Source organism: uncultured Campylobacter sp. (genome assembly GCF_937996225.1).
Classification (GTDB): Bacteria; Campylobacterota; Campylobacteria; order Campylobacterales; family Campylobacteraceae; genus Campylobacter_B.
The window spans coordinates 1-57,298 of record NZ_CALKTC010000084.1; the positions used below are offsets into that span (position 1 = coordinate 1).

56 protein-coding genes and 1 pseudogene (1 of these 57 cut by a window edge) are annotated in these 57,298 nt (G+C 47.7%); 29 read left to right on the forward strand and 28 right to left on the reverse strand.

Going from position 1 to position 57,298, the window contains the following annotated elements; genetic code table 11:
* From Q0174_RS10355 to Q0174_RS10365, 3 genes are all read right to left on the reverse strand, one after another.
* The coding region (locus tag Q0174_RS10355; RefSeq protein ID WP_298043813.1) for a hypothetical protein at nucleotides 1–302 on the reverse strand (302 nt) is incomplete at its 3' end.
* Complete coding sequence (locus Q0174_RS10360; RefSeq protein ID WP_298043815.1) at nucleotides 289–1,302, reverse strand: L-seryl-tRNA selenium transferase; 1,014 nt, start codon at nucleotides 1,300–1,302, stop codon at nucleotides 289–291. The genes Q0174_RS10355 and Q0174_RS10360, both read right to left, overlap by 14 nt.
* Nucleotides 1,302–1,853 carry a hypothetical protein gene (locus tag Q0174_RS10365; protein ID WP_297883045.1) on the reverse strand — a complete coding sequence of 184 codons (552 nt, stop codon included), beginning with the start codon at nucleotides 1,851–1,853 and terminating at the stop codon, nucleotides 1,302–1,304. Before Q0174_RS10365 ends, Q0174_RS10360 begins: the two co-directional genes overlap by 1 nt.
* A 116-nt stretch (nucleotides 1,854–1,969) precedes the next feature.
* Between Q0174_RS10365 and gatC the strand changes: the two genes are divergently transcribed.
* The 11 genes from gatC (at nucleotide 1,970) to Q0174_RS10420 (ending at nucleotide 12,460) form a co-directional block, all read left to right on the forward strand.
* The gene (gatC, locus tag Q0174_RS10370; RefSeq protein WP_291939991.1) at nucleotides 1,970–2,257 is read left to right on the forward strand and encodes an Asp-tRNA(Asn)/Glu-tRNA(Gln) amidotransferase subunit GatC; all 288 of its coding nucleotides are present in this window, start codon (nucleotides 1,970–1,972) and stop codon (nucleotides 2,255–2,257) included.
* Between the two features lie 10 nt (nucleotides 2,258–2,267).
* Complete coding sequence (locus tag Q0174_RS10375; protein ID WP_005871218.1) at nucleotides 2,268–3,350, forward strand: type IV pilus twitching motility protein PilT; 1,083 nt, start codon at nucleotides 2,268–2,270, stop codon at nucleotides 3,348–3,350.
* Entirely contained in the window at nucleotides 3,350–4,027 is a 678-nt protein-coding gene (locus Q0174_RS10380) for a CvpA family protein (protein ID WP_298043817.1), read from the forward strand. The genes Q0174_RS10375 and Q0174_RS10380 overlap by 1 nt, the downstream gene beginning before the upstream one ends.
* A complete protein-coding gene (locus Q0174_RS10385; protein ID WP_298043820.1) occupies nucleotides 4,024–4,491 on the forward strand; it encodes a Fur family transcriptional regulator in 468 nt (155 codons plus the stop codon). Before Q0174_RS10380 ends, Q0174_RS10385 begins: the two co-directional genes overlap by 4 nt.
* Before the next feature lies 1 nt (nucleotide 4,492).
* The gene (gene lysS, locus Q0174_RS10390) at nucleotides 4,493–5,986 is read left to right on the forward strand and encodes a lysine--tRNA ligase (protein WP_298043822.1); all 1,494 of its coding nucleotides are present in this window, start codon (nucleotides 4,493–4,495) and stop codon (nucleotides 5,984–5,986) included.
* A gap of 2 nt (nucleotides 5,987–5,988) precedes the next feature.
* The gene (locus Q0174_RS10395) at nucleotides 5,989–7,236 is read left to right on the forward strand and encodes a serine hydroxymethyltransferase (RefSeq protein WP_298043824.1); all 1,248 of its coding nucleotides are present in this window, start codon (nucleotides 5,989–5,991) and stop codon (nucleotides 7,234–7,236) included.
* Nucleotides 7,237–7,330: 94 nt separating this feature from the next.
* Nucleotides 7,331–8,365 (forward strand): hypothetical protein, encoded by a 1,035-nt coding sequence (locus Q0174_RS10400; RefSeq protein ID WP_298043827.1) that lies wholly within the window; start codon nucleotides 7,331–7,333, stop codon nucleotides 8,363–8,365.
* Entirely contained in the window at nucleotides 8,365–9,150 is a 786-nt protein-coding gene (locus Q0174_RS10405) for a shikimate dehydrogenase (protein ID WP_298043829.1), read from the forward strand. Before Q0174_RS10400 ends, Q0174_RS10405 begins: the two co-directional genes overlap by 1 nt.
* A 469-nt stretch (nucleotides 9,151–9,619) precedes the next feature.
* Nucleotides 9,620–9,826 (forward strand): DUF4492 domain-containing protein, encoded by a 207-nt coding sequence (locus Q0174_RS10410; RefSeq protein WP_005871229.1) that lies wholly within the window; start codon nucleotides 9,620–9,622, stop codon nucleotides 9,824–9,826.
* 2 nt (nucleotides 9,827–9,828) lie between these two features.
* Entirely contained in the window at nucleotides 9,829–11,352 is a 1,524-nt protein-coding gene (locus Q0174_RS10415) for a cytochrome ubiquinol oxidase subunit I (RefSeq protein WP_298043832.1), read from the forward strand.
* A 1-nt stretch (nucleotide 11,353) separates the two neighbouring features.
* Complete coding sequence (locus Q0174_RS10420) at nucleotides 11,354–12,460, forward strand: cytochrome d ubiquinol oxidase subunit II (RefSeq protein ID WP_298043835.1); 1,107 nt, start codon at nucleotides 11,354–11,356, stop codon at nucleotides 12,458–12,460.
* 344 nt (nucleotides 12,461–12,804) lie between these two features.
* On the opposite strand, the gene Q0174_RS10425 is transcribed toward Q0174_RS10420, so the two are convergent.
* From Q0174_RS10425 to Q0174_RS10435, 3 genes are all read right to left on the reverse strand, one after another.
* Nucleotides 12,805–13,773: a putative transporter gene (locus Q0174_RS10425; protein WP_298043837.1), complete on the reverse strand. Its 969-nt coding sequence runs from the start codon at nucleotides 13,771–13,773 to the stop codon at nucleotides 12,805–12,807.
* A gap of 9 nt (nucleotides 13,774–13,782) precedes the next feature.
* Nucleotides 13,783–16,551 (reverse strand): M16 family metallopeptidase, encoded by a 2,769-nt coding sequence (locus Q0174_RS10430; protein WP_298043840.1) that lies wholly within the window; start codon nucleotides 16,549–16,551, stop codon nucleotides 13,783–13,785.
* Between the two features lie 316 nt (nucleotides 16,552–16,867).
* Complete coding sequence (locus Q0174_RS10435) at nucleotides 16,868–17,464, reverse strand: peroxiredoxin (protein ID WP_291939968.1); 597 nt, start codon at nucleotides 17,462–17,464, stop codon at nucleotides 16,868–16,870.
* A gap of 180 nt (nucleotides 17,465–17,644) precedes the next feature.
* Here Q0174_RS10435 and Q0174_RS10440 point away from each other — a divergent pair, with 180 nt between their 5' ends.
* The 7 genes from Q0174_RS10440 (at nucleotide 17,645) to Q0174_RS10470 (ending at nucleotide 21,497) form a co-directional block, all read left to right on the forward strand.
* Complete coding sequence (locus Q0174_RS10440) at nucleotides 17,645–17,929, forward strand: 4Fe-4S dicluster domain-containing protein (protein WP_298043841.1); 285 nt, start codon at nucleotides 17,645–17,647, stop codon at nucleotides 17,927–17,929.
* Nucleotides 17,930–18,036: 107 nt separating this feature from the next.
* Nucleotides 18,037–18,450 (forward strand): nucleoside-diphosphate kinase, encoded by a 414-nt coding sequence (gene ndk, locus Q0174_RS10445; RefSeq protein ID WP_177388469.1) that lies wholly within the window; start codon nucleotides 18,037–18,039, stop codon nucleotides 18,448–18,450.
* Between the two features lie 9 nt (nucleotides 18,451–18,459).
* Entirely contained in the window at nucleotides 18,460–18,822 is a 363-nt protein-coding gene (locus tag Q0174_RS10450; protein WP_298043843.1) for a hypothetical protein, read from the forward strand.
* 10 nt (nucleotides 18,823–18,832) lie between these two features.
* A complete protein-coding gene (gene rpmF, locus Q0174_RS10455) occupies nucleotides 18,833–18,979 on the forward strand; it encodes a 50S ribosomal protein L32 (RefSeq protein WP_005871250.1) in 147 nt (48 codons plus the stop codon).
* Between the two features lie 4 nt (nucleotides 18,980–18,983).
* The gene (gene plsX / locus Q0174_RS10460) at nucleotides 18,984–19,982 is read left to right on the forward strand and encodes a phosphate acyltransferase PlsX (RefSeq protein WP_177388473.1); all 999 of its coding nucleotides are present in this window, start codon (nucleotides 18,984–18,986) and stop codon (nucleotides 19,980–19,982) included.
* On the forward strand, nucleotides 19,979–20,977 hold the full coding sequence (locus Q0174_RS10465; protein WP_298043846.1) for a beta-ketoacyl-ACP synthase III: 999 nt from the start codon (nucleotides 19,979–19,981) through the stop codon (nucleotides 20,975–20,977). Before plsX ends, Q0174_RS10465 begins: the two co-directional genes overlap by 4 nt.
* A 352-nt stretch (nucleotides 20,978–21,329) precedes the next feature.
* Entirely contained in the window at nucleotides 21,330–21,497 is a 168-nt protein-coding gene (locus Q0174_RS10470) for a hypothetical protein (RefSeq protein WP_298043849.1), read from the forward strand.
* 427 nt (nucleotides 21,498–21,924) lie between these two features.
* Here the strand turns inward: Q0174_RS10470 and Q0174_RS10475 are convergent, their stop codons facing one another.
* Entirely contained in the window at nucleotides 21,925–22,848 is a 924-nt protein-coding gene (locus tag Q0174_RS10475; RefSeq protein ID WP_298043852.1) for a methylenetetrahydrofolate reductase, read from the reverse strand.
* A 94-nt stretch (nucleotides 22,849–22,942) separates the two neighbouring features.
* On the opposite strand from Q0174_RS10475, the gene Q0174_RS10480 reads away from it, so the two are divergent.
* The 7 genes from Q0174_RS10480 (at nucleotide 22,943) to Q0174_RS10510 (ending at nucleotide 29,986) form a co-directional block, all read left to right on the forward strand.
* A complete protein-coding gene (locus Q0174_RS10480) occupies nucleotides 22,943–25,234 on the forward strand; it encodes a DUF87 domain-containing protein (protein WP_298043854.1) in 2,292 nt (763 codons plus the stop codon).
* Nucleotides 25,235–25,243: 9 nt separating this feature from the next.
* Nucleotides 25,244–25,900 carry a glycerol-3-phosphate 1-O-acyltransferase PlsY gene (gene plsY, locus Q0174_RS10485; RefSeq protein WP_298043856.1) on the forward strand — a complete coding sequence of 219 codons (657 nt, stop codon included), beginning with the start codon at nucleotides 25,244–25,246 and terminating at the stop codon, nucleotides 25,898–25,900.
* Nucleotides 25,897–26,214 (forward strand): dihydroneopterin aldolase, encoded by a 318-nt coding sequence (locus tag Q0174_RS10490; RefSeq protein ID WP_298043859.1) that lies wholly within the window; start codon nucleotides 25,897–25,899, stop codon nucleotides 26,212–26,214. The genes plsY and Q0174_RS10490 overlap by 4 nt, the downstream gene beginning before the upstream one ends.
* A 76-nt stretch (nucleotides 26,215–26,290) precedes the next feature.
* Complete coding sequence (hsrA, locus tag Q0174_RS10495) at nucleotides 26,291–26,962, forward strand: homeostatic response regulator transcription factor HsrA (protein WP_005871260.1); 672 nt, start codon at nucleotides 26,291–26,293, stop codon at nucleotides 26,960–26,962.
* Nucleotides 26,963–27,000: 38 nt separating this feature from the next.
* Complete coding sequence (locus Q0174_RS10500; RefSeq protein ID WP_298043861.1) at nucleotides 27,001–28,248, forward strand: HAMP domain-containing sensor histidine kinase; 1,248 nt, start codon at nucleotides 27,001–27,003, stop codon at nucleotides 28,246–28,248.
* Nucleotides 28,249–28,297: 49 nt separating this feature from the next.
* A complete protein-coding gene (locus Q0174_RS10505; protein ID WP_005871264.1) occupies nucleotides 28,298–28,543 on the forward strand; it encodes a YfhL family 4Fe-4S dicluster ferredoxin in 246 nt (81 codons plus the stop codon).
* On the forward strand, nucleotides 28,544–29,986 hold the full coding sequence (locus Q0174_RS10510) for a Ppx/GppA phosphatase family protein (RefSeq protein WP_298043863.1): 1,443 nt from the start codon (nucleotides 28,544–28,546) through the stop codon (nucleotides 29,984–29,986).
* 205 nt (nucleotides 29,987–30,191) lie between these two features.
* Here Q0174_RS10510 and Q0174_RS10515 read toward each other — a convergent pair whose 3' ends face one another.
* From Q0174_RS10515 to Q0174_RS10530, 4 genes are all read right to left on the reverse strand, one after another.
* The gene (locus Q0174_RS10515) at nucleotides 30,192–31,235 is read right to left on the reverse strand and encodes a hypothetical protein (RefSeq protein WP_298043866.1); all 1,044 of its coding nucleotides are present in this window, start codon (nucleotides 31,233–31,235) and stop codon (nucleotides 30,192–30,194) included.
* Nucleotides 31,236–31,311: 76 nt separating this feature from the next.
* Nucleotides 31,312–31,617, reverse strand: a complete 306-nt coding sequence (locus Q0174_RS10520; RefSeq protein ID WP_298043868.1) for a metal-sulfur cluster assembly factor — start codon at nucleotides 31,615–31,617, stop codon at nucleotides 31,312–31,314.
* The gene (locus Q0174_RS10525; RefSeq protein WP_298043870.1) at nucleotides 31,614–32,789 is read right to left on the reverse strand and encodes a peptidase M50; all 1,176 of its coding nucleotides are present in this window, start codon (nucleotides 32,787–32,789) and stop codon (nucleotides 31,614–31,616) included. The genes Q0174_RS10520 and Q0174_RS10525 overlap by 4 nt, the downstream gene beginning before the upstream one ends.
* A gap of 17 nt (nucleotides 32,790–32,806) precedes the next feature.
* Entirely contained in the window at nucleotides 32,807–33,151 is a 345-nt protein-coding gene (locus Q0174_RS10530) for a hypothetical protein (RefSeq protein WP_298043872.1), read from the reverse strand.
* Between the two features lie 144 nt (nucleotides 33,152–33,295).
* Between Q0174_RS10530 and polA the strand changes: the two genes are divergently transcribed.
* Complete coding sequence (polA, locus tag Q0174_RS10535; protein ID WP_298043874.1) at nucleotides 33,296–36,112, forward strand: DNA polymerase I; 2,817 nt, start codon at nucleotides 33,296–33,298, stop codon at nucleotides 36,110–36,112.
* Nucleotides 36,113–36,540: 428 nt separating this feature from the next.
* On the opposite strand, the gene Q0174_RS10540 is transcribed toward polA, so the two are convergent.
* From Q0174_RS10540 to Q0174_RS10620, 17 genes are all read right to left on the reverse strand, one after another.
* A complete protein-coding gene (locus Q0174_RS10540) occupies nucleotides 36,541–37,677 on the reverse strand; it encodes a PLP-dependent aspartate aminotransferase family protein (protein ID WP_298043875.1) in 1,137 nt (378 codons plus the stop codon).
* A gap of 25 nt (nucleotides 37,678–37,702) precedes the next feature.
* Nucleotides 37,703–38,437 (reverse strand): amino acid ABC transporter ATP-binding protein, encoded by a 735-nt coding sequence (locus tag Q0174_RS10545; protein ID WP_298043876.1) that lies wholly within the window; start codon nucleotides 38,435–38,437, stop codon nucleotides 37,703–37,705.
* Nucleotides 38,437–39,105, reverse strand: coding sequence for an amino acid ABC transporter permease (locus tag Q0174_RS10550; RefSeq protein WP_298043877.1), 669 nt, complete (start codon nucleotides 39,103–39,105; stop codon nucleotides 38,437–38,439). The genes Q0174_RS10545 and Q0174_RS10550 overlap by 1 nt, the downstream gene beginning before the upstream one ends.
* The gene (locus tag Q0174_RS10555) at nucleotides 39,102–39,851 is read right to left on the reverse strand and encodes an amino acid ABC transporter substrate-binding protein (protein WP_298043879.1); all 750 of its coding nucleotides are present in this window, start codon (nucleotides 39,849–39,851) and stop codon (nucleotides 39,102–39,104) included. Before Q0174_RS10555 ends, Q0174_RS10550 begins: the two co-directional genes overlap by 4 nt.
* 93 nt (nucleotides 39,852–39,944) lie before the next feature.
* Nucleotides 39,945–40,688: an amino acid ABC transporter substrate-binding protein gene (locus Q0174_RS10560; protein ID WP_298043881.1), complete on the reverse strand. Its 744-nt coding sequence runs from the start codon at nucleotides 40,686–40,688 to the stop codon at nucleotides 39,945–39,947.
* Between the two features lie 387 nt (nucleotides 40,689–41,075).
* Nucleotides 41,076–42,335 (reverse strand): glutamate-5-semialdehyde dehydrogenase, encoded by a 1,260-nt coding sequence (locus Q0174_RS10565; protein ID WP_298043883.1) that lies wholly within the window; start codon nucleotides 42,333–42,335, stop codon nucleotides 41,076–41,078.
* A gap of 410 nt (nucleotides 42,336–42,745) precedes the next feature.
* Nucleotides 42,746–43,867, reverse strand: coding sequence for a glutamate 5-kinase (proB, locus tag Q0174_RS10570; protein ID WP_298043885.1), 1,122 nt, complete (start codon nucleotides 43,865–43,867; stop codon nucleotides 42,746–42,748).
* A gap of 365 nt (nucleotides 43,868–44,232) precedes the next feature.
* Nucleotides 44,233–44,904, reverse strand: coding sequence for a NapC/NirT family cytochrome c (locus tag Q0174_RS10575; RefSeq protein WP_298043988.1), 672 nt, complete (start codon nucleotides 44,902–44,904; stop codon nucleotides 44,233–44,235).
* Nucleotides 44,901–45,341 (reverse strand): cytochrome c3 family protein, encoded by a 441-nt coding sequence (locus Q0174_RS10580; RefSeq protein ID WP_002947156.1) that lies wholly within the window; start codon nucleotides 45,339–45,341, stop codon nucleotides 44,901–44,903. Before Q0174_RS10580 ends, Q0174_RS10575 begins: the two co-directional genes overlap by 4 nt.
* A 244-nt stretch (nucleotides 45,342–45,585) precedes the next feature.
* Nucleotides 45,586–47,136 carry a flavocytochrome c gene (locus Q0174_RS10585; protein ID WP_298043886.1) on the reverse strand — a complete coding sequence of 517 codons (1,551 nt, stop codon included), beginning with the start codon at nucleotides 47,134–47,136 and terminating at the stop codon, nucleotides 45,586–45,588.
* A gap of 263 nt (nucleotides 47,137–47,399) precedes the next feature.
* On the reverse strand, nucleotides 47,400–48,227 hold the full coding sequence (locus Q0174_RS10590) for a radical SAM protein (RefSeq protein WP_298043991.1): 828 nt from the start codon (nucleotides 48,225–48,227) through the stop codon (nucleotides 47,400–47,402).
* Nucleotides 48,227–49,003, reverse strand: a complete 777-nt coding sequence (locus Q0174_RS10595) for a 4Fe-4S binding protein (protein ID WP_298043888.1) — start codon at nucleotides 49,001–49,003, stop codon at nucleotides 48,227–48,229. Before Q0174_RS10595 ends, Q0174_RS10590 begins: the two co-directional genes overlap by 1 nt.
* Nucleotides 48,996–49,853 (reverse strand): substrate-binding domain-containing protein, encoded by an 858-nt coding sequence (locus Q0174_RS10600; RefSeq protein ID WP_298043889.1) that lies wholly within the window; start codon nucleotides 49,851–49,853, stop codon nucleotides 48,996–48,998. Before Q0174_RS10600 ends, Q0174_RS10595 begins: the two co-directional genes overlap by 8 nt.
* A 71-nt stretch (nucleotides 49,854–49,924) precedes the next feature.
* Nucleotides 49,925–51,034, reverse strand: a complete 1,110-nt coding sequence (locus Q0174_RS10605; RefSeq protein WP_298043890.1) for a double-cubane-cluster-containing anaerobic reductase — start codon at nucleotides 51,032–51,034, stop codon at nucleotides 49,925–49,927.
* Nucleotides 51,031–51,807: an acyl-CoA dehydratase activase gene (locus Q0174_RS10610; RefSeq protein ID WP_298043893.1), complete on the reverse strand. Its 777-nt coding sequence runs from the start codon at nucleotides 51,805–51,807 to the stop codon at nucleotides 51,031–51,033. Before Q0174_RS10610 ends, Q0174_RS10605 begins: the two co-directional genes overlap by 4 nt.
* A 159-nt stretch (nucleotides 51,808–51,966) precedes the next feature.
* On the reverse strand, nucleotides 51,967–52,899 hold the full coding sequence (locus tag Q0174_RS10615; protein ID WP_298043895.1) for a DMT family transporter: 933 nt from the start codon (nucleotides 52,897–52,899) through the stop codon (nucleotides 51,967–51,969).
* A gap of 6 nt (nucleotides 52,900–52,905) precedes the next feature.
* Nucleotides 52,906–53,811 carry a DMT family transporter gene (locus tag Q0174_RS10620; RefSeq protein ID WP_298043898.1) on the reverse strand — a complete coding sequence of 302 codons (906 nt, stop codon included), beginning with the start codon at nucleotides 53,809–53,811 and terminating at the stop codon, nucleotides 52,906–52,908.
* A gap of 473 nt (nucleotides 53,812–54,284) precedes the next feature.
* Here Q0174_RS10620 and der point away from each other — a divergent pair, with 473 nt between their 5' ends.
* The 3 genes and pseudogenes from der to trpS all read left to right on the forward strand — a co-directional run.
* A complete protein-coding gene (gene der / locus Q0174_RS10625; protein ID WP_298043901.1) occupies nucleotides 54,285–55,670 on the forward strand; it encodes a ribosome biogenesis GTPase Der in 1,386 nt (461 codons plus the stop codon).
* A pseudogene (locus tag Q0174_RS10630) lies at nucleotides 55,657–56,151 on the forward strand (shikimate kinase); the annotation flags it as partial. The gene der and the pseudogene Q0174_RS10630, both read left to right, overlap by 14 nt.
* A gap of 487 nt (nucleotides 56,152–56,638) precedes the next feature.
* Nucleotides 56,639–57,298, forward strand: the 5' portion of a protein-coding gene (trpS, locus tag Q0174_RS10635) for a tryptophan--tRNA ligase (RefSeq protein WP_298043904.1). Its footprint extends 309 nt past the window's final position; only the first 660 of its 969 coding nucleotides appear in the window; the start codon lies at nucleotides 56,639–56,641; the stop codon falls past the right edge of the window.

Sequence of the window (57,298 nt, forward strand, 5' to 3'; positions counted from 1 at the left end):
TTTAAAAATTTCGCGCTTTTAGAGCACATCTGCGAGTTGTAAAACAGCACGCGCTTTTTTACGACCTTGCCTAGGCTTGCGCTAATGTCGCTTGCGAGTGAGAGCAGAAATTCCGCGTCGCGCATTACAAAGCGAGATTTTGCGTCGCGCATAAATAAAAGGACGTTGTAGCTTTTTAGATCCACGCCGAAATACGCGCCATATGAGCGCGAGCGCGTGAAGCTAGCGATATCTAGCGTTTGGAATTTTTGAAGCAGAAGCCCTTCACGAACGCAAAGTTTTGAAATTTTATCTAGCATCAAAATTTAAAATTTTATCGTCGTAGTAAAACGAGCTACCCGCGATAAAGGACTTATCATCGAGTTCGCCGTTTAGCTCGTAGATCGCTTGTCCCTCTAAATTTTCATTTACACGGATGACATAGCCGTTGCGCTCGATGATATACAGATAACCGCCGCTAAGCAACGCGCCGCTAAACTGCGCGAAGGTAAATTTACGCGATTTGATCAAATTTAGCCCGCGATCGAGTAGCTCGACTCTGCCGTCTTTTAAGAAAAGATAAATTCTATCGCCGCTAAAAATCACGTCTTTAATGTCTACATTATGGTTTTTATTGCCCGCAGGACTTACCAGCATTAGCCTAGTGGCAGTTACGGCATAAAGGTTATCGCCCTTGTTTTCTAAGGCAATAATGTTGTTAAAAAACGGCTGGTTGCTTACGACGAAATCGCGTGCCGAGCGCCCACCTACGTTTTCTGCGATGCTGACTAGTCCGTCTAACGCAGGATAAGCGATAAGCTGGTTGATAAATAGTGGTGACGCTACGCGCGAATCGATTGCGAATGCATCGCCTACTTTATGATCGAGTACCACTGCGCCCGAGCTTAGCTTGATAAGCATAATCGAATCATCACTCATCACTAAAGCTAAATCATCGCCGCGTATATTTGCACTTAGCGCTTGTCTGCCGAGGGCTTTTTCAAATTTTACGGCACCTGTGCTACCAACTACTTTAAGCGTGCCATTGATATCGGTTACGACGAAATTTCCGTCATATTCGCCTAAAAATTTCTCACTTTTTAAGACTTTGAAATTTTTTATCAATCCGTTTTTAGAGATGACTTCGCCGTCTTTTAGCGTAGCACCATCTTTACTAACCGCTACGATTTCCGACGGCAGCGAGCCGTTAAATTTCATATCGCCTGTGATGTTTTCGTCGCTAGGTTCGAAATACTGGCGCTTAGTCGAGCAGCCTAAAAATAAAAACGATAGTAAAAGCGTAAATATTAGCGTTTTTTTCATTATTTATTGCCTCCATAGTGTTTCAAAGCAAGTGCGATTTGACGGACTGGCGAGTTGAGTGGAATTTTATCTAGCTCTGCGTGAGCTTGCTCGATTTTGCCTTCTTTTAGCAGGTCGTAGCCCTTAAGCAAAGAATCGTAATCGGCGAGTAGCACTCCGCCTTGCTTGCCGTTTTGTAGATTTATTATCTCTTTTAGCATAACATCGATGCCTTGGGTATTTTCTAGCGCCGCTCGCTCGTCTGCAGAGCCGTTTTGCAAAATATAAAGAGCGTATAGATTTATATCTTTTTGCTTAAGCTCGGCTAGCTTAGCGTCATCGCGCTTGTTAAGCAGCTCGTCATAGATCGCATTAGCACTTGCTATGCGGCGATCGCTTAGAAATTCATTTGCGTAATATCCGATAAACGCCACGATCAAAACCGCAGCCAAAAATATCAGCGGCTTTTTGTATTTTTTTACGAAAATTTCACTTTTTATGACGCTTTCTAGAAACTGCTCTTCTGTGCCAATCTCTTTTTTCACGCCTTCGATGTCGTCTTTTAAAGCCAAAATTCAGTCCTTTGTTTGAGAAAATCGGCGTAATTGTAGCATAAAAAATTTTAAATACCGCCTAAGATAAAGAATTTTTATGATATAATGTCGCATTTATCAGAAAAAGGAAAGTTATGATAATAGACGATGCCTTGCTAAGCAAGCTGGAAAGGCTATCCGCTCTTAAAATTCCAGATGCTAAGCGAGAAGAATTTAAAGGGCAATTAAATAATATCGTAGATTTTGTGGAAATTCTAAATGAGCTGGATTTGCAAAGCGGCGAGGCGGCTATCACTACGCTAAAAGGCGGTACTCCGTTTCGCAAAGATATCCCACGCAAAAGCGACGTCGCAGAAAGCGTCTTAAAGCATGCTCCGCAGTCCGAAGGCGGCTACTTCGTAGTACCGAAAATCATAGATTGAAAGGAATCTTATGGAAGAAGTTCAAAGAAATTTAGTAGATATCGAAACCCTACTAAAAACCGTCGTTTTTAACAAAGCGAGCGACCTCCACTTAGTTTCGCGCTCGGCGCCTCAAATACGTATCGACGGAACATTGCGCCCACTTGCCATGGATCCGCTTAAGGGCACGGATATCGAGTATATCTGCTACGCGCTCATTACCGATGCTCAAAAAAGTGCGCTCGAGGAAAATAAAGAGCTTGACTTTGCGATCGAGCTTCCTAATATAGGACGCTTCCGTGGTAATTACTACTACACTATGAACGGCGATTTAGCTGCCGCATTTCGTATTATTCCTATCGATATTCCTAGCCTGGATGATTTAAAAGCCCCTACGATTTTTAAAGAGGTAGTCAAGCACGAAAAAGGTATGATTTTGGTTACCGGGCCTACTGGTAGCGGTAAATCAACTACTCTTGCCGCGATGCTAAACGAGATCAACGAAAAAGAGCGCAAGCACATCATTACCGTTGAAGATCCGGTCGAGTTCGTCCATACCAATAAAAAAGCGCTTTTCTCTCACAGAAATATTGGCACCGATACCCATTCCTACGCTAATGCGTTAAAATTTGCCTTGCGTGAGGACCCGGACATTATCCTAGTTGGTGAGATGCGCGATAGAGAGACTATCTCGATTGCCATTACCGCGGCTGAGACCGGTCACTTGGTATTTGGTACGCTACACACCAACTCCGCGATGCAAACGATCAACCGTATTATCGATAGCTTTGATGGTGGCGAGCAGCTCCAAGTACGAAATATGCTCTCCGTATCACTTACCGCGGTCATCTCGCAATCGCTTTTGCCAAAGCTTGGCGGTGGACGTATCGCGATCCATGAAATTTTGCTAAATAACAATGCCGTAGCGAATCTAATCCGCGAAAACAAGGTGCATCAAATTTACTCTCAAATGCAGCTAAATCAGCAATCTACCGGTATGATAACTCAAACTCAAGCGATGGTTAAAGCGATCCGTGCAAATCAAATTTCAAAAGACACGGCATTTAGGTATTCGACTAACCTGCAAGAGTTAATAGGCGTGGTGGGTGCTTGATGGAAGGTATTAATTGGTTCGACGTCGGCTGTTTAGTACTCGTAGTGCTCTTCGGACTGCGCGGTATCACCAACGGCATTGTAAAAGAAATTTTTGGAATTTTGGGTCTCATCGGCGGTCTTTTTGCCGCGATGCGTTATAAAACTATGGCAGGCGAGTGGATTGCAGCAAGAATTCCAGCTTTACAGAATGCAAACGGCGTACTTTCGGGTGATACGACGCAGGTTCTCATCGGCTTTATCGCTGTGCTTTTTGGCGTATGGATCTCGTGTCTGATTATAGGCGAAATCATTTCAAAATTCTTTAAATGGAGCGGACTCGGATTTGTCGATAAGATCGGCGGTTTCGTGTTTAGCGTAAGTAAAATTTTCTTGATTTTTGCAGTTATCGTTACGCTTGCAAGCGGTCCTATGTCGATGAATGAACAGACCAAAAAGTATTTTGAAAGCAGCAAAACTGCGCCGATTTTCTTAAAAATCGGAAATTGGATTTTAAATCTCAAAGACGATCCGAAGATCAAACAAAGCTTGGATTCTATTGGTTCTAAGATGGATGATAAGCTCTTAAAAGATCAAAATTCTACCGCCCGTATGAACTCGGATCAAAATCAAAGCACTGAACTTAGCGATTTTAACGCCAGTTCAGAAGTAAATTCTACAGAAAGGACGAAATTATGAATGCAAAAATCGAAAATTTAGAGTTTGACGCTCTAATTGTTGAGTTTAAAAAGGCGCTTGCCGCTAGCGGTCTAAAATATACCAAGCAGCGCGAGGTTTTGCTCCGCACGCTTTATAACAACAACAAACACTTCACGCCTGAGGCGCTTCACAACGAGATCAAAGCGAAATTTCCGGAGCTAAACGTAGGCATAGCGACGGTGTATCGTACCTTAAATTTGCTTGAGGATTCAGGTATGGCAACGTCGATCTCCTTCGGCGCGCAGGGTAAGAAATTTGAGCTTGCGAACAAGCCCCACCACGACCATCTAATCTGCAAAAGCTGCAATAAGATCATAGAATTTCAAGACGCCACTATTGAGCGAAAACAGCTTGCCGTCGCCAAAGAGCACGGATTTACGCTTACGGGGCACATGATGCAGCTGTATGGAATTTGCCCGGAATGTGCGACAAAAAGGAAGTAGATTGTTTGATAGCCAGTTAGAAATCCAAAGGATAGACAAGGCGTCGGAACTTCGGAATTTAGGGGCCAATCCCTATCCGCACTTTCTAAAAAAAGATATGAGCATAGCCGAGTTTAAAGAGAAATTCGGCTACATCACAGATACCGAGGATAAAAAAGCGAGCGAGGAGGTAAGCCTTGCCGGAAGGTTAAAGCTAAAGCGTGTCGCGGGCAAATCCACCTTCGCAAACATAGAAGATCAAAGCGGCAATATTCAAATTTATTACTCTCGCGATAGCATCGGCGAGGAGGATTACGCTAAATTTAAGAAAAATCTTGAAGTGGGCGATATAATTTTGGTGCGCGGATATGCTTTCGTCACCCAGACGGGCGAGTTTTCGATCCATGCTAGCAAAATAACGCTTGCATCCAAAGCGATCTGCCCGCTTCCGGAGAAATTTCACGGCCTAACCGACATCGAGATGCGCTACCGCCAAAGATACCTCGATATGATAATGAACCCAGAGATCCGCGCGGATTTTATTAAGCGCTCGATTATCGTTAGCGAGATCCGCAGCTTTTTTGAAAAGCACGGATTTTTGGAAGTCGAAACGCCGATGATGCACCCTATCGCGGGCGGCGCGAATGCTAAGCCTTTTATCACTCACCACAATGCCCTAGACGTCGATCGCTACTTGCGTATCGCGCCGGAGCTCTATCTTAAGCGCCTCGTCGTAGGCGGCATGGAGGCGGTCTTTGAGATCAACCGAAACTTCCGCAACGAAGGTATGGATCTGACGCACAATCCGGAATTTACCAGCATAGAATTTTACTGGGCGTGGCATGATTATAACGACGCGATGAACCTAACCGAGGAGCTATTTAAAGCGCTATTTAAGAGGCTCGGGCTAGGCGAAATTTTAACCTACGATGAGCGCGAGATCGATTTTTCAAAGCCTTTTGCGCGCATAAAGTATCTCGACGCGCTTACGCAGATAGGCGGCATCGAGCCGCAGATCGTAAATGATCGCGAAAAGATCATCGCCAAACTCAAAGAGGATAAATTTGAAGTCAATGAAAAGCTCGATCTCGGCCACCTACAGAGCGAACTTTTTGATAATTACGTAGAAGCCAAGCTCATAAATCCGACCTTCATCGTGGATTTTCCGATCTCGATCAGCCCGCTTTCGCGCAGAAGCGACGAAAATCCGCAGATAGCCGAGAGATTTGAGCTCTACATCGCGGGCAAGGAGCTTGCAAACGCCTTTAACGAGCTGAACGATCCGCTCGATCAATACGCTAGATTTAAGGCGCAAATCGACGCCAAAAACGCGGGCGACGACGAGGCGCACGAGATGGACGAGGATTACGTCCGCGCGCTTAGCTATGCGATGCCCCCGACTACTGGCTGGGGGCTTGGAATCGATCGCTTGGCGATGATTTTGCTGAATAAAAAATCAATTCGCGACGTGATTTTGTTCCCTGCGATGAGGCCGCTAAATTTAGAGAAGGAGTGAACGTGTCAAATTTAGAAAAATTCGATAATGAAATTTTTAGTTTAACCAACAAAGAGCTTGCCCGCCAGTGCGATTATTTAGAGATGATCGCGAGCGAAAATTTCACCTATCCCGAAGTGATGGAGGCGATGGGCTCGGTGCTAACGAACAAATACGCCGAGGGCTATCCCGGCAAGCGCTACTACGGCGGCTGCGAGTTCGTAGATGAGATTGAGCAGATCGCGATCGATCGCTGCAAAAAGCTCTTCGGCTGTGAGTTTGCAAACGTCCAGCCAAACAGCGGCAGCCAAGCCAACCAAGGCGTCTATGCCGCGTTTTTGAAGCCGGGCGAGAAAATTTTAGGCATGGCGCTTAGCCACGGCGGGCATTTGACGCACGGCGCAAAGGTTTCAAGCAGCGGAAAGATGTATGAGAGCTTCGAATACGGCGTGGAGCTTGACGGCCGCATAAATTATGATAAGGTGCTTGAGATCGCTCAGATCGTAAAACCAAAGATGATCGTTTGCGGCGCGAGCGCCTATACGCGCGAGATAGATTTTGCTAAATTTAGACAGATCGCAGATAGCGTGGGCGCGTTTCTTTTCGCCGATGTAGCGCACATTGCTGGGCTCGTCGTCGCAGGAGAGCATACTAATCCGTTCCCGCACTGCCACGTCGTAAGCTCGACAACGCATAAAACGCTTCGCGGTCCGCGCGGTGGCATTATAATGACCAACGACGAAGAATTTGCTAAAAAGATCAACTCAGCGATCTTTCCGGGTATCCAAGGCGGCCCGCTAATGCACGTCATCGCCGCAAAGGCGGTGGGCTTTAAACACAATCTAAGCCCCGAGTGGAAGGTCTATGCCAAGCAGGTCAAGGCAAACGCTAGAGTTTTGGGCGAAACGCTGGTTGGGCGCGGCTTTGATCTCGTTAGCGGCGGCACCGATAACCATCTGATTTTAATGAGCTTTTTAAATAGAGATTTTAGCGGCAAGGACGCTAGCGCGGCGCTTGAAAATGCAGGCATTACGACGAATAAAAACACCGTGCCGGGCGAGACGCGCAGCCCGTTCGTCACCAGCGGTATCCGCGTCGGCAGTCCCGCACTTACGGCGCGCGGCATGAAGGAGAAAGAATTTGAGTTTATCGGAAATAAAATCGCCGACGTGCTAAGCGACATCTCAAATTCCAAGCTTCAGGCGCAGGTCAAAGAGGAGGTGCGAGATTTGGCGCACCGCTTTATCATCTACGATCGCGCGATGTATTAAATTTAATAAATTCGGGTAAGCTTACCCGAATTATTTATTTCGTAAATTTTGCGTGGTAGAATTTACAAAGTAAATAATAATCTTAGGAGAGAGTATGAACGACAAAAATTTCGATATGAGCAGTATAGACGACATAGTGATCAATAGTGGCAATGTCGATAAGAACGCAAATTTAAAAAAAGGTCTTACCGTCGCGGCCGGCGTCGTAGTTTTATTCTTAATAATTTTAATCATAATGAAGGCTATTAATAAAGACGATATTGATACTAACGCAGGTCTTACTATGCCTAGTGAAGAAGAGCTTGCCAAAGCGGAGCAAAAGCCTGCCGTACAAGTTCAAAAACCTGAGCCTTCGCAGCCTGAGCCTGTAGAAGTGAAATCAGAACCCAATACAGCATCTGCAGCTCCAACCAAAGTAGAGATAAAAACCCAAGAGCCTAATTCAGAAAGCAAGGTCGTCGCAAGCGCTCAACCTGAAGCACAGAAAGTAGAAATCCAAAAGCCCGAAATCAAAGAAGAGCCAAAAAAATCCGAAGTTAAAATAGAAAGTAAAAAGATTGAGCCTAAAGACGAAGCCAAAAAGTCTGAAAAAACGGACGTAAAAAAGTCCGAGCCTAAGAAAGAATCTGCAAAAGACGAGATCAAAAAAGAACCTTCTAAAACCGAAATTAGAAAAGTCGAGCAAAAAGTAGAGCCTAAAAAAGAACCTGAAAAACAAGCAAAAACAGAAGTTAAAAAAGAGTCTTCAAAAACGGAAGTTAAAAAGGAACATGTTAAAGCTGAGACCAAGAAAGAGCCCGCTAAGCTCGAGCCTAAAAAAGAAGCCAGCAAGCCGGAGTCTAAAAGCGAGAGTATAAAAGCAGCTGGCGTTGCAGCAAAGAGTACAAGCACCAGCGTGGCAAACGGTAGTTATGTGCAGGTTTTCGCATCTAATGCCTACGATCCAAACGGGTCTGACACCAAAAAAATCACTAAAAAAGGCTACAATCCGATCGCTTTACAAACTCACGTCGGCAGCAAGAGCGTGACTAAAATTTTAGTTGGACCTTTTGAGGGCGAGGCGCTACAAAAGGCACTTAGCGATATGCGCAGCATCAATAGTGGAGCGTATATCTACCGAGTGAAATAGTGGACAGATTTGCGGTTTTCGGCAACCCGATCGCCCACTCTCTCTCGCCGCTACTTCATAATTACGCGATAAAATTTTTGGAGCTGGACGCCTACTACGGGCGAGTTTTGCTGCAACGCGGCGAGGAGCTGCGAGCTAAATTTGAAACTTTAGGGCTTACGGGCGCGAACGTGACCGTGCCTTTTAAGCTCGACGCATTTAAAGCATGCGACATCCTAAGTGAGGCGGCTAAGCAGATCGGCTCGGTAAACACGCTAGTGCTAAAAAGCGACGCGCTGCACGGCTTTAACACCGACGCGCAAGGCTTTTTCTGCGCGATTTTGGGCTTTGGTGAGATTCGCAATGCGCTTATTTTAGGTGCGGGCGGCACGACGCGAGCGATCGGCTACGTGCTAGGCGAAAACGGCGTGAAATTTGACATCCTAAATCGCAGCGCAAAAGATTTTGACTTCGGCTGCGAGGAATTTTTTACCTATGAAAATTTTAGATCCAAAGACTATGATCTGATCGTCAATGCCACCGGCGCGGGACTCAAAGATGACGCGCTGCCTGCGCCCGAGGGGGTAATAGATGAAATTTTATCCCGCGCAAAATTTGCTTTTGATGCGATCTATGGTAAGCAGACTCCATTTTTACAAGCCGCGCGCGCAAAAAATCTACCCGCAAAAGACGGCAAAGAGATGCTGATAAATCAGGGCGCGCTTGCTTTCAATCTCTTTTTCGGCGGCAAATTCGACTTAGTAGAGATTGTGGCGCTGATGAGCCATGCTGCAAATTTACGCTAAATCGACTCAATTATCCGTCCAGTCTAATGAAATGTTTTAAATTTTGCATGGAGTTAGTTATCCGTTCTTAAATTTCGTATCGTGTAGCTTTGGGCGTTTGATTTTAAAATTCTTACGTCTGCTTTCAGCTGAGGCGCGTTAATTTGTCTACAAAAAATTCTGTTTAAAATTGCTACGAATTAGGCATAAAGATGCTTGGTAAAGTCTCGCGCATTTTTCTGCTCGTTTCTTGGATGTTCTATTCTAAAATTTTGCGACGAATCTAAACTAAAATTTTGTGCAGTTTAAGTAAAATGTGATTGTTTGTGAATTATACAATAAAACTTTACTTGAGCGAGAATGACGCAAGACCGAGGTGTTTATTAAAAAGATAAAATTGCTACCAAAATTTCAAAATTTAAAGCTAAATTTTAATTAATTGTTATACAATAAAAAATATAAACTAATAATTGCTAAAGGTTAAAATTTGATGTTTTTCGGCAAAATTTTAAAATTTTACGCGCATGGATTCGCTTCGATGAAGCTTGGCAAAACGCTATGGGCGGTGATTTTGATCAAGCTATTTATAATTTTTGTGCTACTTAAATTTTTCATTTTCGACGAAAATTTAGATTCTAAATTTAAAACCGATCAAGAAAAAATCGATTTCATCTATAAAAATTTGACTAAGGAGTAGGAATGCAAGAGCTTGCTAGCGTGGATTGGTCGAGGGCGCAGTTTGCGCTCACGGCGCTTTATCACTTTCTTTTCGTGCCCCTAACGCTGGGGCTTAGCTTTATCGTGGCGTTTATGGAGAGCCTGTATGTTGCGACCGGTAAGCAGGAGTGGCTCAAGATCACTAAATTTTGGCTGCGCCTTTTCGGTATAAATTTCGCCATCGGCGTCGCGACGGGCATTATAATGGAGTTTGAGTTCGGCACCAACTGGGCGAATTACAGCTGGTTCGTGGGCGATATCTTCGGTGCGCCGCTTGCGATCGAGGGCTTGCTCGCGTTTTTCTTGGAGGCTACCTTCTTTGCGGTAATGTTCTTCGGCTGGGACCGCGTGAGCAAGAAATTTCACCTTCTCTCGACCTGGCTCGTGGCGATCGGATCAAATTTAAGCGCATATTGGATCCTAATCGCGAACGCCTGGATGCAAAATCCGGTGGGTACGAGCTTTAATCCAGATACGATGCGCAACGAGATGAGTAATTTTTTAGATATCGCGCTATCTCACTTCGGAGTGGCTAAATTTTTACATACCGTCGGCGGCGGCTACATTACCGCGGCGCTATTCGTGCTTGGAATTTCGGCGTTTTATATGCTAAAAAACAAAGACTTCGCGCTTGCTAAAAAAAGCTTCATCGTAGCGGCAAGCTTCGGTATGCTAAGCTCGCTTTTCGTGCTATTTAGCGGCGACGAGAGCGCCTATCAGGTCGCGCAAAAGCAGCCGATGAAGCTTGCGGCGATGGAGGGTCTGTATAAAGGCGAAGTAAATGCAGGCATCGTCGCGGCTGGAGTTTTAAATCCGAGCAAACTTCCCGGAGATGATAAGGAGCCGTTTTTATTTGAGATCAAGGCGCCTTACGCGCTAGGACTAATGGCTACGAGAGGGCTTGATAATTTTACTCCGGGCATCGATGATTTGGTATTTGGAAACGAAAAATTCGGCATCGAAGGCGCGGATAAAAAGATCGAAAAAGGCAAAATCGCCCTGCAAGCGCTAAAGGATTACAAGCTCGCCAAAGACGCGAATGACACCGCGGCGATGCAGCAAGCGCGCGAAATTTTATTCGGCAACCAAAATATGCAAAATTTAGGCTACGGCTACCTTGACGACGCGAAGCAGATCGTCCCTCCGGTGGCGCTTACCTTTTACAGCTTCCACGTGATGGTGGCTTTGGGAAGCTATTTTATCTTGCTATTTTTCGTGACGCTATTTTTAGCGATGCGAAAGAACCTCGCCGAATACAAGAAAATTCTATGGCTTTGCGTATTTAGCATCCCTCTGGGATACGTCGCGTGCGAGGCGGGCTGGATCGTGGCCGAAGTAGGGCGCCAGCCGTGGGCGATACAAGATCTTATGCCGGTGGGCGTCGCGGCTACGAGCCTGGCGGGAACGAACATAATGATCTCGTTCGCGCTCTTTGCGGTTTTATTTACGGTTTTATTCATAGCCGAGATAAAGATCATGCTAAAACAGATAAAGATAGGATTTTAAGATGCACGAAATTTTTCAAATTTATTGGTGGTGCGTGGTTGCGCTTCTGGGCGGAATTTTAGTTTTTATGCTCTTCGTGCAGGGCGGTCAGACGCTGCTTTTTACGCTGGCGAAAAATGAGACCGAGAAGGATTTTATAATAAATTCCATCGGCAAGAAATGGGAGCTTACGTTTACTACGCTCGTTATGTTCGGCGGAGCGTGCTTTGCGGCGTTTCCGCTATTTTATGCGACCAGCTTCGGCGGGGCGTATTGGGCGTGGATGGCTCTGCTTTTTTGCTTCATAATCCAAGCCGTCGCTTACGAATACAGAAAAAAGCCCGATAATTTCTTGGGTGCTAAAACTTATGAAGCTTTTCTTTTCATAAACGGCTCGCTGGGCACGATCCTGCTCGGTATCATCGTCTCTACGCTTTTTAGCGGCAGCGAGTTTGCGCTGGGCGATAATAATTTCGTGCAGTGGAAAAATCCCGCTCGCGGACTTGAGGCGCTAGCAAATCCGTTTAATTACATCTTGGGAGTTGCGTTATTTTTCTGCGCCAGAACGGGAGCGAGCTTATATTTGATGAATAATATCGCTGAGCCCGAAATGATCGCCAAGCTCAAAGCCTCGCTTAAATTTAACGCTAGTGCGTTTTTGGTATTTTTCATCGCGTTTTTGGCGTGGGTCTTGCTAAAGCAGGGCTATGCAGTAGGCGCCGGCGGCGTCGTAAGTCTCGAGAGTTTTAAGTATCTGCACAATTACCTAAGCCTGCCCGCGGCGCTAATCTTGCTGTTGCTAGGCGTTGTGCTGGTGCTGGTGGGGATATTCAAAGGCACATTTACAAGCAGCGTGCGCGGAGTATTTTTCTACGGCATGGGCGTCGTATGCGCTGTAACGAGCGTATTTTTGATCCTAGGACTAAATCACACGGCGTTTTACCCGTCAAATTTCGACCTGCAAAGCTCGCTTTCGATAAGCAACGCAAGCTCGAGCCTCTATACGCTTAAGACGATGTTTTACGTATCGTTTCTAGTGCCTTTCGTGCTGGGTTATATCAGCTATGTTTGGCGCGCAATGGATGCGAAGAAGCTTGATAAAGAGGAGCTTATAAACGAGCATTATTAGGCGCGCCCGCTCTAGCGCGGCTTCCGCGCGCCGTGTGGCGGCGAGAAGCTGCTTGCGTGCGCGGCACTGCGTACTTTTGCGCTTGGTTAAATTTCATATCGGTGGCGCTTTTTACGCGCCGCATTTATAAAAAATTTTAAGGATTAAAAATGGTCAAATCTTTAGTTTTCATCGCGATTTGGATGATCTTGCTAATCGCGAGCTATAAATTTATAAAGCTAAACATTACTCATCAAGAAAAAAGAGAGCAGTAAAAGCGTAGAAATTTTAAAAGCTTGCGGCCCGGAATTTCGCTTTAAATTTAGAAAGTGAAATTCCGGCGGAAGATGCGGGCGAAATTTTATCTAGCCCTTGTAGTCGATATTTTTTTCAAACTCTTTAAGTCGCATATGGATTGAGCGCAGCTCCGTGATCGTCGTCCAGTTATTCATAAAAATACTAAAACTTCCGCGCACTTGATTAAAGGCGTTGCTCACCTGCACCAGTACGCCTAAAGTGATCGCCTGAGTAAAAATACCAGGACCGACCAAAAAGTAAGGCACTAAAATTAAAATTTGAGAAAAAGAGCGAAGCCATAGATCGAAATAACAAAGATGCAAATATAACTTGTAATAGTTATGCTTCAGCTTAGCAAACAGCCCCCCAACTTGCTCCTGCCCTCCATAGTTGATCTTGTCGTCCTCGGCTAAAACTAACTCTTTTCTAAACGCCGCTTCTACCTTTTGGTTGTCGTATTCCAGGCGCGGCAGGTACCAGCCCACTAACCACGAAATGATAAGTCCGCCGATGCTGACTCCCAGTGCGATCCATACGAGAGAGCCCGGTGTTTCGTTTAAAAAAGGTATCTTGACCTTTGCGCTAAGCTCCCAAAGCACGGGGATGAACGCGATTAGCGTTAAAATCGCAGATAGCACTCGCGAACCGATATCTTCTAAGATGCGCGCAAAGCGAAGAGCGTCTTCTTGGATACGCTGCGAGCTTCCCTCTACGTCGTGTTCGACATTTTTCCAATATTTAAAATATGAAAACGTAATCGCCTCGCGCCATTGAAACACCCAGAGTCTAACGACGTACCTCTCAAGAACGCCCACTAAAACTAAAGGGATGGCGATCCACAAAAATATAAACATCTGATTCCAAAAATCGTCTATGGTGTGGTTTTTGGCGTCTTGAGCCAGATCGTAAAAGGAGCGGTTCCATTTATTGTATTGCACCATCAGATCCACTTCAAAAATTTGCACCAAAATAATAAAAATTAGACCCGAATAAGCAAAGAATGCGTATTTTTTACTCTTAAAAAACGATGAAAACATTAAATTCCTTTATTCTTTCGGTTGTGTTTCTTGCGGCTTTGTATCGCTGCTTGTTTTTGGATTTAAAATCGCCGTAAATAGCCTATCGCTTAGCATCTGCGCGGCTTCTTGCACATCCGCGCTTTTTACCGCATTTATGCTTGCCGCGTAGCTTTTTTCGTCATAGAGCGGATAGCCGTAAAGCTCGTGCGCAGTGATATTAGCAAGCCAAAAATCATTCGTCTGTGCAGCTCTTTTGGTCGATAGAATTTGAGCTTTTTTGAAATTTGCCAGCTCGCTATCTTTTGCGCCCGAGCTTTCGATCTGCTTTAAAATTTCACTCACGCTTGCTGCAACCGCACTGGCGTCTTTCGGCTCGGTAGAAAACGATACGTTCAAGCTCGCTGCGATTTGTGGCTCACGCACATAGGCGCTATGCACCATCGCTGAGTAAATTTGTCCGCGCGCCTCGCGGATCTGCTCGACGATACGATTGCTTAGCACGCTTTTTAACGCTTGAAATTTATAAGTGTCTGCAAAGTCGAAATTTTGCAGCTCATAGTTTGAAAAAATCATCCGAACTTCGCTTTTATCACTATCGCCATAATCTTGCACAATCTCGCCGCTAGAAGTATTTAGCATCAAAGTTTTAGGCGTAGCGCTGCTTGTGCCGGGCTTTAGATTGCCGATATATTTGGCTAGAATTTGTTTCGCGCGCGCAGGCTCAAAATCGCCGCTAAGCACAAAGATAAAATCTCCAACACCTGAAAAAATTCCATCCGCATCGCGCTGTAAATCGGCAAGATTTGCGCTCTTTACGTCATCTGCGCTAAGCGGCTGCTTGCGAGCCATATCTCCTGAATATAGCGATTTTAAAATTTGCTCGCCGAATTTAAATTCTGCCGTCTCGTCTCGTAGCGCAATCGCCGAAAGCGCGTCGGTTTTGTATTTTGTAAGTGAGCTTGCATGAATTAGCGGCTCGCTAAATCTCGCGTAAAGCTCGTGTGTCATCGCCTCCAGATCCGCTCCTGCGCCTCTAAAACCGCAGTCTGCGTCATCCATCCTAAATCTTAGCTTATAATCAAATTTTGAGGTCAAACGTCCCGCCTCGTATTCGTTTAGCTCGCCTATGGTGCCTGAGTTTAGCAGCGCGGTTAGAATTTCGCCACGAGCCTTGCCGAAATGCGCGTAGCCGCCTTTTTTAACGGCTGCAAGGGCGATTTTATTTTTCTCGCTTTTAAGGGGTTTTAAAATTACGCGAGCGCCGTTTTTAAACTCCAAAATTTCAGTGCCGCTAGCGCCTTTTTGCGCTTTAAATTCCGCCTCTTTTAAATCTGCTCCCGCAAGTTGCTTGGAAGCAAGCTTCGAAGCAGCGAAATTAAACGGCACCGCTTTTTCGTAGAGCAGCTCCGCGTCTTTTTGGCTAATGCCTAAATCCTTTGCCGAGATAATCTCCGTAAATCTCGCTCCATCCGTTATCTTTGAGAAAAATTTATTAACATCCGCTAGCGTTATTTCTTCTAAGACCTTGAGGCTTAGATCGTGCTCGTCTTGCTTGCTAAGCTTTACATTGCCGTTTTGTACGAAATCAAGTAGCGCTTCTATTTGCGCACTTTGTGTATCGTTTTTAAGCAGATCGGCTTGCACTTGATGTTTAAATTCCGCCTTAACGCTATCAAAATCGTCATTGTTAAATCCGTGTTCGCGTATCCCTTTGATCGCGCTAAAAAGACTACTTAGCGTGGCGTTGGCATCGAAATTAAAAATATTTGCGCTTATGCTGTATAGTCTGCGGTTTTTAAACAGATCGTCCGAGCCGAAATAGGCTTTAAGCGGAATTTTAGCATTCACATTCATCGCGTCGTATCCAAGCTCCATCAGCCTCGATACGTAGGCTTGCAGCCACTCATTTTTAAGCGCACCGTAGCTTCTTAGCGGCTCATATTTGCCTGCGTAAAGCACGCTAGCGACATTAGTGCCGAGCTCGGGCTCTACGGTGCTTGCTAGCCCGCCTTCAAATGGGCGTAGACTAAGATCGCGCGGGATTTTTTCGCCGTGCGCAGAAAGAGAGCTAAAATTTTGCTTGATTAGGTTTTTAATCTGCTCAACGTTTACGTCGCCCACGACTATGATGCTAATGGCGCTAGGAAGGTAGTTGCGCGCATAGAATTTTTTTAGTTGCTCGCCGGTGGCGCCTTTGATAATTTCATTTTGTCCGATCGGAAAGCGTCTGGAAAATATGGAATTAGGGTATAAATATGTGGCGCGCTTTTCGTAAAAGCGCCTCTCAAAGCCTTTTTTTGCTTCCTCTAAGATGACGCCTTTTTCCTTTTGCGTTTCGTTCTCGTCAAATTTCACGCCGCCCGCATAATCGCGCAGTACCAAAAATACGTCCTTTAGCGTCTCATCGCTTACTTGGGCTTGGATGTTGTAGGTGGTGTTTTCAAAGCCAGTCTGTGCATTGAGATCCGCGCCGAATTTTACTCCCAGACGCTGCAAGGTATGGACTAGCTCGTTTTTATCGAAGTGTTCGCTGCCGTTAAATGCCATATGCTCGACGAAGTGCGCTAAGCCCTGCTCGTCGTCATTTTCATCGACACTGCCCGCGGCTACGTTGAGGTAAAAAAGCGCGCTATTTTTTGGCACGTCGTTTTTGAGGATATAAAATTTCACGCCATTTGCTAGCTCGCCGTGCACGACGCTAGGATCGAGCTTAAGCGGTGCATCTGGGTTGATATCTGCGGAGTAAAGGCTCAAAGAGCAAAGTAGGGCGGAGATAAAAAATATAAGCTTTTTCATAATTGTCCTTGGATTTAAAAACTTGCGATTGTAACAAAAGCTAGTTTAAAGTATGATTTTGCGAGCTTTGTTATGGGTAAAATTTTGCCAAGGATTTGGGATTTTACTTGCGGTTTTGAAATTTTACTTGTAGAATTGAGAGGAATGGAATTTTTGGAATTTTTGGAATTTTTGGAATTTTTGGAATTCCGCCGCCACAACTTAAAATTTTGGCAGCGGAATTCAGAAAGCTTTGCTAGCTTTAATAGCCTGCGCAAGGCTAAATTTAAACTTTACGCAGTTAGAATTTGTACGCCCGCGCGAAGAATTTTACAACTTATAGTTTGCTTGCGTTTTTGTCTAGATACTCTGCGACGCCCTTAGGATCTGCTTTCATCCCTGCGTCACCTTTGTGCCAGCCTGCAGGGCAGACCTCGCCGTGCTCGTTTGTAAATAGCATCGTATCGACCATTCTTAGCATCTCGTCGATGTTTCTGCCAAGCGGTAGGTCGTTGATGACGGCGTGGCGGACTGTGCCGTCTTTGTCAAGTAGGAAGCTGCCGCGAAGCGCTACGGCATTGCCGAATAGCACGTCGAAGCTGCGCGCGATGTCTTTTGTGATATCCGAAACTAGCGGGAACTGCACTTTGCCGATACCGCCTGCGTTTACCGGAGTGTTTTTCCATGCAAGATGCGTAAACTCGCTATCGCAGCTAACGCCGATAACTTCGATACCTTTGGATTTGAAATCTTGATATCTGTGATCGAATGCGATGATCTCGCTCGGGCAGACGAAGGTAAAATCTTTTGGATAAAAGAATACGACCGCGCCTTTTTCGCCGATATTTTTATAGAGGTTGAAATCCTCGACTATTTCGTTGTTGCCTAAAACCGCAGTTGCCGTGAAATCAACAGCTTTGTTGGTTACTATCATTTGTTTCTCCTTGTTAATAAAATTTATGATGGCGATTATACATTTTAAAACTTTATATTTGCTGAAATTTGATGAAAATTTTTATATAATAAAATTTATTTGCTTGATAATATTAAATTTTATCATTTTTTAAATTTAGTATGTTATCATCACGCTTCATTTTTTGATAAAGGAGAAACAATGGCTGTAAAAATCACCGATATTTGCATTAGCTGCGGCTCATGCATCGACGAGTGTCCGGTAAATGCGATCGTGGACGATAGCAATAACCCAAGCGGCGAGGATAGCTACTACGTATATGCCGATAAATGCGTCGAGTGCGTGGGCTACAACGACGAGCCGGCTTGCGCTAGCGCCTGTCCGACCGACGGCTGTATCGTCTGGAGCGACATCGTAGCGGGTCAACCTAGCAGGGATAGTATAGGTGCGGATCTACGCAGCGGAGATACCCCGGTATTTGCTTAGCAGATAAAATTCCGCGATCAAATACGCGGAATTTTAATTCATTCAATCCTTAAATAAATTTTAACCTATTTTTCGATACAATCCGCCTTTCACTTTAAGGAGATTATATGCAGCAAACGCTTTCTATTATTAAGCCTGATGCCGTTAAAAAAGGTGTTATCGGCAAAATTATCGATCGTTTCGAAAGCCACGGACTAAGAATCGCAGCGGCTAAAAAATTATGCCTAAGCGCCGAAGATGCAGGTAAATTTTATGAAATTCACAAGGATCGCCCTTTTTATAAGGATCTGATTGAGTTCATGACTAGCGGCCCGGTGGTCGTAATGGTGCTTGAAGGCGACGATGCCGTAGCTAAAAATCGTGCGCTAATGGGCGCTACCGATCCGAAAAAAGCCGATAAAGGCACGATCAGGGCGGATTTTGCAGACAGCATCGACGCTAACGCCGTTCACGGCAGCGACAGCCTAGAAAACGCAAAAACCGAGATCGCATTTTTCTTTGCAAAAAGAGAAATTTGCTAAGAGTACCACGTGAAGATCGCTTTTGCTAAAATTTCCGCCGTGCCCGTGCCATTTGAAATTTCGCGAGACGGACTTAAGTTTAGCGGAAATTTAAAACGAAAAGACTCTAAGTTTATCGAGTGCAAGGGCGAAATTAAGGGCAAAATTCCATACATTTGTGACCGTTGCGGCAAAGAATTTGATCTTGACGTAAACGAGAGCGTAAATTTGCTTTTAAGCGAAGGTGTTTTTAACGACGAAAGGCACGAGAGCTTGGACGTTATGGAGTTTTTCGGCACCGAAGTTGATCTGGATGAAATTTTAAGAAGCGAAACGGAAGCTTTCAAAAGCGACTATTTTTATTGCGAAAATTGCAAAAAATTAAATTTATAAAGGAGAAAAAATGGCAGTTCCAAAGCGAAGAGTTAGTAAAACTCGTGCGGCAAAAAGACGCACTCACTACAAAGTGACCCTTCCGATCCCCGTCAAAGATAAAGACGGAAGCTGGAAAATTCCGCATAGAATAAACAAAACTACGGGCGAATATTAATCCGATGATTTCCGTTGCTATAGACGCGATGGGCGGTGATTTCGGCTGCGAGCCGATAATAAATGGAGTCGTAGATGCGCTGCGAGAACGTAAATTTAATGCGTTTTTGGTAGGCGATGAAGCACAAATCAAGCCTTTTATTCCACAAGATCAAGGCTTTGAGAAATATATTACTTACGTAGCTGCAAGCGAAGTTTTCGAGATGAAAGAGGGCGCAACCGACGCTCTCAAACGCAAAGAGAGTAGCATCTTTAAAGCGGTCGATCTAGTAAAAGACGGCACTTGCAAAGCCGTAGTATCCGCAGGACACAGCGGCGCTACGATGAGCCTTGCTACGCTTCGCATAGGAAGGCTGAAAGGCATTTTACGCCCGGCGATTGCTACGCTGATGCCAAATTCCATAGGCGGTCGCACGCTTGTGCTAGATGTGGGCGCTTATGTGGATTGTAAGCCTGAGAATTTGTTTCAATTCGCGATTATGGGCGAAGCATACGCCAAGGAGATTATGGGTTTAAACGCACCACGCATCGGCTTATTATCCAACGGCGAGGAGGATAGTAAAGGCAACGAGGTAACAAAAGAAACCTTTCATATGCTTAAGAAGATGCAAAATTTTATCGGAAATGTCGAAGGCAATCAAATTTTTGACGGCTCCGTGGATGTCGTAGTTTGCGACGGATTTATCGGTAACATTATGCTAAAATCCAGCGAAGGTGTCGCAAGCGCTATCGGCAAACTTATTAAAAACGAAACGAAAAAATCCCCGATCGCCATCGCTGGCTCCATCTTGATGAAGCGCGTCTTTAAGATAATCAAAAAAAGCACGGACTACGACGAATACGGCGGCGCGCCGCTTTTGGGCGTCAAAGAATGCGTCATCATAAGCCACGGCAAAAGTACCCCGAAAGCCGTTAAAAATGCGATCTTTCAGGCGCTTAAATTTGCAGATTCCAAAATCAACTCCGCGATAGAAAGCGAAATTTCTTCAAACGAGCAAAAATGAAAAAAGCCTCGATGATCTCAATCGCAGCATACGCGCCGAGTCAAATTTTAACTAATTTCGATCTTGAAAAGATAGTTGAAACGACTGATGAATGGATCGTCAAGCGAACTGGCATTCATGAACGCCGTATCGCGAAGGGCGAAACCACTAGTGATCTAGGCGTGAAAGCGGCTTTAAAGGCGATCGAGCGTAGCGGCTTGCAAAAAAACGAGATCGATACGATAATTTGCGCCACGATCTCGCCCGATTATTTCTGTATGCCCTCGACTGCGTGTGTCATCGCAGATAAACTGGGCTTAAATTTCGGCATCACGGCGTTTGATATAAATGCCGCCTGTACGGGTTTCATCTATCTTTTGGAGCTCGCAAAATCCCTCATCGAAAGCGGTGCTAAAAAACACGTGTTGATAATCGGCACGGAAAAGCTAAGCTCGATAGTCGATTGGAGCGACCGCGCTACGTGCATACTCTTCGGTGACGGCGCAGGCGCTGCGGTTATCGCGGCGCGTGACGATAACGAAATCATCGACATTCATACCGCTAGCGACGGCAGCAAGGGCGATCTTCTCATCACCGCAGCCCCAGGCAGCGTCAATCCACTCAGCCAAAAAATCATCGACGAAAAGCTAGGCTTCATGCAGATGGCGGGGCGCGAGGTCTTTAAAATCGCGGTACCGACGCTTAGTAATGACGTCGTGGAGATTTTGGCGAAAAATAAAATTTCGCCCGAGCAGGTTGATCTTTTTATCCCACATCAGGCTAATTTACGCATCATCGAGGCAGTCAAGGCGAGATTAGAATTTAGCGACGAACAATGCGTGCTTACGATCGGCAAGTACGGCAACACGAGCTCGGCGTCGATCCCGATGGCGATCAACGACGCTTACGAGAGTGGCAGACTCAAAAACGGCTCGCTTATGCTTTTGGATGCGTTCGGCGGCGGCTTTACGTGGGGCAGCGCGCTTTTGAAATTCGGCGGCAATAGTATAAACTAGCGCTTTTTAAATTTCATTGATCTTTAAATTTCGCCATATTTAAGAGTTAAATTCCAAGCTTATTTACAAAACTAATTTCAAATTTATATTTATTCCGAGTTAGGTTTCAAAATTTTAAAATGAAGCGTTTGCGATTGAAAGCATATTATAATCTTGCGCAGTTAGCATATCGGCTTCTGCGTGAGATAGTAAAACGACATTAGTCTTAGGTCTGCTGCTTTTTGGTGGCGGGCTTGTAGAATATAAAAGAAATCAAATATGCGATAGCTTAAATGGGTGTTAATTTCAGCCGATTCTGCATTAACGGCTTTTAATTAGCTGCAAAGCTCGGCAAGTATTTTTACGGCGGCGTATGGTGGATCTTTTGAGCGACCTACACATAGGCTGTAGAATAAAATTCAAATACCAAAACGCTCACAACAGCAAGCATCAAATTGCCTTAGATTTGAAATTTAGCATAAACGCCGGTAAATTTAAATCAAATACTACGAATGGAACAATAAAGGACGCTATGCCATGAGCGAAGAGGCGTCGTATCTCTAAATATCTATAGGGCGTTAAAATCTCCAGCTATCTCCCGTTATACAATATACATTTATCCCTGTGTAGATAGCGGCAAGCCGGAAGGTGCGGTCGCGTCGGCTGCAGACTAAAGGCGGTTAATGCACTTAGTTTTAGTGTGAAAACTACAGCGATTTATAGGTTTGATGATATGCCTAGCTCAATGCCATTGTAAGCATTGGGAAATTTTGCACGAAATATCATCTCACAGTTACGGACGACAGTTATTAAAGTATATTATTGGGGCAATTTTTTATAAATTTTAAGTTCAAATTCCATTCGGATAAAATTTCGATTTATTTTTCAGAAAGCGATCTAAAATTATTTAAAATTCCTCCGCTAGCTTGGACTATCTAGCGTTTTGTTCGTGCGCTCGGTTTAAAATTTTAAATAATGTAAAATCCCAAATTCTCGTGCTTAAGGATAATTTTTCTGATCTCTTTTAGTAAGCTGAGCGAGGCTTCGATTTCGACGCGGCGGGTGCTTACGCTCTCGACGTTCGCGCCCACGCTCACCCCTTTTTCCAGGGCATATCGGTAGATGAACTCAAACATCTCCACGCACAGCGCCACCGAGCTTTGCAAGATATCGACGCTGCTTTGCAGCCGCTGCTGCAAAAAATCCGGCACCGAGATACCAAGCCACTTCATAAACTCAAGCGTCTTTAGGCTACCGCACGGCGTAAAAGTAAAGATTATCGGCACCTTTTTGCACTCCAAAGCGGCGTAATCGTCGATGAAATCTTTGGCGTTTTGCACATTATAAACCGCCTGAGTGATAAAAAATTCGCACCCGTCTGCAGTCTTCTCCGCGATTTTTAGGTGCTCGTCGCGGCTTTTTTCATGGCGCTCGAGTATGCAGATGCCGCCTAGGCAAAGATGTGGCGCCACGAGTCGTTTGAGCTCATAGGCGCGGCTTAGATGCAGCTTGCATTCTTCATTTTTAGAACTCGCCCCCACGAAAACACCCAGCCCGCTTGCGGCATGCCTTAGAATTTCGCAAAATTCCGCTTCATCGTATTTGCCTACCGCGCGGTAGATGATCGCTTCTTTATCAGTGTGTAGATACTGCGTGTAATAGCGCGCAGGATCGATCGTATGCACAAAAGGAAAGGTCCGCTCATCTTTCGTGCGCGCGCTTTCATCTTGTAGATCGTAGATGACGATGCCGTCGCATTCGCATTCGCCTAGGCGCTGCGACCACGCCGTACCTAGGCGCTCGAGCTCGTCTTGAGGGGACGTGATTTTAGGCGGAACGATGCCATAGAGCAAAATTCCGCTTTTTCCGTTTCTAATTTTTTCTTTTAACACTTGCCGTTCCTTGATTTTTCGCGCATTTTAGCAAATTTAAATTTAAAAATTTAAATGATATAATGCCAAGCAAATTGCAAATTTAAGGAACGCAATGAAAACGCTTCAAGAAAATTTAAAGCTTTTTTATCTGGGGCTCGAAAACAGCGAGCCGTTTTTTTATAAAAACAAGGACCTGACGACTCACGCGCTCATCATAGGAATGACCGGCAGCGGCAAAACGGGACTTGGCATCACGCTGCTAGAGGAAGCCGCGATCGATAATATCCCATCCATCATCATCGATCCGAAAGGCGATCTAACGAATTTAGCTCTTACTTTCCCGCAGATGAGGGCCGAGGATTTTGAGCCCTATATCGACGAGGCCGAGGCGCAAAACAAAGGTCTTAGCGTGCACGAGTATGCCGAGCAGACCGCAAATACCTGGCGCGAAGGGATCGAGGGCTCGTATCAAGACCTGGCGCGGGTGGAGCTTTTGAAAAATAGCGCCGATTTTAGAATTTATACGCCTAAATCAAGCGCAGGGCTTGGTATCAGCCTGCTAAGCGACTTTGAAGCACCGAAGGGCTTAAACGAAGAGGATTTGAATAACTATATCGGCGGTATCGCCACTAGCGTGCTAAGCCTCGCAGGGATTAGCAGCGATAATCTCAGCTCGCCGGAATTTTTACTAATCAGCCAAATTTTAACCTATCATTTTAACAAAGGCGAGGGGGTGAGCGTAGTGGATCTCATCGCACAGATCGGCAACCCGCCTTTCGATAAGATCGGCGTTTTCGACGTTAATACCTTTTTTCCGAGCGATAAGCGAATGGCGCTTGCGATGAAGATTAACGCGCTCATCGCAAGTCCGAGCTTTAAGCTTTGGTGCGAGGGCGAGCGGCTAAATATCGCCAAGATGCTCTTTGATGAAAACGGCAGAGCGAGGGCGAATATATTTTCCATCGCGCATCTAAACGACGATGAGAGGATGTTTTTCGTCACGCTACTTTTGGGCGAGATGATCAAATGGATGCGCACCACAAGCGGTACGAGTTCCTTGCGCGCCGTGCTTTATATGGATGAAATTTACGGCTTTTTTCCGCCAAACGGCAATCCGCCGAGCAAAACACCGATGCTTACGCTGCTAAAGCAGGCTCGCGCATTCGGACTTGGTTGCGTATTATCGACGCAAAACCCGGTCGATCTCGATTACAAAGGGCTTAGCAACATCGGTACGTGGTTTATCGGGCGCTTGCAGACCGCGCAGGATAAAGAGCGCGTCATCAGCGGCTTAAGCGGTATCGGCTCAAATCCGATCGACAAAAGCGTGCTTATGGAGAAAATTTCAAATCTCAAAAAGCGAAATTTTTTGGTAAAAAACATCAACGAGGATGTGCTGCGGGTGATCGAGACGCGCTTCGCGCTAAGCTATTTAAAAGGCCCTTTAAGCAACGAACAAATTTCAAATTTAATGAAAGACAAAAAGACTGAAATTTCGTCCGTATCGGACGCCGCGCAAGGCATCAAATCCGCCGGTGCCGCCAAGCCCGTAGTTTCCGGTGAAATTTCGCAGCTTTACAGCTACGGCGCGAGCCTTGAGCTAAGCCCATATCTGTACGCAAGCGCTAAGATACGATTTTGCGACAAGGGAGTCGATTTTACGCAGGAGCGCTCCTTTTTGCTATCGCTTTCGGACGTAAGCGAAATAGATTGGAGCGAGGCTAGCACGCGAGAAGTTGCAAATTTAAGCGGACAAGAGCAGGCGGGCTCGCTCTACGGCGCGCTTCCTAGCTTCATCGCGGGCGCAAAAAATTTAAACGCTCAGCTTAAAAGCTTTAAAGAATGGCTCTACCGCAACGAAAAGTTAGAACTTTTTAGCGCGCTTGATCTGCTCTCAAAACCGGGCGAGAGCAAGGAGGAGTTTTTTGTGCGCCTAGGCGATAAGGCAAATGAAGCTTTAGAGGCCAAAACCGACGAGATTACGGCTAAATTTGAGAAGGAAAAGGCGCGCCTTGAGGATAAAATTTCGCGCGCTAGCGAAAAGTATGAAAAGGAAAAGGGCGACGTGCTAAGTCGCGGCGTGGATGCGGCGCTAAATATAGGCGGAGCGATCTTGGGCGCGTTTTTAGGTCGCTCGCGCAGCGCTAGCAACATCTCCAAAGCAATCAGCGGAGCTAAAAGCGCGCATAAAATTTTAAACGAACGAAGCGAAGCTAAAAATGCCGAAAATAGCCTAAGCGCACTACAAGAGGAGTTGGAGGTGCTTACGCAGAAATTTGAGGCTGAAGTGGACGCGCTAAAACAGAGCCTGGATCTGAAAAATATTAAACTCGAAACGAAAGAAATTTCGCCGAAGAAAACCGACATCTACGACGAGAAAATTTCGCTACTTTGGAAGAGTTAAAGGGATTTTATGAAAAAATCGGGAATTTTAGAATTTTTACTTAGCATCGTTACGGCGCCGAATTTTTGGTGCTACTTTGCTGCGTATCTGATCGCTGCGATCCCCTTTGGGCTTTTGATCGGCAGATACCTAGGTGGCGTGGATATCAAAAGAGAGGGTAGCGGCTCCATAGGCGCTACCAACGTCCTTCGCGTCTTAAAAACTCGCGATCCGCAAAAAGCAAAAAAGCTCGCGATCCTCACGGTTGCCTGCGACGCGCTAAAGGGCGCCCTGCCGATACTGATCGCGCGGGCTTTAGGCTTTGATGAAAACGTGCTATGGAGCATGGCTGTCTTTGCAGTACTTGGGCATTGCTTCAGCCCGTATCTGAAATTTAACGGCGGCAAGGGCATTGCGACGGGAGCCGGCGTGCTTGCTTGCTTTATTCCTATCGAGATTGTTATTGCGCTTGCCGTTTGGTTCGTGGTCGGCAAGACGGTTAAAATTTCATCCGTAGCCTCGCTTGCAGCGGCGCTTGCGCTAGTCGTAGCAAGCTATGTGATCCATCCGCAGATGCCAGCAATCAACACTCATGCGCCGATCTTTCTGATAGTTTTCATCGTATTTTACAAACACGCGCCGAATATCGCCAGGCTGCTTAAGGGCGAGGAAAAGCGCGTAGTATGATTAAAATTTTAATCGAAAAGCTGGAATTTGGCACGATAATCGGGACGCTGGATTTTGAGCGCAAGCGCGAGCAGCGCGTCTGGGTGTGGGCGAAGTTCGGAGCGGAGGAATTTATCGACTATGCGCGGGTTTGCGAATATATCAAAGCGGAGTTCCGCGAGAAAAAATTTCGCCTCGTAGAGGACGCGCTAAAATACTTCGCGCAGGAGTTTTACTCAAAATTTCGATCGATGGATTATTTTTATATGAAAATTTTAAAGCCCGAAATTTTACAAGACGCGAGCGTCGGCGCGGAAATAGAGATAAAATTTTAAAATTTCTTTAAAAAATCTTGAAATTTTGCTTAAAATATGTTAAAATCGCCGCAAAATTTTAAGGCAAGGAAATTAAATGAGAATTTTAATAGTCGAGGACGAGGTGACTTTAAACAAGACGATAGCGGAGGGCTTGATGGAGTTCGGCTATCAGACGGATACTTCCGAGAGTTTTAAGGACGCAGAGTATTATATCGGCATTAGAAATTATGATTTGGTGCTAACCGATTGGATGCTAGCTGACGGCAACGGCATCGATCTCATCGCATTGGTTAAGCAAAAATCCGCGCGCACCTCTGTCGTCGTGCTATCTGCAAAAGACGATAAAGAAAGCGAGATCAAAGCACTTCGCGCGGGCGCAGACGATTTTATCAAAAAACCTTTCGACTTTGATGTTTTAGTAGCGCGCCTTGAGGCTAGACTTCGCTTCGGTGGCTCAAATATCATCAAAATCGACGATCTCATCATCGATCCGGATGAGGAGAAGATCACCTATCTAGGTCAAGAGATCGAGCTGAAGGGCAAGCCGTTTGAGGTACTAACTCATCTAGCGCGCCACAGCGATCAGATCGTAAGCAAAGAGCAGCTGCTAGACGCTATCTGGGAGGAGCCTGAGCTCGTTACGCCGAACGTCATCGAAGTCGCGATCAATCAAATTCGCCAGAAAATGGATAAGCCTCTAAATATCTCTACGATCGAGACCGTTCGCAGACGCGGATATAGATTTTGCTTTCCACAAAAAGCCTAAGAGTCCGCTTTGTAATACAATTAGCATCCGCTTCGGCGATGCTAATCGTTATATTCTCGGTAATGCTCTACAACTACATGAGGATTACCATCTTCGAAACCCCCGTTCAAAATTTGATCCTAAGAGCGCAGAAAATCGTGGATGCCTCCGTGCCACCGGATAAAATTTCATCTTTTTTGCAAAATACGCCGGGCGAATACGAGAGCAAAATCATCGAAAAGGGAGGGCTGAATAAGCCTAAATTTATCGAAAGCTCCGAGGGCGGTAGGAGCTATTTGCAGCTGCACTATCCCTACGACAAGGATAAAATTTTAAGCATCCGAGCCGACGTGAGCGTCTATGCAAACATCGTAAATCAAATACTCATTGACATCATTTTGGTAAATTTAGTGATGATATTTTTGGTGGTGTTTTACGCGATGCTTCTTTCGCGCACGCTGCTGATGCCGATTAAGCTAATTAGCCAAAGGCTCGCCTCGGTGGATGAAAAATTTTTAAAACCTATCGACGGAGCCGAAATTCCAAGCGAATTTAGCCCGCTTTCAAACAGCATAAACCGCCTGCTTGAGCGCATCGAAACCTTTATTTTATATCAAAAAGAGCTTTTTATCGGCATCGCGCACGAGCTTAAGACTCCGCTGGCGGTGATGAAAACCAAAAACGAAGTTGCGCTAATTAAGCCGCGCGAGAGCGAGAAATATATCGAGGCGCTTAAAAATAATAACGACTCGATCGATAATATGAATAAGATGATCAGCTCGATCTTGGAGATCGGGCGGCAGGAGGGGGCGCAGTTCGAGGCGCCCGAGCAGACCGATGTGATCGCTTATCTTAAGGAGTTGTGCGTAAATTTCACAATTTTGGCGCGCACCGTTTCAAAGGATGTCGAACTAAACTTAAGCCCAGAAAAGCTTGATATTTCGGTGCAGAAGAGCCTTTTTATGCACGTGATTCAAAATTTCGTCCAAAACGCTATAAAATTTTCTCCGGACGGCGAAAAGGTGTTGATTGAGAGCGAAATTTCGGACGGAAATTTCATCGTGCGGGTCGCAAACAAAGGCGAGCCGCTTAACGAAGAGATCGATTATTTCGCCCCTTTTAAGCGCTACGGCGGCAAGCCGGGAGCCGGACTCGGGCTATTTCTAGCCAAAAATGCTGCTCAAGCGATGGGCGCGCAAGTAGATCTTAAAAACGATGAAGCGCGCTTGCTAATCGTCGCGATTTTCAAACTTCCGCTAAAAAATTTAAGAAATAGCCCGAAATTCCGCTATTTTAAAACAAAATGAAGCTTTTTATGGTATAAACGCCATAAATTTTTTCGTAAGGTAAAATTATATGTCATTGTTGATTACAAAAGAATGCATCAGTTGCGACGCTTGCCGCGAGGAATGCCCTAATGAAGCGATTTTTGAGGATGAGCCGATATACATCATAGATGCCGATCGATGCTGTGAGTGCGTAGATGATTACTCTGAGCCCGCCTGCATCGTGGTCTGCCCGGTCGAGTGCATCATCACCGATCCCGATAATATCGAGACGGCAGACGAGCTGAAATACAAACACGTCCATATGGAAATTTAAATGCCCAAGCGCGTCGCAGTCATAGATCTGGGCTCAAATTCCGCCAGAGCCGTGATTTTCGAGCGCACGAGCAGGCTCGGGTTTTTTATCTTGGCCGAGCACAAGATCAAGATCCGCCTAGGCGAGGGCGCTTACGAAAACGGCGGAATTTTAACCACCGAAGCGATGCAAAAATGCCTACTCGCGTTTAAAAAATTTAAAACCCTCGTATGCAATTATAAGGCCAAGCGCGTGCTTTGCATCGGTACATCCGCACTTCGCGACGCACCGAACGGGGCCGAGTTTATAAATCTCGTACGCAAGCAAACGGGCATTGCGATCCGCAAGATAGACGGGCAGATGGAGGCGTATCTGGGCGCCTATGCGGCGCAGAATTTGCTTAGCGACTTTTCCGAGGGCGTTACGCTTGACATCGGCGGCGGCTCGACCGAGCTTGCTTACATAAAAAACGGCAGGATAGAAAATAAAATTTCTCTAAATTTAGGCACGGTGCGGCTAAAGGAGCTGTTTTTCGACCGCGGCGACACGAAGGGGCTGGAGAAATACATAAACAGCGCGATCTCGCAGCTCGGCGCCGAGTTTCGCACGCAAAATTTAATCGTAATGGGCGGCTCCGCGCGAGCGCTTTCAGGCGCCGTGATGAGCCTGCAAAACCATCCGCTAAAGATCGTGCATAATTTCAGCTACGATTATGAAAAATACGCGCCGTTTTTTGCCAAGCTGATGAGCGCAAAGACGCTTGATTTGGCAAAATTCCCGATCAAAAAAGACCGCTACGACACGATCAGAGAGGGCGCCATCATCTTTGATAAGATCGTAAGGCGCCTGGGAGCGAAAAAGATCATCACAAGCGGCGTGGGAGTGCGAGAGGGGGCGTTTTTAAGCTCGATCTTGCGCGGCGCAAACCTACCTAGAAGCTTTAATCCGAGCCTAAGAAGCCTCAAAGATCGCTTCGCTTCCGAGCCCAGCGAGGCTCCGAAGTTCGCAAAGGCGCTGTTTTGCACGCTATCGCCGCTGCATGGCTTGAATGAAAAATATATTAAAATTCTTCAGACCGCAGCATCGCTTTGTGAGATTGGACGGGCGATCGGCTTTTATGCCAAGCACGAAACCAGCGCGGATATGGTGCTCGGCGGGCTGAACTATCGCACGACGCACAAAGAAAAGGCGCTCATAGCCGCGATCATCTCGATGCACGGAAAGCGTGAGCTGGGAGCTACGTTCGCGCCTTTGAGCGCGATTTTGCCGGACGCCGCCAAGCTTGCCTGGCTCAGCTATATTTTGGAGCTTGCGCGCCTCCTAAGCGAAAACGCGCTGAAAAATTTAGAATTTAGCTTTGAAAATTCCACTCTTAAAATCTCCGGCGCCGATAATTTGATAATGCTTAAAGGAAGCCTTAAAAAGCTCTCAAAGCCCGCAATTTTTGCGATAAAATTCCTTTAAATAGCGCCCTGCTTGTTGCGCAAGCTTAAGGCGGGCGGAGTTCGTTTAATTTTATGAGCTTGAAGCGGGCGATCAATCCCTATCAATAGCGCTTTTTAAATTTTAATTCCATTCTCGGCTAAAGAATAAATGCTAAAAAATCCGTAGTCGGTGCGGACGTAAAGGCGTTCGCCCGAGATTTCAATAAAAGCCGACAGCGGCGAATTTATCGGCACGCTTTGACGTAAAGGCGTTCGCCCGAGATTTCAATAGCAGCAGTTTTGACGCAGTGCTCGCACTCAAACTCGCCTAAGAGGCGAAAATCCTTCAAGCTAAATGCTTTAAACCTGCCATAAAAATACGTAAGAAAAATTTGATCGTTTGCGGCAAACCTTATTACGCTTCTTGGCAAGGTTTTTGGTACGCTTAGACGCTTTTTGCTTGCGACGTCCCAAAAATACAGCTCATCAAAGCCGTTATTTACGACCAAAATTGCGTCATTTTTGATAAGCCCCACGTTTAGGGAGTGGATATAGCCCACGTCGCATTCGATACGGCAAAGCTCGGCGAAGTCTTTTAGGCGGTAGAGCCTAGCGACATTTTTGCCGTTTTCATCCCCACAGGCTACACAAATTTTATTGCCGAAGCCTATAGCTTTCGCCGAAAAATCCGTTTTAAAATTTAGCTTCTTGTCGCTTCCGAAAGCTAAAATTCCATCCGTGCCGCAGGCTAGAATTTCGCCGTTGCCGCTTAGACTGGAGCTAAAGCCTCCTCCTGTGATACCCCAGGCTTCAAAAAGCCTACTGAATTTCTCTCCATCAAAAAGAAAGAATTCGTGGTCCAAATCAAGCACCAAGGCCTTTTTGGTAGCAGTCATTTTCCATGCTAAAATTTTTGGTAGCTTAATTTGCGCAAGAGTTCTTAGCTCGCCGTCCAACACGATTAAATAATCGCAGCCGTGCTCGTCAAAATTACATTTATAGACGTAAAATTTATCCTCAAACTCGGCAAATCCAAGCGCCCCGCTGTATCCGCCGCCGATATAGGCATGCGCTATTGCCTCGCCGAATTTTGCTTTTTTGTTTTCATAGATGAAGCCCTTTTTTAGGGCATCAACTTGCTTTTTTACGAAAGCTTTTTGCAGAGCATCGTGGTTTGCGAATTCTTTAGAACTCAGCCTTTCTTTGCCGTTTTGTAGCGTCTTTGAAATCAAACTAAGCCCTTGCGTTTGAAGTAGAATTTCTTTCTCGCCGTCGGTAAATTTTTTCATAGCAGCCCCCTAGGTATAAATTTGAAGTCTAATTTCAAAATTTTAAAGCTTAAACTATGGGGTACGGCAAAGCTGTTTAAAATCTACCGAGCGCTTCTTTGACGTGATCCTCTGCCATGTCTATATTCCACATCGGCTCAAAAACTAGATCAATCTCCACCTCGCCGACGCCCTCCACGCTCTCGGCACCCGCGCGCACCCATTCCACCATCATCTCATGCAGCGGGCACGACTGAGTCGATAGCGTCATAGTGACTTTGGCGTTGTTCGCCTCATCTATCGCTACGTCGTAAATAAGTCCCAGCGACACGACGTCAAAGCCCACCTCAGGGTCCACTACGGCGCGAAGCGCGTCGTAAATTTGCTCCTTCGTTACTTTCATTTTTCCTCTCCGAATTTTATGTAGTTAAAGATATTTACTATGTTGATTAGCACCAAAATTATACTTACCGCTTGCAAGATAACCGCAGGCGTTAGCGCTCCAAGGCCCGCGCACGCAAGCGCTAAGACGTTTGACACGCAGGCTGCGTAGGCGATCTTTTTGATTATCATATCCTCGAGCATAGGGATTTTGCGCTTGCCGACGAAGGGCGAGACGTAGTGGTACCAGATGAGAAAGGGCGCGATTTTATAAAGGTGCGCGACGATGAAGGCGAACAAAAAGCCGTATAGCAGCCAAAACGCCGCCAAATCTGCGCGATCTGCGATCCAAAATGCGCCGCTAAATCCCAAAGCCGCTAGCGAGATGTAGACGTTTAAATTCCAATAATCGATCGCTTTTCGCACGCGCCTGGCTAGGATGTAGATCGTCTGAGCCGCAAAGCTCGCAAGTGCGGCAAGTGCGATAAAAATTCCAAAGTCTTTTAGCAAAAACGGCCCCGCGAGCAGATACAGCGCCAGCGAAGCTTTTGCCGGCGCGAAGCTTAGATCGTGCGCCAGGCTAAACATCGGCAGCAGCACGCACGCAGCGCCTACGATGACGAAAAATACAAAACCCAGCACGAAGTATATGTGATAGGATAAAATTTCTGAAAAATATACTCCGAAAATCTCCACGCCGCTAAGCGCTAGCACGAGCGCGAAGCCAAGGCTGATCCCTACCGCCAAAAACGCAGCCGAGATCGCAAGCGCAACGGCGGGGAAGCTCCATTTGGGCGTGCCGATGAAGCTTAGCGCGTAGCAGATCGTAAAATAAAATAGGCTAAGCAGCAAAACGGTGCCGCCTGCGTGCATCAGCGAGATATTTGAAAGTAGCAATCCCGCGCTTAGCAGAGCCACGCCCGCAGCGTAAGCAAAGAGATTTAAAAACGCAAATTTGACGGTGAAAAATTCCTTTTGGATGATGACGGAGGTGAGCTGGTAGAGCGCTCCGATGATTATGCTGATTACAAATCCCAGCAAAAATACGTGAAAAAAGCTCGCCGTCTGCGGCGCCTGGATCGCGCCGAAATCCGCCTTTAAAAAGCTCGCCACGCTTAGCAGCAAAAAGATAAAGCCGCAGATGAAATAGCCGCCTACGATGCGAAACGGCGGCGAAAATGTCGTGATATTCATCTAAATTTTAAAGCCCCTTAGCCGTGGCATTTTGCGTCGGTATCAAAGCCCTCATTGACCGCGCCGGGCTTTAGGCTGATGGTGAGCTTGACCGCGTCGCCGTCCAGATCCTCGCGGGCAATGTCAAATTTAGACTCGATTTTCGGGATCAGCCCCATCGGAAATTTATGATTGACCATGACCACCTTTTTGGTTTCGTCTTTTACGAAATTTAGCGCCACCAGCGCATTTACCATCGGCTCGGGCGGAACGCATTTGCGCGAATCAAAGCCGATGTATTCTACGCCGCCTTGTGATTTTTTATAAAATTTCACCGTAGCGCCCGTCGCGTCGAACTCCTGCCAGTCTGTGAAAAAATCCATACCTGATCCTTTTTTAAAATTTCGCGCGATTATATAGCAAATTTTAAAATTTTGAAATGAGGTAGGTCAAGTCCTATTTGGAATTTGTAAATTTAGCCGAATTTTAATACACTACGCGTTAAAATTTTAAATCCGAGGACCATTATGCAGACCATCACGATTATCGATACGTTCGGCTTTTTTTTCAGGCTCTACTACGCTATGAGCGGGCTAAAGACTAAAGACGGCAAACCCAGCGGCATGGTGAGCGGGTTTGCGAGCTTCATCGCAAATCTTTCGAAGGAATTTAAGAGCGATTATATAATTTTCGCTTTGGATAGCAAGGGCAAGACCTTCCGCTCAGATATCGATCCCAACTACAAAACTAACCGCCAAGCCCCGCCGCCCGCGCTTTTGCAGCAGCTGCCGGTCTGCATCGAGATGATCGAAAAGATGGGGCTTTACTCGCTCGGGCGCGAGGGCTACGAAGCGGACGATCTCATCGCAAGCGTCGTTAAAAAGCATGGCGCCACGCATAAAATCAACATCGTTACCTCCGACAAGGACCTGTATCAGCTCATCGGCGAAAACGTTAAAATTTACAGCCACGGCAAAAAGATGCTTTATGGCAGAGAGGAGTGCTTGCAGCGCTACGGCGTCTATCCCGAGCAGATCGTGGATTTTTTGGCGATCTGTGGCGACAGCGCCGATAATATCCCGGGCGTGCGGGGCATCGGCGACAAGGGGGCGAAGAAGCTTTTGGACGAGTGGGGTTCGCTTGATGGGATCTATTCAAATTTAGACCGCCTGCCGCAAAACAAACAGCGCGAGTATCTGATAGAGGGGAAGCAGAGCGCCTACATAAGCAAGCGCCTGGCCACGCTTTACGACGAGCTGGAAATCCCGCCTTTAGAGGATGCGAAATTTCCGCAGCAAAATCCGCTTTTTAAAATCCGCGAAATTTTAAAAGATTACGCGCTAAATAGGCTTCTTTCTGCGCTAAGCCTGCAGGAGCAGAACGGACTTGATCTTTGGGGCGAGGGCAAAGGCGCAAGCGCAAAAAGCTCCGTTTTGGGCGCGGGCGGGAAGGGTTCCGCCGCAGAGCCGTCTCGCGGCGGATCTATCTTGGACGCTGCCGTAGGGGGGATAGACGGGCAAAATTCTATCCCGGGTGGCTCCTCTTGCGGCGGACAAAATTCCGAGAGCGCTTTTAAAATGCCATTTGAGCCCATTTGTATCACCGATGCTGCGGAGCTTGCGAGGCTGTGCGAAGACGTTAGCGCCGAGACCTTGGTGAGCTTCGATACGGAAACCACTAGCATCGACAGCAAAAGCGCCAAGATCGTGGGCTTTTCGTTTGCGTTTAACGAGGAGCGCGCCTACTACGTCCCGCTCGCGCATAGCTATTTGGGCGCTCCGGCTCAAATTTCTTCGGATGCGGCAAAAGCTGCGATCGGCTCGCTGTTTCGCGGATATGTCGTGGGGCAAAATTTAAAATACGATTTTGAGATCGTGAAAAATAATTTTAATATCGAGCCTGCTGCGCGCTTTGCCGATACGATGGTGCTAGCGTGGCTGCTCGATCCCGCAAACGCCGTGGGGATGGACTCTATCTCGCCGCGGTATCTGGGGTATGAGACTGTGCATTTCGGCGACGTCGTTAAAAAGGGCGAAACCTTCGCCTCCGTGGAGCTGGACGCCGCTACGATCTATGCGAGCGAGGATGCGTGGGTGACGCTGAGGCTGTATTTTAAACTCAAACAGCTGCTCGAACCCGCGCTTTTTAAGCTCGCGCAAGAGCTTGAGTTCCCGTTCGTGCGGGTGCTTTGGCAGATGCAAAGATGCGGCATCAAGATCGACGCGGAGATGATAAAGCGCCTTATCGCGCGCAACGAAAAGTCCCTGCGAGCGCTCACGGATGAAATTTATGAGCTTTGCGGCGAGCAGTTTAACATAAACTCTCCCGCTCAGCTCGGCGCCGTGCTTTTCGAACGGCTTGGGCTTCCTGCGGCGAAGCGCACGAAAACGGGCTATAGCACCGACGAAAGCGTGTTAAAGGATATTACGGCGCTGCATCCTGCGGTGGGTAAAATTTTAGACTACCGCGAGCTGTTTAAGCTGCAAAGCACCTATTGTGAGCCGCTGCTACAGCTTGCCCTTGCAGATCCGCAAAACCGCGTCAGATCGAATTTTTTGCAGACCGGCACGGCTACCGGGCGGCTAGCGAGCAAAAATCCGAACCTGCAAAATATCCCCGCGCGCGGCACCTTTGCGAAGGACGTACGGGACTGCTTCCTAGCAGAGGAGGGCTACTCGTTGATCTCGCTTGATTACTCGCAGATCGAGCTGCGCCTGCTCGCGCACTTTTCGCGCGATCCTGCGCTTTTGGCGGCGTTTAGGGCGGATGAGGACATTCACGCGCGCACGGCGATCAGCATCTTCGGCGACGCGCAGCCCGCGCACCGCACGATCGCAAAGAGCATAAATTTCGGCCTCATCTACGGCATGGGCGCGGGCAAGCTAAGCGACAGCCTAGGCATCGCGCGCGCCGAGGCGAAGGGCTATATCGAGCGCTATTTCGCGGCGTTTTCCACGATCAAGGAGTTTTTGCAAAGCATAAAATCGGACGCGAAAGAAAGCGGCTACGTAAGCACGCTTTTTGGGCGCAGGCGCTATTTCGATTTTGCAAACGCGCGCAACAACATGGTCTATGCGAGCTACGAGCGCGAGGCGGTGAATACGAAATTTCAAGGCTCCGCCGCCGATATCATCAAAAAGGCGATGGTTGAGATTTCGCCGCTGCTAAGCGGCGAGGCGCGGCTGATATTGCAGATCCACGATGAGCTGATCTTCGAGGTGCGGGACGATTTGGCGCAGAGCTTCGGCGAGCGCGCGCAGGAGATAATGCAAAGTGCGGCGAGCCTAAACGTGCCTTTAAAGACGAGCCTAAACATCGCCAAGCGCTGGGGCGAGCTGAAGTAGCTCCGCTAAATTTAAAGTGCGGCTAAAATTTAGATGCCGCGCGGAATTTTAAATTTTGAGCATGACAGAGCCTAAATTTGCTCGTTTGATAAATTTAATTGCGCTAAATTTAAACCGAGCGATTACGAGTGGCTAACGGATTATACGCGCGCCGTGTAAAATTTAACGAGTGAAAATTCATACAAAATTTAGCCCGCGAGAAAATGGACATAGGTTTTGCAAAAAGAGATTTTTGTAAGATGAGATGATCGGCGGCGGGTCTTTTTAAACCCGCCCTGCGCGCCAGTTTGTAAAGACCGCTCCCTTATAGCCTCACGAGCGAAGCTATAAGGATTTTGGACGAAATTTTGGCATGAATTCTGCGCGCCCGCGTAAATTTTTACAAGCCTGCGTAGAAATTCCGCGAGCTTGCGCAAATTCTGTGCCGCCTATTTTTTAGATTTTTCTAGCGCGGCGGTAAGGTCCGCTATGAGATCGTCCGCGTTTTCGATGCCTATGGCTAGGCGCAGCAAATTTTGACTGATGCCGATGCGCTCTTGCAACTCGCGCGGATAGCTCTCGTGCGTCATCGACGCGGGATGGCAGATCAGGCTCTCTACGCCGCCCAGGCTCACGGCTAGATCGAATAGCTCAAGGCTGCGCGCAAAGGTTTTATAGTCGTATTGCGGCTTAAGCACCAGCGAGATGACCGCTCCGATACCGCTAGCTTGGCGATTTTGTATCTTTTTTTCGCTCGCAGAATGCGAGCCTGCAAAATTTACCGCCTCTACCGCAGGATTGCCGCGTAAAAATTCTATTATCTTTAGCGTATTTTCACTCTGGCGGTCGAAGCGCACGCTTAGCGTTTTAAGCCCGCGTATGAGCGAATACGCGTCGGTAGGCGATAGCGTCGCGCCCAGAGTGTTTTTCATAAATTGAATTCTTGCGGCAAGCTCGTCATCATTCGTCGTAACGATGCCGGCGATCAGATCGGCATGCCCGCCTATGTATTTGGTCGCGCTATAAACCACGACGTCTGCGCCGTGCTCTAGCGGGCGCTGATAATATGGGGTCAAAAAGGTATTATCCATAACCACAAGCGCGCCGTTTTTGTGCGCGAGCTCGCTGATGCGCTCAATATCGGTTACTCGCAAAAGCGGATTTGATGGTGTTTCGATGAACACCATTTTGACGTCGCTCGGAATTTCGCTGATCGAATTCAGATCGTCCACTAAGTCGTAATTGACCCCTTGATTTTTAAAAATCCCGCTTACGTAGCGATAGGTGCCGCCGTAGACGTTATTATTTAGCAGCACGCGATCGCCGCTTTTAAGCAGCGAAAACGCAGCGCTCGTAGCCGCCATGCCCGAGGCTAGCGCGAAGGCGTATTTGCTGCCTTCGAATTTTGCAAAAAGCTCCTCAAAGGCGTTGCGCGTAGGATTTGCGCCGCGCGAATAGGCGTATTTGCCGAAATCATCCAGGCTTTCTTGCACGAAGGTGCTGGCTAGATATATCGGCGGAATCACCGCGTTGTGGGGGTTGGACTTGGCCTCTATGCCCTTTACGATTAGGGTATCTATTTTCATCTTTTCTCCTTGAAATTTAATGGATTTAAAAGCTCATCGCTCCGATAAATTTAGCTATGCGCTCGTCGCTGCTACCGAAGAATTCCTCTGCGTCGCCGTCGAATGCGATAACTCCGCCGTCTAAGAATAAAATTCTATCTGCGATCTTGCGTGCAAAGCCCATATTGTGTGTAACGATGATGAGCGAGCGATCCTCTGCGGCAAGCTCGGCGATAGTCTTTAACACCTGCGCCTCAAGTTCGGGATCAAGCGCGCTCGTAGGCTCGTCCAGCAGCAAAAACTCAGGCTGCATAGCAAGTGCTCGCGCGATCGCCACGCGCTGGCTCTGACCGCCGGAGAGGCGAGCCGGATACGCGCCAGCTTTATCCGCCATGCCGACTTTTTTTAGCAGCGTCATTGCATTTGCCTCGGCAAGCTCGCGTGGCTGTTTTAGTACGTGTACGGGCGCTTCGATGACGTTTTGCAAGACGTTGAGGTGCGGAAAGAGATTGAAGCTTTGAAAAACCATGCCCGTATGCGCGCGGAACGGATGATACTCGCTTGTTTTATGCGGAGCGTCGAAATTTATCTTAAACTCGCCTAGCTGTAGCTCGCCGCCGCTTGGAATTTCGAGCAGATTTATGCAGCGCAGCATCGTGGATTTGCCGGAGCCAGAGCTTCCTAAAATCACCGTCGTTTGCCCGTCGTGAAATTCTAAGCTTAGCCCATTTAGCACAACGTGATCGCCGAAGCGCTTAGTTAAGTTCGTAAATTTTATCATCACACGAACCTTGAAAATCGTCGCTCTAGCTTGGATTGCAAAAACGTAAGAAGGGTGCAGACTGCTAGATAAAATAGCGCCGCCAGCACGTATAACGTGAGCGGATCGAATGCCCGCGCAGCAATACGTTGAGCGACCATAAACATATCGACCATCGTAATCGAGGCTACGAGCGAAGTGTCTTTAAGCGTAGAGATAAATATATTTGATAGCGGCGGCAGCGATATGCGCGCTGCTTGCGGAGCGATAATGCGGCGCAGAATTTGAGCGTAGCTCATGCCTAAAGAGGTAGCCGCCTCCCATTGTCCCTTTGGCACTGATAGGATCGCAGCTCGCACCGCCTCTGAAGCGTAAGCGCCGATATTGAGGCTAAAGGTAATGATCGCAGCAGCCCAAACATCAAGTGTGATCCCAACGATTGGAAGTCCGAAATAGACGATAAAAAGCTGCACCAAAAGCGGAGTGCCGCGAAAAATCCAAATATAAATTTTGCTTAGCTGCTTTAAAATTTTAAAATTTGCGATGCGTGCGACCGCCGTCAGCACCGCAAGCACGAGCCCGAGCAGAAATGAGATTATCGTAAGCGGGATCGTAACTTGTAACAGGGCTAGCGCCATCGGCTCTAGCGAGCTGCTAACAAGCTCTAAAATTCTGCTTGTTTCGTTCATTCACTCACATCTTTGCCGAAATATTTAAGCGAAATTTCTTTTAGCCTGCCTTCGGCTTTGAGTTCGTTTAAGGCTTTGCTGATTTGATCTGCGAGCTCTTTATTGCCCTTTTGCACGATTGCAGCGCTATAATCGACATCTTTTAGCTTTGCAGCGATCTTAATCGGAGCGTCCGGGCGCTGCTTTAAAAAGTCGTAAAATACGGTATTATCGCGCACGACGGTATCTACGCGGCGAGCGATCAGTAGCTCCATACTTTTAGCGAAACTATCGACGGTTACGTTTTGCGCGCCGTATTTTTTAGCGACTTGCGCCCAGTTGCTGGTAGCAGAGTCCGCATTTTTCTTGCCTTTTAAATCCTCGAAGCTTTTAATGTCGTTGTTATCTTTATGCACGATGATAGCTCCGTAAACGACGGTGTAGGGCACTGAATACTCATATTTTTTCTTGCGCTCATCAGTAATGCTTACTTGATTAAACACAGCGTCTGCCTTGCCTGCATCAAATGCTGCAAGCATCGCATCCCAAGGCGCGGTTAGAAATTCTATTTTTAGACCAAGCTTTTCGGCGACTGCGCGCGCGACATCTACGTCGTATCCTACGAGCTCATTTTTGTCGTTATAATACGAAAATGGCGAAAAGGTGCCTTCCGTAGCTACTTTAAGCGTGCCTTCGCGTAGCGTTTTAGAGTTTGCGACGCATATTAAAAGCGCGCACGCAAGCAAAGTTTTTATTAAATTTTTCATAATTCCTCCAAAATTTTATGAGCGAAATTTAAAATGCGAAATTCCGCCCAACCAAGTTTAAAATTCCACGCTTCAACTAAGCGGTCGTAAAATTTACTCCGTAATGTCTTTGCCAAAATATTTAAGTGAAATTTCTTTCAGCACGCCTTTTTGCTTTAGCGATTTTAGCGCGGAATTTATCTGCGCCGTCAGCTCATCATCCTTTTTAAGCAGCACAGCGGAATAGATCGGCTCATTGCCTTGAGCTGCGATCTTTAGCGGGGCGTTCGGGCGCTGCTTCATATAGTCGAAAAATGTGATGTTGTCGTTGATCGTAGCGTCTGCGCGACGAGCTATGATGAGCTCCACGCCCTTGCTAAATCCGTCTGCTGTGACGATCTCAGCGCCATAGCTGCGCGCCATGTCAGCCCAGTTGCTGGTAGCGGAGTGGACGCTTTTTTTGCCTTTAAGATCCGCAAAACTCTTAATCTCCTCGTTATCAGCTCGCACTACTAGCGCAGCATAAGCCACGGTATAAGGCTCGCTGAAATTATATTTTTTCTTGCGCTCCTGCGTGATGCTTACTTGATTCATCGCTATGTCCGCTTTGCCTGCGTCAAATGCCGCGAGCATCGCATCCCACGGCGCGGTTAAAAATTCCGCCTTTAGCCCTAGCTCTTTTGCTAATGCACGAGCGATATCGACATCAAAGCCGGTAAGATTATTTTTCTCGTCATAGAAAGAATACGGCGAGTAAGTCCCCTCTGTGGCTATTACGAGCGTGCCCTCTTTGAGCGTCTTAGCGCTTAGGGTGGCGGCGATCAGCGCTGTTGCGAGCAGGGCTTTAAATATTTTCATTACATCTCCTTGAAATTTAGCTATCGCTCGCGCTGCGGGCAGATGCGCGATTATATCGTGCGGAATATATAATTTTTATTAAAAATTTTAAATTTTAGTAAGATGTGATACAAAATTTCGCCTGTATGGCAAAGCTTTAGCGTCATATATTTTTAAAATTTTGACAGAGGTGATTTATAAAATTTCAAGTTTATTAGGTAAAAGTATCACAGAAGGAATTCAGCCTGCGATATAAAATAAAATTTGCAAGTATTTCGAGGCGATTTTTTGAGTTAGAAGCTAAAATTTTGCGCAAGCTAGACTTCTGCTTGCAGTTGCGAGCGCAAGAGAAGCAAAATTTCTCTCAAAAGCGCTCGCAAGATGATCCTTTTAGAAAAAGACAAGCCGCTAACGAATTTGCCCGCCTCCGCGGACGACGTATTTATAGGTCGTAAGCTCCCTCACCCCCATCGGTCCTCTGGCGTGCAGCTTTTGCGTGCTGATGCCGATCTCGCCGCCGAATCCAAACTCGCTGCCGTCGCTAAAGCGCGTCGAGGCGTTGGCGTAGACGACCGCGCTGCCGACTTCGTTTAAAAACCGCTCGATGTTTGTGTAGTTTTCACTCAAAATCGCGTCCGAATGTCCGCTGGAATGCGCGTTTATAAAGCCAATCGCCTCACCCGTATCCCGCACCGCGCGCACGGCTAGCACGAGATCCAAAAACTCGGCGCCAAAGTCGCTCTCGTCGGCAGTCTTGACGTTTGCTACACCACGCAGCTCCGACTCGCACGCGCCCAGTAGCTGCTCGCTCACGCGAAACTCGACCTCCGGCATCTCGTGCACAAGCTCTGGTAAAATTTCGCCTACCACGCGCTCATGCAAAAGCACGCACTCTACGGCGTTGCAGACGCTTGGGCGCTGGGTTTTGGCGTTTTTGATTATCTTCGCGGCCTGCTTTAAATTTGCGCTCTCATCGACGAAGATGTGGCAAACCCCCGCGCCCGTCATGATGATCGGCACGGTCGCGTTTTGCGCTATAAAGTCTTTTAAGCTCTTGCCGCCGCGCGGTATCAAAACGTCGATATACTCGCTCATTTTCGCCATTTTCGCCACTACTTCGCGTTCGGCGCTCTCCACGAGCTGCACTGCGCCGCCCGGTAAGCCGAATTTCGCCCCGGCTTCGTTAAATAAATTTACTAAAAAGATGTTTGAATTTAGCGCGCTTGCACTGCCTCGCAGGATCGCTGCGTTGCCGCTTTTTAGCGCCAGAGCCGCCGCGTCGATACTGACGTTTGGACGGCTCTCGTAGATGATGCCGAGCACACCCAGTGGCACGCGCACGCGGCTGATTTGCATGCCGTTTGGATGGCTCCAGCCGCCTAGATTTTCGCCCACGACCTCTGCAAATCCCGCCACTTCGCGCACGCCCTGCGCCATCGCCTCGATACGGGCGTCGGTTAGCCTTAGACGGTCTAGCAGCGCTGCGTTCAAGCCCGATCTCTCGCCATTTGTAAGGTCTTTGGCGTTTGCCGCTTTTATCGCGTCTTTTTGTGTAAGTAGCTCGTCTGCCACGGCGTTTAAAATTTCAAATTTAGCCTTGCTACCAAGTCTCAAAAGCTCGCCGCAAGCGGCCTTTGCGCGCTTACAGATATCTAAAATTTCGTTCATTTTCGCTCCTTAATCTATAAATCAAATCGCATGCTGCGTATAAAAATGCCGCGAGCGTCGCTTCTATCGCGTCTAAAATTCCAGTGCGTCTTATTTTTATCCGCGCACGACGGCTTAAATTTAGCGCGCTTTGGGCCATTTTATTTCGGATTTTCTTGCGTCAAAATTTCGCTTACTCGCCGGGCATTACGCCCAACCTTCTCATTTCAATTCGCGCATAGCGCTTTTACGTAATCCGCCGGCTCATATCCGCGCAGTTCAAAAACGTCTAGCTCGCCGTTTTTATCGGCGTCCGGTTCGTCAAATTTTGCCGTCCACGCCGCACCCGCCAAAAGTAGCGCAAAAAATATAATCTTTTTCGTCTTCGCCCTCCGTTTGAAATTTTAAACGCACAGAACACGGCTAAAATTTCATTGCAGCGCGATATTATCCGCATGTATCGCGTCATCGTCGCTTTTGTAGCCTAAAGCCTGCTCTATCTCATCGCTTTTTGCGCCCGCTATGCGCGCAAGCTCACAGCTTGAATAGTTGCTAATGCCGTGTGCCAGCAGCTTGCCGTCCGCCATGCAGAGGCTTACGATCTCGCCGCGCTCAAATTCGTCGCGCACCTCGGCAATCCCGACCGCAAGCAGGCTTTTGCCCGATTTTATCGCCTCTGCCGCGCCCGCGTCGATAATCACCGTGCCTTTGCTAATCGCGCCGTATGCGAGCCAGTATTTACGCGAGCTAAGCCGCGCCGCGCCCGCGCTAAAGAGGGTGCCGACCTCCTCGCCCGCCGCGATTTTAAGCAAAATTCCGTCCGTGCGCCCGTTTGCGATGATCAGACTCGTGCCGATTTGATTTGCCATTTGCGCCGCCGCGATCTTGGTCGCCATGCCGCCCGTGCCGAATTTACCGCCCTCGCCGCCTGCCATTTTGACGACGCGCTCGTCGATTTTTTCGATAAAGCTTAAAAGTTTTGCGTCCGCGTGCTCGCTCGGATTTTTGTCGTACAACCCGTCGATATCGCTTAAAATCACGAGCAGATCAGCATCGATTAGCCCCGCAACGAGCGCACTTAGCGTGTCGTTGTCGCCCACTTTCAGTTCATCTGCTACGACGGGATCGTTTTCGTTTATGATCGGCACGATGCCGCGCGAGAGTAGCTCCGCGCAGACGTTTCGCACGCTAAGATAGCGCGCCCTGTCGCTAAAATCGCCGCGGCTTAACAGCAGCTGCGCGATAATGCGGTCATGCGCCCAAAACAGCCGCTCGTAAAGATGCATCAGCGCGACCTGTCCGACCGCAGCTAGAGCCTGCTTGCGGCTTAAAATTTTAGGTCTTTGCGCGATACCTAGCAGCCCCATGCCCGCGCCCACGGCGCCCGAGCTTACCAAAGCCACGCAAAAGCCCGCATCTTTTAGCTTGCAAATTTGCGCGACTAGACTTTTGATAAGCCGCTCATTTAGAGAACCGTCCGCATTGGTAAGCGTTGAGGTACCGATTTTTACGACGATACGTTTTGCGCCGCCCAGAAGCTCTTTTCTGTCCATTTTCCGCTCCGAAATTTTTGAAAATTATATCGAAAACGGCTTATTTTAAATTTTATGTTTTAAGCTGGGTGGATGCGAGCTTTGGCTAAAATTCATTCCCGAATAAAATTCGGCAGCTTCTAAATACGAGAGATAAAATTTTTTGGGTAAAAGTTTGATTATAAAGTAGTCGTATTTGGCGTAGTAAATTTTCTTATAAAGCGTAGAGATAGTCTGTTTACGAAGATCGTAACGGGAGATAAACTCCCGTTATCGCGCGAAATTTTACTGATTTAAAATTTACCGGATCCTTGCTAAAGCGCGACGTTGAGACTTAGTTGCATCTCCACGTCGTCGCTAACGAGCAAAATTTTCTTCATTTTAGCCTACTTTTTGGTGGCATTGCCTTCTTTATCTTCAGTCTTCACCTCTTTCGGCCCCACATAATCCTCCCCGAAATAAGCCTTTTTTATCTCTTCTTTTTTGATTGCGGCTTTCTTTTCGTAGATTTTGTATTCAGGCTTCCAGTAGTTTAGCATGTTGTTTAGTCCGCTGTGGCCTACCTCGGCGTGACAGCTAGCGCAGGTTAGTTGCTTATCCGTATTTAGCAAGCTTTGATAGTGAGCGTGCATCTTTTGAGCTTGCGGGCTCGTTAGCTTATTATCCACCAAATTCGTATGGCAGCTAACGCAACCGTTGTCAAATACGAAGTGCTCTCTTTTTTCTCTATTTTTATGCCAGTCTATAGCCTCCGGGTCTTTGAAGAAATGAATATATCCCTCCATTAGTCCGTTTTTGGCTTTAACTAGGACGTATTTGGCTAGGTTGTCGTGAGGTATGTGGCAGTCTACGCATTTAGCCCTTACTCCGCTTTTGCCTTTGCCGCTATGTACGTCGTTACTATAAGCTATAACCATAGGATCCATCTCGTGGCATACTACGCAAAACTTCTCTCCGCTAGTTTCTTCTAGGGCGTAATGCACGGGAAGTACCACTAAAAACCCTATAATGCCGCTTACTAATATAATAAGCGCTAGTACTTTCTTTGAAATTTTCATGGCGTTACCCCCATCCATTGCGGAACTTCGTGTTCGTGGCACTCCGTGCACATATTGGTTGATTTTTTATGCTCGTTGTGGCACTCGTCGCAGTATAGCGTAGGGCCGTCGTGAACCGAGTTGTGGGGATTTGCTTTTAGCAGATCCATGTATTCTAGTCTTTTAGCTATCTTTTTCTTGTCGCCGTGACAGGACAAACAGCCTTTATCGCCTATGGATTTAAATTTACTAGCGTCGTTTCCTTGTCCTTCGTGACAATCAAGACAGGTGAAGCTTAGCTTTTCGTGATGAGGTTTTAAAGGGTGTTTGGCTCGCAGCTCGTCGGTGACGTTAAGATCGACTAAAGACGTTATCTTTGCGCTTGGGGCGCCTGCGCTAAATGCAAAAGAGCATAGTAGCATAGATGCGCACAAGGCGAGAAACGCTTTATGTTTCATGCGAATTCCTTTCGGATGTCAAATTTACAAATTTAACTGCAAATTCGGCTTTAAATTTAAAAGTACCGCAAGCCGAATTTTCAAATTTAACTTTAAATTCAGCCTGCGATTAAAATAAAATTTGCAAGTATTTCGAGGCGATTTTTGGGGTTGCGCGGCTAAAATTTTGCGCAGGCTAGACAAAATAGTCTGTCAAGCAAAATTTTAGCAAGCTCCGCAAAAAGCGTCCGAAAGACGCCGAAAATTAGCCTATATTCTCTCCTGCGATCATACCGAATGTCAGACAATCTGCGATCGCCACGCTACCTAAGCGGCTAGCTCCGTGTACGCCGCCTGTGATCTCGCCTGCGGCAAATAGTCTTGGAATCGGCATCTCTGTTTGTAGCGAGATAACCTGAGCTTTGGTATTGATATCGATACCGCCCATAGTGTGGTGGAGTTTTGGCGTACCGCGCATAGCGTAGAAAGGCGGTTTAGAGATATCTACGCCGTTTGTAGTGGTTTTATCCATAGGTTTACCAAAGTCTTCGTCTTTACCGCCTTTAACGAAGCTGTTATATCTCTCGACGGTCTTTTTTAGCTCTGCGGCAGGGATTTTATAAGCTACAGCTAGTTCGTCTAGGGTTTCAAATTTCTTTAGTACGCCAGATTCCAGCGGTTTGGTGTAGTGCTCAGGTATGACCATGTTTTTTACGCCATCGCTATCGCAGAAGTTGATCGGATAGATATCGGCTTTTGCGTCGATTACTTTAAACATCGCTTGAGAGCGGGTGCGGCGGTCTGCCAGCTCGTTCATAAAGCGTTTGCCGGTTCTTGGATCTACTGAAATTCCGTAGCGGAAGCTTCCGTTTACGTTAAACATAGAGCCTACGCCAAAGCCTTTTTCGTCAGGGCATGCCCATGGACCAAATTGTATCCAGCTAAGTTGCACTGGAGTAGCGCCGATCCTAAACGCCTCTTTCATAGCGCCTGCGGTTGCGCCAGGGTGGTTGGTGCTATCTGTGGTAGGTAGGATAGATGGATCTTGGACTTGTCTAAAGAATACGTCGCGGCAAAATCCGCCTGCTGCTAGTACTACGCCTTTTTTAGCTTTTATAGTCTTTTTAGTTCCGGTAGTGTTTTCGGCGTCGTCTTTTTGGCTCTTTGGATCAAATTTATAATCCTCTCTGATGATCACGCCGTCTACGCCGCCGTCTTCGCCTAGGACGAACTCGTCAAATTTAGCTCTTTGTCTTAGCTCGCAGCCTTGAAGGTTTTTAAAGTATTCTACCATCGGCTGAACGATACCGGAGCCTGAACCGTTAGCGGTTTGAAGCGATCTAGGTACGCTGTGTCCGCCTGCGTGAGTAACTTTATCTATGTATTTAGCGCCGCATTTTAGAGTTAGTTTATATGCGTCTTGCGCGCGAGTAGCGATGGTGTCGATTAGATCTACGTGGTTTAGGCCGCGACCCGCTTTTAGGCAGTCTTTGATAAATAGCTCGTTGCTATCTTTGATGCCTTCTGCTTTTTGTTTGTCGCTGTTTGGAACGGCAAATATTCCGCCGTTAATTACGGAGTTACCGCCGACGCGTCCCATCTTTTCTAGGATTAGGACTTTGTTGCCCTTTTCGGCTGCGGTGATACCGGCTGCAAGTCCTGCAAAACCGGAACCCACGATAACTACGTCCCACTCTTCGTCAAATTTGACGTCTTTAGCGTTAACCGCAGCGTTTGCGTTTACGGAGCCGAGCGCTAAAGCACCCGCGCCAACTAGGCTCATTTTGAGCAGATCACGTCTTGAAACGTTTTCCATGATGTCTCCTTTATTTTACCGTTATACGGTTTTTCTGATGCCTAATTTTGGGAAAATTATACCCAAAGTTAAATAAAAGCAAAATAATATTATTTAAAAATTGTTTTTAAATTTTAAAAAACCGCCGCTGTCAAAAAGCCGCTTATCGGCTGCCTACTAGCTCTAAATTTAGACAAATTCTAAATTTAAATCTCTTCATAAAATTTTACGTTCGCTATGGGAGTGTATTCTGCGCCGGATAAAGACCCGCTAAAAGCAGGCTTTTATCTCTCGCAAAGCTTGCCGCATGCATCGGCGCGGCATCTGCTGCAGTGAGTCATCTGCGCTATGGAGCCGCCGATTAGCTTGCGCATGCTGCGAATTTCTTCATTCGAGGGCGATTTGATATTTGCAAAAGGGGTGTCATGCACGGGGATCATCGCCATACAGTTCATGATATCGGCTTGCCACTCTTTGGCTTTTTTGGCGATCTGGGGGACGTGATCCATATTAACGCCGGGGATTACGACCGTATTGATTTTTACGATCATGCGAGCTTCTTTTAGCTTGCGGATCCCCTCCTCTTGGCGCGCCTGAAGAATTCTAGCGCCCTCTTCGCCGCGGTAAATTCTATTTCCGTGGCGTACCCACGCATAAATTTTGCCGCCCACATCGGGCGTTACGGCATTAACGGTTACCGTCACGTGGCTCACGCCGATACGCACGATATCATCCACGTGCTCGGGCAGGGACAGGCCGTTTGTGGATAGGCAAAGTAGGGCGTGAGGGAAGCGGGCTTTGCATTTTTCAAAGGTCGCTAGGGTCTTGTCGGCATCACACATAGGATCTCCGGGTCCTGCGATACCGATGACCGAGATATCTTGTCTAAATTTAAATAGATTTTCTACGTATTCCACGGCCTCGTCCGGGCTTTGCACCCTCCCCGTTACGCCGGGGCGATTTTCGTTGGCGCAGTCGTAGATGCGGTTGCAAAAATTGCATTGGATATTGCAATGTGGCGCTACGGGAAGGTGCACGCGCCCGTAGGCGGCGGACGCCTTTTTGCTAAAGCAGGGGTGGTTGTCGAAAGAGGGTTTGGCGAAAAAATTCATCAATCTTTTTTCCTTCCGAATTTGATGGCGTCCACGTGGCAAACATCCATACAATCGCCGCAGTTCGTGCAGTTCATCTCGTCGGGCCTAGTGCCCATTTCGCATTTGCGCAAACAGGCGTTGCAGTTATCGCAAGCGTCTGTTTTATAAACGCGAAATATTGAAATTTTACGCAGCAGCTCCATTATGCCGCCGCTCGGACAGGCGAAGCGGCACCATAAATTTGCGACGATCAAGGACGCGGCGATGAGGGCCACGACGACGGCAGTGCGAACCGCCCAGTACCAGTCGGAAAATTTAAAAGACATGATAACGGCGTTTAGGTACTCGTCGCTGGTGCGGATAGGGATCATGACGCGAGGATTGCCGTAGATAAAATATACGCCGGCGCTAAGCAAAACGGCTAGAACCATGCCTATTTGCGCATATCGTAGCTTCTTATTGTTTTTTAGCTTAAGCTTAAAAGCGGCAAATTTGCCGAGCATTTGATTTACGAATCCGCCAGGGCAAAGCCAGCCGCAAAACGCGCGCCCGAGGAAAATAACCAGCACGGGGATAAATAGCCAAAAGCCGAAAAACACGGTCGCAATCCGCCCCCAGCACGTAACGATCGGACAGGATTGGCAGTTTACGAAAGGCACGATAAAAGGGCATCTAAAAATCCCATAATACGCCCATTGCCCGATCGCGCCGATAAAAATCAGCTGCACCAAGCGACGAATTTTAGTTAGCCTAGAGACTTTTTTCATCTTTGCCATATTTACGATACTAAACATCTTTTACACCAAACCTTTCTATGAGTTCAAGCCCGCGTGCCGAATGGATGGAGGTAAAGCCGTGCCGCTCGAAAATTTCCTGCCCGTCCGAGCAGACGAAGTCTGCAAAGTCATCGGCAAGCTTCTCGTCTTTTACGTATTTCATGATATTTAGCGTAAAGGTAAGCGGCCCGGGCGGGATGAGTTTCTCGTCGATAGGCATGTATTCGATTTTGTCTTTAAATCTATCGTGCGTCGTTAGGCGCTTTTCGATGATGGACGCATCACCCTTGCCATCTACCAGATCGCACATCATCTGGATGACGCATGAACCGTTGGCGATCATATTTTTCATAACAGGCTCGGTAAGGCCGGAATTTTTCAAAATTCCCTTTACCGGTCCGCTACCCGGAGGCGAAGCCCTTAGCGGCAACATCACCCGCACGCCGGGTTCCGCTAGATCCTTCAGATCGCGAATGCCCGCGGGATTTCCTTTCGGCACCACTAAGACGTAGTCGGTAAAACACAGCGGTCTAAAGCGAAGGCTAAGGCCAGCCTTGCGTAGTTTTTGAGAGAGCTCCAAAACGCGAGCTCCGAAAACCTCTGTCTTGCCCTGCAAGGCTAGCAGCGACTTCCCGAGCGCCCCCGCAAAGGCGCCGGTGTACTGGATATTATGCCCCGTTTTGGACTCGTATGCTGCGTTTATCTGCGCAAAAGCCTCAGATAAACCTCCGCACGACCAAACTTGCAGTGAATCGGGCTTAAACGGCGTGAAACCGGCGAGCATCGATTCGGGTCCGGCGATGGCTGCCGCTGCCAAAGCTCCTTTTAAAAAGCCGCGACGAGATACGTCTACTTCTTTAAATTTCATCTAACCTCTCCTTTCTTTGGCTTGTTTTTAAATTTAGAAAATTCTTCATTTTAAAATTTCGAGCTACCCGCTTAAAGCAGTTCTATAAACGCTTCTAGGCGCGTTCGAATTTGCCCGACGTCTTGCTTGGAGTAGTCAGTCTCCAGACTCATATAGCTTACTCCCGCTTCTTTGCTTGCCTCCTTTATTTTATTTGTCTCGATCGCGTAGGTGTGGCAGCCGCTTAACACGACGTCAACGACGCCGTCCGCTTGATACTCGCGTACGAAATCCTTGATAACATCTGAGCGCGCGTCGTTTTGATACATCACCGAACATGGAATTTTAAGGTAGCGTTCGGCGATATTTGCGACCAGATCGCCCTTTGTTTGCACTTGGTTTTGATAGCCTTTGGTGCCGGAGCAGTTTTCAAAGGCTACCACGTCCGCGCCCAGCTCCTCGATCTGCTTGATAACCTTCTCATACACGCCTCCGCTTGGACAGCCGGTGATGATGATCCGCTTTTTGCGAGTTTTCGGCGGCGTCATCTCCTTTGCAGCGGCTATGTAGGCGCGTATCATTTTAAGCTTCTCCTGCTTGTCGTATATAAAGTCGCTCGCAAATGAAATTTGATGAATTTCGCTGCCCGCTACCGGCATCGGATTTAGTTTGCCAAGCTCTAAAAGCTCCAACATCACCTTGCGCTCTTCGTTGTAAATTTGCACCGCATCGAGCAGCGCTTCATCGGTGATTTTCGTATCAAATTTTTGCTCTAAAACTTTGCGAAATTCCCTAAGCTCGTCGGTAAAAAGCTCCAAACTCTTGCCGCCGGTCATATTCGGTAGCTGCAGCACGTGGACGTCCTTGTGCTTTGCCAGCAGCTCATACATCTTTTTCTTACCGTCGCAGGTCGTTTCGCCTATGACGAGATCGCTGGCGTTCATATAGGGGCATTTTTTGGTAACTGCGTAGCCGTAGCTTGCCTTGATTAGCGGGCAAAGATTGCGCGGAAGCTCGGCGTGAGCCGCGTCTATCGGGCTTTCGTCATAGGCGCAAAGCCCAACCGGCACGGCGCCCGCGGCGTAAATAAGCTCCTTTGGCGAATAGGTGCAAAACATCCCCACTACGTGTTTGCCTTGCTCTTTTAGATCGTGCAGAGCCATTGCGTTGCGCTTTTTAAGCGCGTCAAAATCCATCTTCATCTCGTCTCCTTTGAAATTTCATTTGCTTTGCGTGCGCCGATAAGCGAAGCGCCCATCGCGCCGCAGTAGATTGCGTTTTCGTGAGTAAAAATTTCAGCCCCCAGATGCTCGCCTAGAAGCTGTTTGAAGAGCGGCACGTTGCTAAGCCCGCCGCTTAAAAAGTAAATTTGATTTTCCAGCCGTTTGATGAGAGAGGCGACCTTATGCGCGGATGAGTCCACGATGGCGTAGGCGATCTCGCTCGTTTCGGCTCCGTTTGCGCTTAGCGAGACGATCTCGCTCTCGGCAAAAACAGTGCAGGTCGAGCTTAGCTTGATCGCGGGATTTTTGCGGGCGGTTTTGTAAATTTCGCTTAGCTCTAACCCCAGGCGGCCCGCACTGATCTCTAAAAATTTGCCCGTGCCCGCCGAGCATTTGTCGTTCATGATAAAATCCGCGGGCTTGCCGTTTTCGATCTTGATTGCTTTTGTATCCTGCCCGCCCACGTCGATGACGGTGCAATCAGGCTCAAACAAAAAGTGCGCCCCAAGGCCGTGGCATAAAATTTCGCTCATGCTAAGCTGTGCGTACTCTACGCTGACGCGTCCGTAGCCCGTAGCTGTTACGAAGCCCTCGCCGTAGCCTTTTTGCTCTAAAATTTGCTTGATCTGCCGCGCGACTCTAACCGCGCTAAAGCCGCTTGGCAGCAAAAACAGTTCGCAAAATTTGCCGCGTTCGTTCATAACGGCGACCTTTGATGAGGTCGAACCGATGTCGATACCGATAAAATGCATAAAATTTAAATCCGTCGAAAAATATTTCTACGCCGTAGAACTTTATCGCAATCTTAGCTTTTTAAGACTTTTATATCGCTGAAATTTGGCACGGGCTCGGTGCGTATTTAAATTTAGCCTCACGCCGCGTTTGAATTGGTTTTAAATTTAGATTTAAATTTAGCGTTCGCGGGCGATTAGAATTCCGCTTAAAATCACCACCGAGATACCCGCTAGCACGATCGGACCGGGCAGCCGGTCGCCTAGCATAATGCCTAGCGCCATGCTAAATAGGATGTCGCTGTAGCTGATCGCGGCGACGATGCCCGCTTTGCGCGAAGCGGCGTAGGCGCGCGTCATGTAAATTTGAAAGTAGATCCCGCTGACGCCCAGAAGCGCTACGAGCACCCAGCCAAAAAGGCTTGGCGGGTTGAAATAAGCGAGCTTCGCTAAATCCGCGCCGCTGAAAAGTCCTAAAATTTTAACCTCGCTACCTTCAAGCGCCCAGCCCGCAGCCATCATCATCGCGCTTAGAAAGGTAGCGGACGAGACGAAAACCAGCACGATGAGGTTGGTGGCGTAGTGTTTGCGAAGCTCGCGCACGCTCGTGTATGCAAGCCCCGCGCACATGCCGCCGAAGATTCCCACTGCATCGGTTACGCTGATGCCGATGTGCGGGCGCACGACGAGTAAAATTCCGCCAAAGCCGAGCAGTATCGCAAACCAGCCGCGCGAGCTTAGCTTTTCGCCTAAGAAAAATGCCGAAAATAGCGCGGTGAAAATGGGCGCCGTCTTTTGGAAGGTAAAAGCGGTGCCAAGATCGATGTGGGCGATATTGTAGAAGGTCGCTAAGATACCGCAGCTGCCGATAAAGCCGCGAAACGCGAGTAGCCACGGCTTGCCGCCCGGGCCCAGGTTTTTTACCCGCCGTAGCGAAAATAGCACGATCGCGATGCCTACGACGTTGCGGAAAAACACGATCTCGGCGCTACTCATATGCTCTGCCATGACCTTGGCTAAAGCGCCGTTTAGCGCAAAATAGAAGCTCGCTACTAGCATATAATAAACGCCCAGATGTTTCAGCCAAAACGCGGAGTAGAATTTTTGTTTCATCGCGCGCTACTTTCGGTTCGCCACAAGTGTGCCCGCGACGATGATGAGTGCCATGCCCGAAAGCGCCATGAAACCGGGCAGGGCGTCGCCTAGCAGCAGCCCAAATAGCGTCGAAAAGATGATGTCTGTGTAGCTGATCGTAGCTACTATGCCCGCTTTGCGCGTCGCGGCGTAGGCCTTGGTGACGTAGGTTTGATAAAACAGCCCTAGCAGCCCCAGAAGCACGGCAAAGAGCCAGCCCTGCGCGTTTGGAATTTTAAATTTAGAAAGCATAAAGTTCAGCGCGGGCGCGTCTATAAATTTCGCCGCGATCATAAGCGCTACGGGCATTAGCGTGCCGGCAAGAAGCGCAGAGAGGATGATCGTATCGGAGCTATAGTATTTGCGCAGCCCGCGCACGGAGGTAAGCGCCATCGCGGCGAATAATCCGCTTAAAATTCCAAAAATATCGCTTGGCTGCAAGCCAAACTGCGGCTGAATCACCAAAACGATGCCCACAAAGCCCAGGCAGACCGAGGACCAGCCCATCGCGCCGAATTTTTCGCCGAGGGTAAAGTACGCAATGATCGCCGTCCAAATGGGCGCCGTTTTTTGAAAGGTAAATGCCTCGCCGAGGCTGATGTTTGCGACGTTATAAAAAAATACCATCAGCCCCAAAATCCCGATAATGCCGCGAAACGCGAGCGTAAAAGGATGACCGCCCTTGTTTGCGAAGCGCGCCGTACGGGGACGAGCCTTGATTTTATAAAGCAGGATCAAAAGTCCGGGCAGATTGCGAAAGAGCACGACCTCAAGCGATGAAATTTGCGCACCCAAAAGCTTGGCAAAAACGCCCGTAAGAGAGTTGTAAAAGCACGCCATCAGCATATAATACACGCTTAGATGGTGCAGAAAGAAGTTGTTGTATTTCATCGCGACCCTTTAAATTTGCGGAATTATACACGCATAATGATTAAATTTTAATATTCCGCCGTTTTAATATTTCGCCGCGCCGCCTGCTTTTGCGCACCCCGTGCGACGGCTCGGTTTTGTAATTCGGCGCTTGTATGCGCGGAATAGTCAAAATTTACTCAGCTGCGGGCTTTTATGCTTTCGCACGGTTGCGCCCGTTTCACGCTTTGGTTGCTAGTTTTCTCGTCCAGGCTTCAGTTTTAAAATTTTATAAATTTACGCGCAGCCCCAGTTTCGCGTCGTCCGCGGCGACGGATCGTGCGCTTTAAGGCCTTTTATCTAGGCGGCGTTCCGCTAGTGTCGCGATAAAATTTCGCTAAATTTAGCGCCTAAATTTTATAAAATTTTGCCGCCCGACTTGCGCGAGCGAGCGCGTAGAATTTGGCTTTAATCTATTTTTGGTTATAATCGCGCCAAAAACTACAAGGACGAACGTGAAAAGTTTGATCATCATCGGGCGCCCCAACGTCGGCAAGTCGAGTCTTTTTAACCGCCTAGCGGGCGCTCGCATCGCCATCACGAGCGACGTTGCGGGCACGACGCGCGATACTAATAGAACCGAAGCCGAAATTTTCGATCGCCGCGTGCGCGTGATCGATTCTGGCGGCTTGGACGACACCTCCGAGCTGTTTGCGCGCGTGCAGGCTAAGACGCTAAGCGAGGTCAAGGGCGCGGATTTGATAATCTTTATGACGGACGGCAAGCTGCTTCCGAGCGATGATGAGCGGCGGATATTTTTTTCGCTGCAAAGGCTCGGTAAGCCCATCGCCCTGGCGGTCAATAAGATCGACGGCAAGCGCGACGAGGAGCGTAGCTGGGAATTTAACGAATTCGGCGTTAAATTTTTCCCGATCTCCGTCTCGCACAACAGCGGCATCGACGAGCTGAAAGAGTGGATATACGGCTTTTTGGACTCTGCGCCCGCGCAGCAGGACGAGGATGAAATTTTTGATGATTTTATAGAGGGCTTTAACGACGAGGGCGAGCCGAAAGAGGGGCGCGACGAGGAATTTTATGCAGACAAAACCATCGGCGTGGGTATCATCGGGCGGGTAAACGTCGGTAAATCGAGCCTTCTAAACGCGCTTGTGGGCTCGCAGCGCTCGGTCGTGAGCGATTACGCGGGCACGACGATCGACCCGGTGAACGAAAGCACGGAATTTGAAGGGCGCACGCTCGAGTTTATCGACACGGCGGGCATTCGCCGCCGCGGTAAGATCGAGGGCATCGAGCGCTTCGCGCTAAATCGCACCGAAAAAATTTTACAAAACTCCGACATCGCGCTTTTGGTGCTTGACGCAAGCGAGCCGCTAAACGAGCTGGACGAGCGCATCGCGGGGCTTGCGGCTAAATTTGAACTCGGGCTTATTATAATTTTAAACAAATGGGATCTTTGCGAACGCGATTACGACGAGTTTTGCCGCGATCTGCGCGATAGGTTTAAATTCCTTTCCTACGCGCCGATCATCAGCGTCAGCGCGACGGACAAGAAGCGGATACATAAAATTTACCCGCTCATTTTGGATGTTTATTCAAATTTCACGCGCAAGCTCGGCACCGCAAGGATCAATGAGGCGGTAGAAGCCGCGATAAAGGCGCATCCGATACCTCGCGAGCGGGGCAAATCGGTTAAAATTTACTACGCCGCGCAGATCGGTTTTGCGCCGCCGAAGATCGCCCTTGTGATGAACCGCCCGCAAGCGCTGCATTTCAGCTACAAGCGCTATTTGATAAATAAACTGCGCGCAAGCTTCGCTCTTTCGGGAAGTCCGCTAGTGCTGCTGCCGCGCAAAAAAGGGGAGGGCGATGAAGAGCGGTAATATCGTACTCATCGGCTTTATGGGGGTAGGCAAGGGCACGGTAGCGCGGGCTCTGGCTGCGCAAAGCGGGATGTTTGCGCTTGATTGCGACGATATGATCGAAAGCTACGCCAATAAAAAGATCGGACAAATTTTTAAAGAGCAGGGCGAGCAGAGCTTTAGAAAGATGGAAGCGAGCCTTGCGAAATTTTTAGAAAAGTCCGTTCGCTGCGCCGTGATCTCCACGGGCGGCGGTTTTTACGCCGTGAAAAATTTAAATAAAATCGGCACCGTCGTGTATCTAAAATCAAGCTTTGAGGGGATTATTAATCGCTTAAAAAACAGCGAAAACGCGGAGAAAAAATTTGCCAAGCGCCCGCTGTTAGCGGATCTGCAAAAGGCCGCGGCGCTGCACGCTCAAAGAGACGGGGCGTATGAAAAAAAGGCCGACATCGTAATCGACGTCGAAAATAAAAGCGTAAAAAAGATCGTAAAAGAAATTTGCTCCGCCTGCGACGGGCTAAATTTAAAGGGGAAAAAGATGTCTAAACAAAAGCGCTCCGGCGGCGGCAAAAATTCCGAGCCGCACGGCAAAGAGGGTAAAAATGATAAGCTTGAAAAGAAAGAGGCGCTAAAGCAGAAGCTGTGCGAGCTGCTGGAGGGCTTAGAGCGTGAGCAAATTCCAAAGCGGGTGATCGCGTGGCACTTCGATCTTTACGAGCCTTACGCGCTGCAGCTGGCGGGATCGAGCAGTTATGACGCGGATGACGACGACTGGGCGTGCGAGGACGAGGATGAGTTTTATCCGCAAAGCTCGCGCTTGCAGCTTGAATTTTTAAGCGAGCTTTCGTGGCGACAGGTTTTAAAACTGCTCGTGCAGGCTCTGCGCGAGCTGCGAGAGCAGATGCCTAGCGCTAAAATTTTTAAGTGCAAGCACGTCGCCGTGGGTTTTGTGGACGGCGATTTGATTTTGATTTAAAGGAGCAATGATGAGAATTTTAACGGGTCTTCAGCCCAGCGGCAAGCTGCATTTGGGTAACTACTTCGCGAGTATCAAGCAGATGGTGGATGCGCAAAACGCGGGCGAGCAGATGTTTATGTTTATCGCAAACTACCATGCGCTCACGTCCGTAAGCGACGGCGCAAAGCTAAAAAATTCCACCTACGAGGCCGCCGCGGCGTTTTTGTCGCTGGGGATCGATCCGAAAAAGACGGTGTTTTGGGTGCAAAGCGACGTAAAAGAGGTGTTGGAGCTTTACTGGATTTTAAGCGGATATGCGCCGATGGGGCTACTCGAGCGAGCGCACGCATACAAAGACAAGATCGCCAAGGGTTTTGAGAGCAAGCACGATCTGTTCAGCTACCCCGTGCTGATGGCGGCGGACATCCTGCTATACAGCGCGGAGGTCGTGCCTGTGGGCAAGGATCAGATCCAGCACGTCGAGATCGCCCGCGACATCGCACTTAAATTTAACAACGCCCACGGCGAAATTTTAACTATTCCGCAAGCGCGCGTAAACGATGAAGTGGCGATCGTGCCGGGTACCGACGGCGCGAAGATGAGTAAGAGCTACGGCAATACGATCGATATTTTTGCAGATGCCGCAACGCTAAAGAAGCAAATTTCAAGTATCGTAACGACCTCCGAG

Coding starts and splice junctions, on each gene's coding strand:
- Q0174_RS10610 (WP_298043893.1), bottom strand. CDS start 51,807: ATGCATTTTATCGGTATCGACATCGGTTCGACCTCATCAAAGGTCGCC.
- Q0174_RS10545 (WP_298043876.1), bottom strand. CDS start 38,437: ATGATAAAATTTACGAACTTAACTAAGCGCTTCGGCGATCACGTTGTG.
- plsX (WP_177388473.1), top strand. CDS start 18,984: ATGATTTCCGTTGCTATAGACGCGATGGGCGGTGATTTCGGCTGCGAG.
- hsrA (WP_005871260.1), top strand. CDS start 26,291: ATGAGAATTTTAATAGTCGAGGACGAGGTGACTTTAAACAAGACGATA.
- Q0174_RS10490 (WP_298043859.1), top strand. CDS start 25,897: ATGATTAAAATTTTAATCGAAAAGCTGGAATTTGGCACGATAATCGGG.
- Q0174_RS10375 (WP_005871218.1), top strand. CDS start 2,268: ATGGAAGAAGTTCAAAGAAATTTAGTAGATATCGAAACCCTACTAAAA.
- Q0174_RS10425 (WP_298043837.1), bottom strand. CDS start 13,773: ATGTTTTCATCGTTTTTTAAGAGTAAAAAATACGCATTCTTTGCTTAT.
- Q0174_RS10575 (WP_298043988.1), bottom strand. CDS start 44,904: ATGAAAATTTCAAAGAAAGTACTAGCGCTTATTATATTAGTAAGCGGC.
- Q0174_RS10415 (WP_298043832.1), top strand. CDS start 9,829: ATGCAAGAGCTTGCTAGCGTGGATTGGTCGAGGGCGCAGTTTGCGCTC.
- Q0174_RS10565 (WP_298043883.1), bottom strand. CDS start 42,335: ATGAACGAAATTTTAGATATCTGTAAGCGCGCAAAGGCCGCTTGCGGC.
- Q0174_RS10435 (WP_291939968.1), bottom strand. CDS start 17,464: ATGATAGTAACCAACAAAGCTGTTGATTTCACGGCAACTGCGGTTTTA.
- Q0174_RS10600 (WP_298043889.1), bottom strand. CDS start 49,853: ATGAAATTTAAAGAAGTAGACGTATCTCGTCGCGGCTTTTTAAAAGGA.
- Q0174_RS10470 (WP_298043849.1), top strand. CDS start 21,330: ATGGTGGATCTTTTGAGCGACCTACACATAGGCTGTAGAATAAAATTC.
- Q0174_RS10620 (WP_298043898.1), bottom strand. CDS start 53,811: ATGAAATACAACAACTTCTTTCTGCACCATCTAAGCGTGTATTATATG.
- Q0174_RS10595 (WP_298043888.1), bottom strand. CDS start 49,003: ATGTTTAGTATCGTAAATATGGCAAAGATGAAAAAAGTCTCTAGGCTA.
- Q0174_RS10555 (WP_298043879.1), bottom strand. CDS start 39,851: ATGAAAAATTTAATAAAAACTTTGCTTGCGTGCGCGCTTTTAATATGC.
- Q0174_RS10615 (WP_298043895.1), bottom strand. CDS start 52,899: ATGAAACAAAAATTCTACTCCGCGTTTTGGCTGAAACATCTGGGCGTT.
- Q0174_RS10420 (WP_298043835.1), top strand. CDS start 11,354: ATGCACGAAATTTTTCAAATTTATTGGTGGTGCGTGGTTGCGCTTCTG.
- polA (WP_298043874.1), top strand. CDS start 33,296: ATGCAGACCATCACGATTATCGATACGTTCGGCTTTTTTTTCAGGCTC.
- Q0174_RS10585 (WP_298043886.1), bottom strand. CDS start 47,136: ATGGAAAACGTTTCAAGACGTGATCTGCTCAAAATGAGCCTAGTTGGC.
- Q0174_RS10505 (WP_005871264.1), top strand. CDS start 28,298: ATGTCATTGTTGATTACAAAAGAATGCATCAGTTGCGACGCTTGCCGC.
- Q0174_RS10540 (WP_298043875.1), bottom strand. CDS start 37,677: ATGAAAATAGATACCCTAATCGTAAAGGGCATAGAGGCCAAGTCCAAC.
- Q0174_RS10590 (WP_298043991.1), bottom strand. CDS start 48,227: ATGAATTTTTTCGCCAAACCCTCTTTCGACAACCACCCCTGCTTTAGC.
- Q0174_RS10360 (WP_298043815.1), bottom strand. CDS start 1,302: ATGAAAAAAACGCTAATATTTACGCTTTTACTATCGTTTTTATTTTTA.
- Q0174_RS10400 (WP_298043827.1), top strand. CDS start 7,331: ATGAACGACAAAAATTTCGATATGAGCAGTATAGACGACATAGTGATC.
- Q0174_RS10605 (WP_298043890.1), bottom strand. CDS start 51,034: ATGAAGATGGATTTTGACGCGCTTAAAAAGCGCAACGCAATGGCTCTG.
- Q0174_RS10440 (WP_298043841.1), top strand. CDS start 17,645: ATGGCTGTAAAAATCACCGATATTTGCATTAGCTGCGGCTCATGCATC.
- Q0174_RS10510 (WP_298043863.1), top strand. CDS start 28,544: ATGCCCAAGCGCGTCGCAGTCATAGATCTGGGCTCAAATTCCGCCAGA.
- Q0174_RS10515 (WP_298043866.1), bottom strand. CDS start 31,235: ATGAAAAAATTTACCGACGGCGAGAAAGAAATTCTACTTCAAACGCAA.
- Q0174_RS10500 (WP_298043861.1), top strand. CDS start 27,001: ATGCTAATCGTTATATTCTCGGTAATGCTCTACAACTACATGAGGATT.
- Q0174_RS10430 (WP_298043840.1), bottom strand. CDS start 16,551: ATGAAAAAGCTTATATTTTTTATCTCCGCCCTACTTTGCTCTTTGAGC.
- Q0174_RS10480 (WP_298043854.1), top strand. CDS start 22,943: ATGAAAACGCTTCAAGAAAATTTAAAGCTTTTTTATCTGGGGCTCGAA.
- Q0174_RS10465 (WP_298043846.1), top strand. CDS start 19,979: ATGAAAAAAGCCTCGATGATCTCAATCGCAGCATACGCGCCGAGTCAA.
- ndk (WP_177388469.1), top strand. CDS start 18,037: ATGCAGCAAACGCTTTCTATTATTAAGCCTGATGCCGTTAAAAAAGGT.
- gatC (WP_291939991.1), top strand. CDS start 1,970: ATGATAATAGACGATGCCTTGCTAAGCAAGCTGGAAAGGCTATCCGCT.
- Q0174_RS10410 (WP_005871229.1), top strand. CDS start 9,620: ATGTTTTTCGGCAAAATTTTAAAATTTTACGCGCATGGATTCGCTTCG.
- Q0174_RS10525 (WP_298043870.1), bottom strand. CDS start 32,789: ATGAATATCACGACATTTTCGCCGCCGTTTCGCATCGTAGGCGGCTAT.
- proB (WP_298043885.1), bottom strand. CDS start 43,867: ATGGACAGAAAAGAGCTTCTGGGCGGCGCAAAACGTATCGTCGTAAAA.
- Q0174_RS10530 (WP_298043872.1), bottom strand. CDS start 33,151: ATGGATTTTTTCACAGACTGGCAGGAGTTCGACGCGACGGGCGCTACG.
- Q0174_RS10580 (WP_002947156.1), bottom strand. CDS start 45,341: ATGAAACATAAAGCGTTTCTCGCCTTGTGCGCATCTATGCTACTATGC.
- Q0174_RS10385 (WP_298043820.1), top strand. CDS start 4,024: ATGAATGCAAAAATCGAAAATTTAGAGTTTGACGCTCTAATTGTTGAG.
- Q0174_RS10550 (WP_298043877.1), bottom strand. CDS start 39,105: ATGAACGAAACAAGCAGAATTTTAGAGCTTGTTAGCAGCTCGCTAGAG.
- Q0174_RS10560 (WP_298043881.1), bottom strand. CDS start 40,688: ATGAAAATATTTAAAGCCCTGCTCGCAACAGCGCTGATCGCCGCCACC.
- Q0174_RS10380 (WP_298043817.1), top strand. CDS start 3,350: ATGGAAGGTATTAATTGGTTCGACGTCGGCTGTTTAGTACTCGTAGTG.
- plsY (WP_298043856.1), top strand. CDS start 25,244: ATGAAAAAATCGGGAATTTTAGAATTTTTACTTAGCATCGTTACGGCG.
- rpmF (WP_005871250.1), top strand. CDS start 18,833: ATGGCAGTTCCAAAGCGAAGAGTTAGTAAAACTCGTGCGGCAAAAAGA.
- Q0174_RS10520 (WP_298043868.1), bottom strand. CDS start 31,617: ATGAAAGTAACGAAGGAGCAAATTTACGACGCGCTTCGCGCCGTAGTG.